Genomic DNA, 57671 nt, shown 5'->3' with positions numbered 1-57671 from the left:
CCGTGAGGCCGATGAGGAGGAGCTGGCCGCGGTGGACGGTATCGGTCCGACCATCGCCGCCTCGATCCGCGAGTGGTTCTCCGTGGACTGGCACAACGAGATCGTGCGCAAATGGGCCGAGGCCGGTGTGCGCATGGAGGACGAGGACGACGGCTCGCGGCCACGTCACCTGGAGGGGGTCACGGTGGTGGTGACCGGTTCCCTGGAGGGTCACACCCGCGACGGGGCCAAGGAGGCGATCGCCGAACGCGGTGGCAGGGCCACGTCGTCGGTGTCCAAGAAGACCAGTTTCGTGGTGGTGGGCGACAGCCCCGGCTCCAAGTACGACAAGGCGGTCAAGCTGGGGGTGCCGGTCCTGGACGAGGCCGGTTTCGGCGTGCTGCTGGAGGAGGGGCCCGAGGCGGCCTCCGCCAAGAGGATCAACCCCGTACCGGAGGACGCGGAGTAGGGAGAGGGCGTCGCCGGCGCCGTCGGAACGTGCGGAGGGCACACGTGTTCGTCGGCGCCGGACCCCTGAGGCTCCACATCCGCTCCGCACACCCCTGTACCTCCTGGTCGGCGGTGACATGGCCCGGTCGGTGGAAGCCTCTCGTTCGGTGGTGGGTGAGGGGCCGAAAACCCCTTCCTCCGCGTGGCACGTCATCCGAAACGGATCCGTGTCCATGGCGGGGCCGGGTACCTTTTTGGTGATCTCTTCCACCGCGCACCTCCCCTGCTGGTTAACTGTTAGTCCCTGACGTGCGACATTTGGTAACGAAAGCGCGTAAGATGGACAACGACAGCCTGTGATGTGGACGCGCCCGAAAACCGGGATTCGGTCATGAAGGGTGGCGGGGTCATGGAAACTTCCAGAAACAGCGATGGCGGCGTCGCCGGTTCCACGGTCTCCTCACGGGGTCCCGGCGCGAAGGACCCGATCGACACACGGGACATCGGTCCCCGCCGGGGAACTCCGTTGTGGCTGTACATGATGGGTGCGACGCTCGCGGGGGCGGGAGTGCTCGTCGGTTCCGCTCTCGGCCTGACCATGGACGAACTACGCGCGCTCGCCGTCGAACCGCTCACCTGGGTACTGCTGTGCATGATCGTCCTGGGGGAGCTGCGGACCATCCCCCTCCCGGGGCAACCACCGGGCAGTGGGGCGCCCACGTCCCTGCCCTTCTCCTTCGCGCTCGTCATCCTGCACGGGTTGCCCGTGGCGGCCCTGGTCCAGGCCGTGGCCATCGCCGTCGCCGGGTTCGCACGCGGTCACGCGACCCACCGCACCGCGTTCAACGTCGCCCAGTACACCCTCGCCCTCGGTGTGGCCGACGCACTCCTACGTCTGACGTCGCCCGGGCTGCTCCAACAGACATGGCTTCCCGCCGTGGGGGAGTTGCTCTCCATCGCCCTGGCGGGAGCCGGGTACTTCGTGACCAACCGCGTACTGGTCCTGTGCGCGGTGGCCATGCACGAGCGGGTGACCCTCAAACAGGCCATGTCCAAGGGGATGCTCCGCCAGGCCCGCCTCCACGCCGTCCTGCTCAGCCTCGCCCCGCTCGTGGTGGTGGCCGGCAACCACTCGGTGCTGTTCGTTCCGCTCTTCGCGTTGCCGCTCAGCGCGCTCCACACGAGTGCGCTGTTGTCGGTCAAGCGTGATCACCAGGCCAACCACGACGAGCTCACCTCCCTGGCCAACCGCAAACTCCTCACGGTCCGCGCCCGCCAGGAGATCGACCGTGCCCGGCAACGTGGCGGAGGGGTCGGCCTGCTCCTGCTGGACCTGGACCGGTTCAAGGAGGTCAACGACACCCTGGGGCACCACACGGGCGACCGCCTCCTTCAGACCGTCGCCCGCCGGCTCACGTACAGCGTCCGCCCCGGAGACCTCGTGGCCCGGCTCGGCGGCGACGAGTTCGCCGTCCTGCTGCCCCGGGTCAGTGACACCGAGTCCGCCCGCGAGGTCGCCTTCCGACTGCGCGGGGCCCTGTCCGAACCCGTCCGCCTGGACGGCATGGACTTCGATCTACAGGCCAGCATCGGCATCGCGCTCTTCCCCGGCGACGCGTCCGACTTCGCGCACCTGATGCAGAGGGCGGACGTGGCCATGTACGTGGCCAAGGCCGACCGTACCGGTGTGGAGGTCTACGACCCCGGCAAGGACCGCAACTCCACGGCCAGGCTGAGCCTGTACTCAGAGCTGCGCCGCGGCCTGACGGAAGGCGCCCTGGAGATGCACTACCAGCCCAAGGTCGGCCTGACGGACGAAAGGCCCCTGGGGTGGGAGGCCCTCGCCCGCTGGCGCCATCCCGACCGGGGGCTGCTCACCCCCGACGAGTTCATGCCGGTCGTGGAGCAGTCCAACCTGCTGAAGTCCTTCACCGCCGAGGTACTGGACATCACGCTGGCCCAGATCGCCCGATGGCGGAGGCAGGGCATGGAGTTGCCCGTCGCCGTGAACCTGGGCGTGCGCGAGCTCCTGGACCCCGAGCTGCCCGGTATCGTCGCCGCCGCACTGCGCGAGTACGGGGTCGCGCCCGGACAGCTCGTCCTGGAGATCGGTGAGGACGCCTTGATCGCCGACACCGCGTCCGCCACCGAGGCCATCCACGCACTCCACCGCCTGGGCGTGGGACTGACCCTGGACGACTTCGGCACCGGCCATTTCACCCTCGCCCAGCTCGCCGGGCTGCCGCTGGACGAGGTCAAGATCCACGAGAGTTTCACCGCACGCCTGGTCGACCGTTCCGACAACGGCCACACCGTGGTCCGGGCGGCCATCGCCCTGGTCAAGGCGCTGGGCATGCGCGCCACCGCGGAGGGGGTGCAGGACGCCGAACTCGCCCGCGCCGCGTGTGACACCGGTTGCCACGCCGCACAGGGGCGCTACTTCACACCGCCGTTGACCGCGGACGAGGCCGCGGACTGGTTCACCGCCTACGAGGGCGGAACGGTGGCGAACACACGGGTGTGACGCGGCCTCCGGGGTCCGGAGCCGGCCCCGGACCGGGGGCGCCCCGGCACCGGTAGCGGCGTCCTAAGATGAACGGGACAGTCCTTCCGCCGAAGAAACGGTTCTCATCCATGACCGCCATCACCCGCGATGAGGTCGCACACCTCGCCCGGTTGTCGCGGCTGGCGCTCGACGAGAGCGAGCTCGACACGCTCGCCGCCCAGCTCGGTGACATCCTCACCGCCGTGGCCAAGGTGCAGGAGGTCGCCAAGGGCGACATTCCGCCCAGCTCGCACGCCCTGCCGCTGACCAACGTCTACCGCCCCGACGAGGTCGGGCCCGGCCTCACCCACGAACAGGCCATGGCCGCTGCCCCGGCGGTGGAGGATCAGCGTTTCCGGGTCCCGCGGATCCTGGGAGAGGATGAGTAGTGGTGAGCGACATCGTCGGCATGACCGCCGCCCGGCTCGGCGAGGCCATCCGGGAGGGACAGGTCTCCGCGGAGGAGACCGCCACCGCCTACCTGGACCGGATCGAGGCCGTGGACGGCCGGATCGGCGCCTACCTGCACGTGGACCGCGAGACCGTCCTGGAGCAGGCCCGCGCGGTGGACGCCCGCCGCGCCGCCGGTGAGGAGCTGGGTCCGCTGGCCGGGGTGCCGGTCGCCCACAAGGACGTGTTCACCACCAAGGACATGCCCACCACCTCGGCCTCCAGGATCCTGGAGGGCTGGCGTCCGCCCTACGACGCCACCGTCACCGCGCGCCTGCGCGAGGCGGGCCTGGTCATCCTGGGCAAGACCAACATGGACGAGTTCGCCATGGGATCCTCCACGGAGAACTCCGCCTACAAGGTCACCCGCAACCCCTGGGACACCGACCGCGTGCCGGGTGGTTCCTCCGGAGGCTCCTCCGCGGCCGTGGCCGCGTTCGAGGCGCCCCTGGCCACCGGTACCGACACCGGCGGTTCGATCCGTCAGCCCGCAGCGGTGTGCGGTCTGGTCGGGGCCAAGCCCACCTACGGTGGTTCCTCCCGCTACGGGGTCATCGCCTTCGCCTCCTCCCTGGACACCCCGGGTCCGTTCGCGCGCAACGTCCTCGACGCGGCCCTGCTGCACGAGGCCTTCTCCGGGCACGACCCGCGTGACTCCACCTCCATCGACGCGCCGGTCCCGCAGGTCGTGGAGGCCGCCCGCCGTGGCGACGTCGAGGGTCTTCGCGTGGGCGTGGTCAAGGAACTGGACGGCGACGGTTTCCAGGCGGGTGTGCGTCAGCGCTTCCACGAGACCCTGGAGCTGCTGGAGTCCCTGGGCGCCAAGGTCGTCGAACTGTCCTGTCCGAGTTTCGACGCCGCCCTGTCGGCGTACTACCTCATCGCGCCCAGCGAGTGCTCGTCCAACCTGGCCCGCTTCGACGCCATGCGCTACGGCCTGCGGGTGGGCGACGACGGCACGCGCAGTGCCGAGGAGGTCATGTCGCTGACCAGGGCCCAGGGCTTCGGTCCCGAGGTCAAGCGCCGCATCATGTTGGGCACCTACGCCCTGTCCAGCGGTTACTACGACGCCTACTACGGCAGCGCCCAGCAGGTGCGCACGCTGATCAAGCGCGACTTCGACGCCGCCTTCGAGAACGTGGACGTGCTGGTCTCGCCGACCACACCGACCACGGCCTTCTCCATCGGCGAGCGCGCCGACGACCCCATGGCCATGTACCTGGCCGACCTGTGCACCATTCCGTCCAACATGGCCGGAAACGCCTCGCTGTCGGTGCCGTGCGGCCTGGCTCCCGAGGACGGCCTTCCCGTCGGCTTCCAGATCATGGCCCCGGCCCTGGCCGACGACCGCACCTACCGGGTCGCGGCGGCGGTCGAGAGCGCGTTGACCGAGCGTGACGGCGACCTGCTCTCCCGCAACCCCTACGCGGTGACCGGGTAAGAGGCCGGAACCGGTTCCGAGCGCCCGTCGTCCCTTTCCGGGACGGCGGGCGCTCGTTCTTCACGACCCCGAGAGGAAAAGGGGGAGGGCCCGTCCCCGCGGTCTCCCACGGGAACGGGCCCTCAGGCACCACCGCCATGAGGCGGTCGGAAGGGGATCAGCCCTCCACGTCCTCGGTGTTGGCGGCCTTGCGCTTGCGGCTGAAGTAGATCGCGCCGCCACCAGCGCCCAGAGCGGCCACACCGGCGGCCACCAGGCCGGCCAGAGCGCCACCGGTCACCGGCAGGGTCGGCTCCTTCTTGTCGTCCGCGGGCGGGGTCGGCTTGTCGCCGGGCTCCTGGGGCTCCTGCGGCTCCTCGGGCTCGCTCGGCTCCGGGGACTCCGGCTCCTCCGGCTCGGGGGTCTCCTCGGGCTCGCTCGGCTCCTCCGGGACCTCGGGCTCGCCCTCGGTCCAGGTGGCGGAGGCGGACGCGGAGACGCTGGTCTGTCCGCCCTCGGCGGTGACCAGGGTCTGGGTCGGCTTCTTGCTCTCACCCTTGAAGAGGCGGCCCACCTCGACGGTGGCCGTGGTCTCCAGGGAGAAGGCGGCCTCGCCCGGCTCGGCGTCGGCCGGAACCGAGAAGCCGACCTTGTCGCCGTTGCCGACCTCCGTGACCGGCTCGCCGGTCTCCAGGTCGACGAGCTCGACGCCCTCGGGGGCGGTCAGGTCGACCGGGATGGAGGCCGCGCTCGTCTCGATGACGAACTCGCCGATGGTCTCGCCGGCCTTGCCGGAGGCCTCACCCGGGGTGATCTTCAGGGAGGCCTCGGGCTCCGCGGTCTGGGGCAGGTCCTCGGCGTTGGAGGTGAGGTACTCGTACAGGGCCTTGACGTTGGGCTGGTTACGAGCGTCCAGGTCCACACCGTTGCTGAAGTGCCAGATCGCGGCCTGGGTGGCGCCCAGGGCCTCGTCCTTGGTGAGGCGGTTGATGCCCGCGGCGGCGGCCAGGTCCTCGGCGCTCACGGCCGGGTAACCGTTCTGGAGGATCCAGTGGACCTTGGCGGGCTCGGCGAAGTCGCCCTTGCCCGGGTAGTTGGCCCAGTCGTCCTCCAGGTACCACGCGTTCGAGCGAATGCTCGTCTCGAAGTCGATGCAGTACATCTTCAGGACCGCACCGTCTTCGAGTTCCATGTTGAAGAGGGTGGTCCCGATGGTGCTGCCGCCCATGGAGACCCGAACGCCGGTCTCGGCGTTGCCGACGTACTGACCGCGAGCGGAGCTGTCAGAGGTCTCCACGTCGGCGGCCGCGGGGGCGGCGAGGCCGAAGGCCAGGAACGCGGCGGCGGTGGCCGCGAGGCCCGCGCGCCCGGCGGTACGGGGGAGAGAGGATTTACTCAAATCGTGTCCCGGTGTGTTCTAGGAGTAACCGGATAGGGGTATCCGCCCAAGGGGCAGTGAGAAACCGGTAGGACGGATGCGGTGGCTACGGCTCGGCGGCCTGGCGAGAGGCCACCTCGTGCGTTCACCCGGGGGTTCACCATGTCGGACTCGGGAGATGTGCGCCGCGTGGGGTGGGCGCGATCTTTCCGGGTGGGCTTGCTGTGACGCGGGAGCTCGCCGCACTCGGCCGTAGGGGTGCCAACGCGTGCTCGATACTAGCGATCCTTCTGCCCGGTTCCAAGCCGGTTCGCAAAAATGTGACCGAATACGGGCAGGAAAAAAAGAGAAGCAAGAGAAACCATATTATGGCCGAAAGTCAGGCAACCAGATGCGGCTTCGCGCGTCCTTGGTTCCGCTCAGTCACGCCGTTTCCGCCCCAGGACCAGGATGATCAGGCCGGATACGACCAGGGCCCCCGCGATGACCAGAAGTCCCGACAGCCAGGTACCGGTGTTGGCCAGATCCTCTTCCTGGATTCGGTCATCCGCTTCTGGGGATACCTCCGCTTCCGAGGCGTCCGTGCGCACGACCTCCTCGGGCGAGGGCTCCTCGTCCTTCGCCGGCCCCGGAGAGGGAGGCTCCTCGGGGACGGCTTCGGGCCGCCAGGTGAACGTCGCGGTGTCCACACTCGTGGCCGAGCCCGCCTCCGCCGTCACCAACGGCTGGGTGCGCACACCGTCCCGTCCGGTGAACAGACGCCCCTGGGGCAACGGCACCGACTGACCGCGCACGTGCAGGGTCACCACCCCCGCGGGTACCGAGGGGTCCACCCTGAGGAAGACCTCCTCGCCGTCGCGTACCTGGGTCACCTGTTCCCCCTCCGCGTCGACCAGCCACGACGCCGGAGCGCCCCGGACCGAGGCCTTCACCGGTCCCGCTCCGGAGACGTGCACGGTCAGCGGCCCCAGCGGTTCCTCCGGTGCGGTCGCCTCCACCTGTGACGGGGTGATCTCCAGGGAACGGGAGACGGTGTTGTCGACGGCCGCCGCGCTGCCCTCCACCAGATGGTCGTACAGGGCGAGGACGGCGTCGTCGTTGGCGTCGCGGTCCGGCTCCGCCCCTTCCAGCACGTGCCACAGGGCGGCCTGGGTGCCCGCGATCGCCTGTTGTTCCCGCAGCGGGGGCAGCCCGGTCTCCTCCGCCAGAGGAGACAGGTCGAGCGTCGGATAGGAGTGGGAGACGATCCAGCTCGCCCGATCGGGGGGGTCCGTTTCCCCGAGGGTTTCGGTCCATTGCTCAACGTCCGACCACACTGACTCCACGTAGGCGGCGCGTGGGTGGACCTCCTTGTCGGAGGCCGCGGAGTAGGCCTGCACCGAATCGTGGTCCGCCACGCGCAGACTGAACAGGGCCGTGCCGATCTCCCTGCCGTCGGTGAGGGTGAGGGGCTCGCCCTCGACCGGGTCGCGATCCAACCGGGAGAACCCGTCGGCGCCGGCGGCGGGGACACCGGCCAGGGCACCGACCACGACGACGGCGCAGAGCAGCGTGGCGCACCGACGCAGGATGCCTGACATGCTTGCGCTCCCGGGCGAGGGCGGCGGCCACCGTGGGGACCGACCGGCGGGACATCATCTGGAACGACCAGGTTAACCGCCGGACCCCCCGGAACAGCGGGCATTCCCTGGACAGCGGCCCAATCGTGTACTGGCCGTGATGTGCGGTGACACTTCGGTGTCCCGGGTCCCGGGCGCTCCACCCTCGTACCCTCGGTACTCTGAGCTGGAAGGTATGTCCTCTAAGGAAACGGGTTTTCGGCGATGGCCCACGCGGTAACTCCTAGCCCTGTCACGAACAGCGGTCCCGCACCGGTGGAGTACGAGCAGGCGCTGGCCACATATGAGCCCGTGCTCGGCCTGGAGACCCATATCGAGCTGGGCACCGCTTCCAAGATGTTCTGTTCCTGCCCCACCGCGTTCGGGGCCGCGCCCAACACGCAGGTGTGCCCGGTCTGCCTGGCGCTGCCCGGCTCGCTGCCGGTGGTCAACGAAAAAGCGGTCGAGGGCGCCATCCGTCTGGGGTTGGCGCTGAACTGCTCCGTCGCTCCGTGGGGCCGCTTCGCCCGGAAGAACTACTTCTATCCGGACATGCCGAAGAACTACCAGATCTCCCAGTACGACGAGCCCATCTGTGTCGACGGCCACCTCGACGTCACGGTCGACACCCCCGAGGGGCCGCGCGAGTTCCGCGTGGAGATCGAGCGTGTCCACATGGAGGAGGACACCGGCAAGACCTCCCACGTGGGCGGGGCCACCGGTCGCATCCACGGTGCCGACTACTCCATCGTCGACTACAACCGGGCGGGCATCCCGCTGTTGGAGATCGTCACCAAGCCCATCACCGGTACCGGTGAGCTGGCGCCCCAGGTGGCCCGCGCCTACGCCGCCGAGCTGCGCGACCTGGTACGCGCGCTGGGCATCTCCGACGTGCGCATGGAGGAGGGTTCCATGCGCTGCGACGTCAACGTCTCGATCAACCGTCGTGGCGCCGACGAGTGGGGGACCCGGAGCGAGACCAAGAACGTCAACTCACTGCGTTCGATCGAGCGGGCCGTGCGCTCGGAGATCGAGCGTCAGGCCGGCGTGCTGGAGGCCGGACAGAGGGTCGTGCAGGAGACACGTCACTTCCAGGAGAACACCGGTCGCAGCGTCTCGGGCCGTTCGAAGGAGGAGGCGCAGGACTACCGGTACTTCCCGGACCCGGACCTGGTCCCCGTGGCTCCCTCGCAGGAGTGGGTGGAGCAACTGCGCGCCACCATTCCGGAACTGCCCGCGGCCCAGCGCGCCCGGGTGCGCGCGGAGTGGAACCTCACCGACACCGAACTGCGCGACCTCGTCAACGCCGACGCCATCGGCCTGGTGGAGGCGACCGTGGCCGAGGGCGCCCCCGCGTCCGAGGCCCGCAAACTCTGGATGAACGAACTCTCCCGCCGTGCCACCGAGCAGGAGGTGGAGCTGGGCGATCTGCCCATCACCCCCGCACAGGTCGCCCGGATCATCGCCCTGGTGGAGGAGGGCACGCTCACCAACAAGCTCGCCCGTCAGGTGGTGGAGGGAGTCCTGGCCGGCGAGGGCGAACCGGACGAGGTGGTCGAGGCTCGCGGACTGAAGGTCGTCAGTGACGACGGCGCACTCGGCGCGGCCGTGGACGAGGCGATCGCGGGCAACCCCGATATCGCGGACAAGGTGCGCGGAGGCAAGGTCGCCGCGGCCGGAGCCCTGGTGGGCGCGGTCATGAAGGCGACCAGGGGCCAGGCCGACGCCGGGCGAGCCCGCGAACTGATCCTGGAAAGGCTCGGGGTGGGTTGAGCGCGGGCCCCGTGGGGGGAAGGCGCACCCGACCGCGGGCCCCGTGGGACGCCATCGACCGGAGAACGTACGGTGGTCACCCTGTGTGATCTTTTCGTCGTCATCTCTCGTCCGGTCCTCAATCGCTGTGTGACCTTGACTGCGTAGTGTTGCGGCGCACGGGGCGTGTGCGGCTCCTCGGGTCGTCTTCGCCACCAGTTCCGTCCCGGTCCCGTGAGATTCCGGCGGCGGACGCGCTGTCGGACGCTGTGCCGCGTCCGGACTCGAACGACGCGAGGTGGGTGCTCCATGAAGGAGAGAGCGCGACGGCGGACGAACGCCGTGTCGGCGGTGGCGCGCCCACCGGGAGGCCTGTGATGGGAACCTGGGCACACCGTCTGGGGGTCGTCGCCCTGGGCGTGCTGTCGCTGTTCTACGTCGTGGGGACCTTCGTCCCCCTGGCGGAGACCACGGTGACCGCCGAACTCGGCGAGTGGCCGACCTCCCTCGCCGCCGGGGCGGCCGGGTTGTCCCTGCTCCACGCCTCGCGGCGCTGGACGACCACCGGTGCGGGCAGGAGTGTCCAGGCCGACGGGGTGGACGGGGCGTCCGCGCTGCGTCACCTCGGTTTCGCCGCCCTCGCCTGGTGCGCGGGCGGTCTCACCCATGGCCTGACACGACTCTTCAGCTCCGGATCGCCCCTGTCTCTCACCCTCGGGGACCTCTTCGCGCTGACCGCCCTGCCGCTCTTCGTGGTCGGCTTCACCAGGTTCGCTCCCTGGCCGGGCGGTGTCCGGACCGCGGTACGGCACGTCACCGACAGCTACGTGTGCGCAGCCGCGGTGTTCTCCGTGGTGTGGCTGCTGCTGTTCTCCCCGCTCTACCGAGAGCTGGGGGAGGGCGCCGGTTTCCTCGGCTTCGCACTGGTCTACCCGGTCGCCGACATCGTCGTGCTGTGCCTGCTCGTACCGCTGGTCTTCATGTCGCCGCACAGTACGCGGCGCGCGGTGCTGGTGGCGATCGGTTCGCTCATCGTCATCGCCGGCGCGGACCTGCTCGGCGCGCTCACCCGGCTGACCGGACCGCCCATCGCCGGAGGGATCGAACACCCGGTGCGGTTCCTGGGCTTCGTCCTGCTGGGATCCCTCCCCTGGTCGGTGGGGAACCGTCCGGGCCTCAGTCCCCGCCGTATCACCGGCAGGGGCCTGTACCGGTTCGCGCCCGAGCTCGCCGCCGTCGCCGCCATGTTCGTGGCGGCCGTGGTGCTCACCGTGGCCGGGCTTCGGCTGCCCGGGGTCGCCCCCGTGCTGCCACTGGCCGCGGGTACCGCGGTCGTGGTGCTGTTGGTGCGGATGATGGGCATGTTGGAGGAGAACTCCACCCTGGCCCGTATGGTGCGCAACCGTGAGGTCCACTTCCACGAACTGGCGCGCAACAGCGGTGACGTGATCCTCATCCTGGACCGGGACGGGGGCGTGCACTACGTCAGCCCCGGCACGGCCGAGGCCTTCGGTTACCGACTCCAGGACGTGCTCGCCGCGCCCGTCACCGCGCTCATCCATCCGGAGGACCTGGGGCGCACCAAGGGGATCACCGACCTGTTCACCGAGCGTGGTGCCCAGGGCGTGCACATGCGCCTACGGGTCCGGGCGGCGGACGGCACCTGGCGGCACACCGAGTCCACGATCTCGCTGTACGAACAGCCGGGGGAGCCCGACCGACTGTTGGTGACCACGCGCGACATCAGCGCCCAGGTGGCGTTGCAGAACGAGGTCCGGCACCTGACCTTCCACGACGGTGTGACCGGGCTCCCCAACCGCGCCTACCTGGAGGAGCGCGCCGGCGACGTGCTGGCGCACCGGGCGATGAGCGAGGAACCCGCCGGGGAGGTCGCGGTGATCTTCCTGGACCTGGACGGTTTCACCGCGGTCAACGACTCCGCGGGGCACGTGCGCGGCGACCACCTGCTCGGCCAGGCCGCACGCAGGCTGCGCGGGGAACTGGACTCCAACGCGACCGTGGCCCGCTGGGGCGGCGACGAGTTCGCGGTCCTGGTGGAGGACGTGCCCAAGGCCCAGCAGGTGGTGGACATGGCCGAACGTCTGGGACGGGTGATCGCCTCCGAGCCCTTCCAGGTCGCCGACCGGGACATCCTGCTGACCGCCAGCATCGGTGTGGCCTTCGCCGAGTCGACCACCGACAGCGGCGAGCTGCTGCGCAACGCCGACGTGGCGATGGCCCGCGCCAAGGAGCGGGGCACCGACCACGTGGAGGTCTACGCCGCCCACATGCACGACACCGTGGTCTCACGTCTGGAATTGCAGATGCGGCTGCGCCGGGCACTGGTCGAGGACGAGTTCTTCCTGGAGTACCAGCCCGTGGTCGACCTGGGCAGCTCGCGGGTGACCTCGGTGGAGGCCCTGGTGCGGTGGAGGCGCGACGGCGAGGTGGTGGGCCCCGAGGCCTTCATCGGGGCGGCCGAGGAGTCGGGGTTGATCGTGCCGTTGGGGGAGAGGATCCTGCGCGAGGCCTGTGAGAAGGTCTCGGTGTGGCGTCTCTCGGACTGGGACATCGGCCTGTCGGTGAACCTGTCGGTGAAGCAGGTGTTGTCCCCGCGCTTCGTGGAGAGGGTGGCCGGCATCCTCGCCGAGAGCGGACTTCCCGCCGAGGTGCTCACCCTGGAGGTCGACGAGGAGGTCCTGCTCGACGACGTCGGCGAGGCCGTGCAGCGCCTGAGCGAGCTGCGCGAGCTGGGTGTGCGGCTGGCCATCGACGACTACGGGATGGGTTACGCCTCCTTGGCGCACCTGCGCAGACTGAGCGTGGACGCGATCAAGATCGACCCCTCGTTCGTGGCCGACCTGGGGCGTGACGACACGGTCACGCTGCTCACGCACACGATCGTCCAACTGGGGCGCGACCTGGGCGTGCAGGTGGTGGCGGAGGGCATCGAACGTCCCGAACAGCTGGAGCAGCTGCGCACGATGGGCTGTGACCACGGGCAGGGCTTCCTTGTGGCCCGACCGATGTCGGAGAGCGGAGTGGAGTCGCTCGTGGGCGGGGAGGCCGGAGCCAGTCTCTGACCGACCCGGGGTCCGCGGGGGACCGCGTCCTTCGCCGCTCGGGGGCGCGGCGAGGTGACCTGTGGCCCCTGAGGGCTCCCCGTGCGGGTACGGCCCCCTCGCGTCGGGCGGGGGACCTTCCGTCCGGGGAGCCCGCGCACCGGTTCTCCTCCCGCCCCGGGATGCGGGATGTGTCACACGGCGGATGCGGACTTGAGGGGAATTCGCCCTGTTGGCAGGGGTTTCGTCATTCTGGGGCGGGTCGTATCCTGACACCGGCGTCTCACATGGTGAGACAAAACGTCGTTCGTGTTGACTCGGTGCCGCTCCGTCGGCCAATGTTGTGATCGTGCAGAGCAACTCCCTGATTCTCGTACTTGGTCGGCGCGCAGCCCACTGAGCTTCCTCTGCTGCGCGCCACCCCTCGACCGCCACCGGGCGGTGGGGGTTTTTTTATTGCCAGAGCCGGAATCAGACCCACCAAGGCCAGAGCCTCCGCACCGCTCTGGACCCTCGCTGAAGGATGCATGAGATGACCGAGCAGATGACCGGCGCCCAATCGCTGATCAGGTCGCTGGAACAGGTCGGCGTTGACACCGTCTTCGGGATCCCCGGCGGTGCCATCCTCCCTGCCTACGACCCGCTCTACGACTCGGCCAAGGTACGCCACATCCTCATGCGTCACGAGCAGGGAGCGGGCCACGCGGCGGAGGGTTACGCCTACGCCACCGGACGTCCGGGCGTGTGCATGGCCACCAGCGGCCCCGGCGCCACCAACCTGGTGACCCCGCTGGCCGACGCCCACATGGACTCGGTGCCCATGGTGGCCATCACCGGCCAGGTCGCCTCACCGATGATCGGCACCGACGCCTTCCAGGAAGCCGACATCTGCGGCATCACCATGCCGATCACCAAACACAACTTCCTGGTCAGAGACGCCGGGGAGATCTCGCGCACCATCGCCGAGGCCTTCCACATCGCCTCCAGCGGACGCCCCGGCCCCGTCCTGGTCGACATCTCCAAGGACGCCCTACAGTCCTTCACCGCCCACACCTGGCCCGAGCGCCTGGACCTGCCCGGCTACCGCCCGGTCACCAAGCCCCACGGCAAGCAGGTCCGTGAGGCCGCCCGGATGATCGTCGAGGCACGGCGCCCGGTGTTCTACGTCGGCGGCGGCGTCCTGCGCGCGGGAGCCTCTGCGGAGCTGCGCGTCCTGGCCGAACTCACCGGCGTCCCCGTGGTCACCACCCTGATGGCCCGCGGCGTCTTCCCGGACAGCCACCCGCAGTTCGTGGGCATGCCCGGTATGCACGGTGACGTCTCCGCCGTCGGCGCCCTCCAGAAGGCCGACCTCATCGTCGCCCTGGGCGCCCGCTTCGACGACCGCGTCACCGGCCGACTGGACAGCTTCGCCCCCGACGCCAAGATCGTCCACGCCGACATCGACCCCGCCGAGATCTCCAAGAACCGCTACGCGGACGTGCCCATCGTCGGCGACTGCCGCGAGGTCCTGGCCGATCTGGTCGTGGCCGTGCGCGCCGACCAGGAGAAGGGGCGCCAGGGCGACTACGAGGGCTGGTGGAAGCAGCTCGACCGCCTGCGCACCACCTACCCCAAGGGCTACGAGACGACCGACGACGGCAGCCTGTCCCCACAGGCGGTCGTCCAGCGCCTGGGGCAGATCGTCGGGCCGGAGGCCACCTACGTCGCCGGTGTGGGCCAGCACCAGATGTGGGCGGCCCAGTTCATCGACTACGAGCGCCCCGGTTCCTTCGTCAACTCCGGCGGCCTGGGCACCATGGGCTTCTCCGTGCCCGCCGCGCTCGGCGCCAAGGTCGCCGACCCGGACCGCACGGTGTGGTCGATCGACGGCGACGGCTGCTTCCAGATGACCAACCAGGAGCTGGCCACCTGCGCCGTCGAGGGCATTCCGATCAAGGTCGCCGTGGTCAACAACGGCAACCTGGGCATGGTCCGCCAGTGGCAGACCCTGTTCTACGAGGGACGCTACTCCAACACCGACCTACAGACCGCGCCGCGGGACGAGAAGGTCCGCATTCCCGACTTCGTTCGTCTGGCGGAGGCGTACGGTTGTGTCGGCCTGCGTTGTGAGCGTGCCGAGGACATCGACGCCACCATCGAGAAGGCCATGGCGATCGACGACGCCCCCGTGGTCGTGGACTTCACCGTCAACCACGACGCCATGGTCTGGCCGATGGTCGGCCCCGGCGTGAGCAACGACAACATCCAGTACGCGCGTGACATGGCGCCGAACTGGGAACACGAGGACTAAGAGGAGAAGGCGAAAACCACCATGAGCAGTCACACGCTTTCCGTTCTGGTGGAGGACACGCCGGGTATCCTCGCCCGCGCCTCCTCCCTCTTCTCCCGCCGTGGTTTCAACATCGACTCGCTCAGTGTCAGCAACACCGAGTATCCAGGGCTGTCCCGGATGACGATCGTGGTCAACTGCGACCTCCATCCCTTGGAGCAGGTGACCAAACAGCTCAACAAGCTGGTCAACGTCGTCAAGATCGTGGAGATGGACACCACCGCGTCGGTCCGACGCGAGCTGCTGCTCGTCAAGGTCAAGGCCGACGCGTCCAGCCGCACCCATGTGCTACAGACGGCCGAGCTGTTCCGCGCACACGTCGTGGACGTCAGCCCGGACGTCGTCGTCATCGAGGCCACCGGCGACCCCGAGAAGCTCGATGCCCTGGTCAAGAACCTGGAGCCGTTCGGCATCCGGGAACTGGTCAAATCAGGGCTGGTCGCCCTGGGACGCGGCCCCCGATCGATCACCGACCGCTCCCTCCGCGCGGTCGAGCGAAGCGCCTAGGACTCGGGGGTCCGGTCGCGGCCGGGCCCCCGAGCCCGCGTCCCGTCACAAAGTTCACTACATAGGAGTAACCCCAAGTGGCAGCACAGATGTACTACGACGACGCCGCGGACCTCTCGCTCATCCAGAGCAAGAAGGTCGCCGTGATCGGTTACGGCAGCCAGGGGCACGCGCACGCGCTGTCGCTGCGGGACTCGGGCGTGGACGTGCGGATCGGCCTCGCCGAGGGGTCCAAGAGCCGCGCCAAGGCCGAGGAGGAGGGGCTGCGTGTCCTCACCCCCGCGGAGGCCACCCGCGAGGCCCAGGTCATCATGATCCTGGTCCCCGACCACATCCACCGGGACCTGTACGCCTCCGAGATCGCACCGAACCTGGAGGCGGGCGACGCCCTCTTCTTCGGCCACGGCTTCAGCATCCGTTACGGCCTGGTCACCCCGCCCGAGGGCGTGGACGTGGCCATGGTCGCCCCCAAGGGACCGGGGCACCTGGTCCGCCGTCAGTTCGAGGCCGGGCGCGGCGTGCCCTGCCTGGTCGCGGTCGAGAAGGACGCCAGCGGACAGGCCTGGGACCTGGCCCTGTCCTGGGCCAAGGGCATCGGCGGCACCAAGGCCGGTGTCATCAAGACCACCTTCACCGAGGAGACCGAGACCGACCTGTTCGGTGAGCAGGCCGTGCTCTGCGGCGGTACCGAGGAGCTCGTCAAGGCGGGCTTCGCCACCCTGGTGGAGGCGGGTTACCAGCCCGAGGTCGCCTACTTCGAGTGCCTGCACGAGCTCAAGCTGATCGTGGACCTCATGTACGAGGGCGGCATCTCCAAGATGAACTGGTCGGTCTCGGACAACGCCGAGTACGGCGGCTACACCCGTGGTCCGCGGGTGATCACCGACCAGACCCGCCAGGAGATGCGCAAGATCCTCCGTGAGATCCAGGACGGCTCCTACGCCAAGGAGCTCATGGACGAGTTCGACGCCGGTCAGCCGACCTTCGGCAAGCGCCGCGAGGCCGAGCAGAACGAGCAGATCGAGAAGGTGGGCGCCGAGCTGCGTCCGCTGATGAGCTGGCTCAAGGCCTGAGCGGTGCCCTCGCGGGGCTCCGTCCCGTGTCCGGGCGTCTCGGAGGCGGAGGTCTTCGGTGGCGTGTGAGCACGGGACGACGGACCCCGGACAGATCCGGTGAACCGTGGGGGCAGGTGGATACGACCACCTGCCCCCGACACGCTTCCCTACTCGACTAGTAGACTTTCGACCGGCCGTCACCCCCGATCCGGGCAGTGCCACCACCTGCGCGATCGGGTCGCACCACCCGAAAAGGAACCGTTGTGTCCAAACCCGCCGTACTTGTAGCGGAGAAGCTCTCACCCGCCGGAATCGCGTTGCTCGAAGAGGACTTCGAGGTGCGCTACGTCGACGGCTCCGACCGGTCCCGCCTCCTGCCCGCCCTCGCCGACGTCGACGCCCTGATCGTGCGCAGCGCGACCCAGGTGGACGCGGAGGCCCTGGCCGCCGCCCCTCGTCTACAGGTGGTGGCCCGAGCCGGTGTCGGCCTGGACAACGTCGACGTGGAGGCCGCCACCAAGGCCGGCGTCCTGGTGGTCAACGCCCCCACCTCCAACATCATCAGCGCCGCGGAGCAGGCCATCAACCTGCTGCTGGCCAGTGCCCGCAACACCGCCCCGGCGCACAACGCGCTGGTCAACGGGGAGTGGAAGCGGTCCGAGTACACCGGCGTGGAGCTGTACGAGAAGACCGTCGGAGTGGTCGGTCTCGGCCGTATCGGCGCCCTGGTCGCTCAGCGCCTGTCGGCCTTCGGCACCAAGATCATCGCCTACGACCCCTTCGTGCAGCCCGCCCGCGCGGCCCAGATCGGCGTGGAGATGACCACGCTCGACGAGCTGCTGGAGCGCTCGGACTTCATCACCATCCACCTGCCCAAGAACAAGGACACCCTGGGCCTGATCGGTGACGAGGCACTCGGCAAGGTCAAGCCCAACGTGCGCATCATCAACGCGGCGCGCGGCGGCATCCTCGACGAGGACGCGCTCTACCGGGCGTTGAAGGACGGCCGTGTGGCCGGCGCCGGCATCGACGTGTTCGCCAAGGAGCCCTGCACCGACAGCCCGCTCTTCGAGTTCCAGAACGTCGTGGTCGCCCCCCACCTGGGAGCCAGCACCTCCGAGGCCCAGGAGAAGGCCGGTACCCAGGTCGCCCGTTCGGTCAAGCTGGCCCTGTCCGGCGAGTTCGTCCCCGACGCGGTGAACGTCCAGGGCACCGGTGTGGCCGAGGAGATCAAGCCGGGCCTGCCACTGACCGAGAAGCTGGGGCGCGTGTTCACCTCGCTCGCGGGTGCGATCGCCAGCCGTATCGACGTCGAGGTCCGGGGCGAGATCGCCGAGCACGACGTCAAGGTGCTGGAGTTGGCCGCCCTCAAGGGCGTCTTCACCGACGTGGTGGAGGACACCGTGACCTTCGTCAACGCCCCGCTCCTGGCCAAGGAACGCGGTGTGGAGGTCAACCTCACCACCAGTGCCGACAGCAGCGACTGGCGCAACCTCATCACGGTCCGCGGGCTGCTCGCCGACGGCACCCGCGTGTCGGTCTCGGGAACCCTGACCGGTCCCCGTCAGATCGAGAAGCTCGTGGAGATCAACAACTACTCCATGGAGATCGGCCTGGCCGAGCACATGGTGTTCCTCTCCTACGAGGACCGTCCCGGCATCGTCGGCAAGGTCGGTGCCCTGTTGGGCGACGCCGACGTCAACATCGCGGGGATGCAGGTCATCCGGGACAAGGAGGGCGGCAAGGCCCTCATCGCGTTGACGGTGGACTCCGCCGTGCCCGACGCGATCCTCGCCTCGATCTCCACCGAGATCGAGGCCGACATCAGCCGCCAGGTGGACCTGGAGGACTGACGTAGCGACCCGGGTCCGTGGCCTCCTCGGGGGCGACGTGACCTGAACCGGGGGCCGTACCGCGTGACCGCGGTGCGGCCCTTCGCCGTGCGGGGGCGGAGCCCGTACGGGCCGTACCCGCGTGACACGCGGCCGTCTCACATACTGAGAATTTCTGGCCACATAGTTGGACATCCGATATTCTGAAGTCCTAGGAGTCGTTGGCGCACGACCCTGTCGTCGAGGGTCGGCGCCCCGTGCCGCCTCGGTTCCGACCGGGACCTTGGCGGTGTCCCACGGCAGACGATCCCGCCGGGGCGGACTCCTTCCTCCGTGGACACCGTCGCCCACGTTCCGCACTCCGCCGCCGTTCGGCGCGATCCGCCCCGAACTCCGACAGTGCACCCGTGTAGAGCATTCGCACCCCGGCCGAGCCGTTCCCAGGCCCGGTCACGCAGAGCATCCGGAGGATCGCATGTACGACATGGCCGAGCACCCGTCCGAGCCCGAGTCCCAGGACGAGATCAACCGAGCCCTACAGGACGCCCTCAACCGTCGCTTCTGAAGGTCGGTCCCCGGCGGGCGGAGGCCGTGTGTCGGACGGAGGCGGACGGTCTCCGTGAAGAGGCGACGCGGGTCCGTCGGGGGAGGTAGGGTTGTCTCATTCAGTGTTCATTCTGGTCTCACTATCTGAGAAGAAGCCGGTGGGGCCGCATCCGAAGCAGAGGCAGTCCGTATGGCAGCGCGTACCGTGAAACTGGCGGTCATCCCCGGAGACGGGATCGGTCCCGAGGTCATCGCCGAAGGGCTCAAGGTGTTGGAGGTCGCGGCCTCCAGGCACGACCTCGCCATCGAGACCACCGAGTACGAGCTCGGCGCCAGGCTCTGGCACCGCACGGGCGAGACCCTGCCCGACTCCGTGGCCGCGGAGTTGGCCGGACACGACGCCCTCTACCTGGGTGCCGTCGGCGACCCCTCGGTCCCCAGCGGTGTCCTGGAGCGTGGTTTGCTGCTGCGCCTTCGCTTCGACTTCGACCACTACGTCAACCTCAGGCCCGTGCGCCTCTACCCGGGCGTGGACAGCCCTCTGGCGGGAGTGGGCCCCGAGGACATCGACATGCTGGTGGTCCGTGAGGGCACCGAGGGACCCTACGCCGGAGCCGGTGGCGTACTGCGCAGGGGCACCCCCCACGAGGTCGCCACCCAGGACAGCGTCAACACCCGCCTGGGAGTCGAACGGGTCGTGCGCTACGCCTTCGACAAGGCCGCGGCCCGCCCCCGCCGCAAGCTCACCCTGGTGCACAAGGACAACGTCCTGACCTTCGCCGGTGAACTGTGGCAGCGTGTGGTCCGCGAGGTCGGCGCCGAGTACCCGCAGGTCAGCGTGGACTACTGCCACGTCGACGCCGCGTCGATGTTCTTCGTCGACCAGCCCGCCCGTTTCGACGTGGTGGTCACCGACAACCTGTTCGGCGACATCATCACCGACATCGGCGCCGCCATCGCCGGAGGCATCGGGCTGGCCGCCAGTGGGAACATCAACCCCGACCGCGCCTTCCCGAGCATGTTCGAACCCGTGCACGGCTCCGCCCCCGACATCGCCGGACAGGGCAAGGCCGATCCCACCGCCACGGTGCTCTCGGCCGCCCTCCTGCTGGAGCACCTCGGCGTGCCCCAGGCGGCCCGCCAGATCGAGGCCGCGGTCTCCGCGGACCTGAAGACCCGTGCACGGAGCGGCGCGGTCCGCTCCACCTCCCAGATCGGCGACGATCTCGCCGCACGAGTAGGCGAGCAGGGCTGACGCACACCGTCGGCCCTGCCCCTCAGCGAGGCGCGGCCGACGGCTCCCGGGTCACCGAACCACACCGCCGACGGGCGCGCCTCGGATCCGAGCGCGCCCGTCTCCGTCTTGGGGTGACCGGCTCTGGCACCGGGTGCGCTCTTCCGACAGACTGGATACCAGGTCGGCGGCGCTGCCGACCTGATGCACCCGAGAGGACCATCGACAACATGAACAACGACACCACCACAAGCGGGTTGGCGTTCGACATCCAGCTCTCAGACTCGCGGAAGACCCCGCAGGAACGAGAAGCGCTGCTGGAGAATCCCGGGTTCGGCCAGGTGTTCACCGATCACATGGTGAGCATCCGCTACACCGAGGGAAAGGGGTGGCACGACGCGAAACTGGAGCCGTACGGTCCGCTGAGCCTGGACCCGGCCACGGCCTCGCTCCACTACGCCCAGGAGATCTTCGAGGGGCTCAAGGCCTACCGGCAGCCCGACGGCTCCCTCACCTCCTTCCGTCCGGAGGCCAACGCGGCCCGCTTCAACCGCAGTGCGACGCGCATGGCGATGCCCGAGCTTCCCGAGGAGCTCTTCCTGGAGTCCATCGGACTGCTGTTGGAGCACGACGGGGAGTGGGTCCCCCGTAAAGAAGGCTTCAGTCTGTACCTGCGTCCCTTCATGATCGCCACGGACATCGGCCTCGGAGTCAACAACCCCTCCCGCTCCTACCTGTACCTTCTGATCGCCTCACCGGTCGGTTCCTACTTCTCGGGTGGCGTCAAGCCGGTGACGGTGTGGTTGTCCAAGGACTACACGCGCGCCGCTCCGGGCGGTACGGGCGAGGCCAAGTTCGCGGGCAACTACGCGGCCAGCTTCCTGGCCCAGGCCCAGGCGGTGGAGAAGGGCTGCGACCAGGTGGTCTGGCTCGACGCGCGCGAGCACCGCTGGGTGGAGGAGATGGGCGGCATGAACCTGTGGTTCGTGTTCGGCTCGGGTGAGAACGCCAGGTTGCGCACTCCTCCGCTGACGGGGACCCTGCTGCCCGGTATCACGCGGGAATCGCTGCTGACCCTGGCACCCGACCTGGGCATCCCGGCCGAGGAGGCGCCGATCTCCATCGACGAGTGGCGTGAGGCGGCCGAGTCCGGTGAGCTCACCGAGGTCTTCGCGTGCGGTACCGCGGCCGTGATCACCCCGGTCGGCCGCGTCAAGAGCGACGACGGCGAGTTCACGATCGGTGACGGTACCCCGGGCCCGGTCAGCATGCGCCTGCGCGAGGAACTGGTGGGCCTACAGACGGGCCTGCGCCCCGACAAGTACGACTGGGTCACCAGGTTCTAGAGTGAAAGGGGCGGGCCGTTCGGACGGGGTTCGGACGGCCCGCCCCGCTGTTCCGACGCCCCGTGTCGTCTGCCGTCGCCTCCAGGAGTCCCCCATGTCCACAGCCGAGACCGGTTCCCGCCCCGCCACCGAGGAGAGCCCCGCCGCAACGGGGCCGCGTCGAGGATCCGGCTCCTGGCCCGTACGCTGTGCCCTGGTCGCCGCCGCGAGCCTGGTGGTGGGCGGCGTCGCCTACGGAGCCGTGGAGGTCGCCTCCGCGCTCTCAGCCACGACCTCCGCCGGACCGTCGGAGCCTTCCGGTCCCCAGGAGCGGGAGGCGGAGGGTTCCGAGCGCAGGACCGTGTCCCTGCTGCCCGAGGCGGGACCGGAGGAGACCGCCTCGCCGGAGTCGACGTGGCGCACGGAGGGCGCCGATACCGGGGAGGAGGGCACCGCCGGGGGAGGTGGGGCGTCCACCGGGGGCACCGGCGCCCCCGACGCCGAAGTCCCCGCCCGGGGAGACGGGGTCGATCCCAGAAGAGAGATCCTGGAGGGGATCCTCAACAGCCCCCAGCCGCGTCCGCCGCTGGAGCCCCTGGTGACCCAGGAGGACGTCGACGCCGAACGCGAGGCCCGCGAGGCCCGCGAGGCCCTCGGGTCCCAGGACGACCGCCACGACGGGTGAGCCCGCGCTCGGCCCAGGGTCCACGCGTTCCCCCCCACGGCCCACGAGCGAGACCGCCGGCGGGGCGGCATCGCCGTCCGAGGAGTGAGACGCGGGGGTGTGACGAAGCCGAAGGCTCCGCTTTCCTCGGTGATCTCCGTCACCGAGCGATGCTCGGGGCGCTCGGTCGAAACGGTCGTTCCGAGGGCGTTCTCGCAGGGCAGGAGGTATCGACGTCTTCGGCCCCGCCGCGATACCGGGACCTTTTCGTGAGGCGTGAGGGTGGGCGGGCGGTATGTCCGATGTGACCAATACCGATCTCATTGTTTGAGACGATTGCTCATCGGATGCCGAGAACGCCGTCATCGTGTGGCACACTGACCTCATGCCGTCTCAGGTTCTCATTATCGTGAGGCGCGCCGGCTGACCACAGGACGCCGCCGGCGCGCTGACCTCTCGTGTCCACGAGGGGTCTTTTTTGTTGGCGGTGGGCGGGTCGGCCACACCACAGCATCCACCTTCGGGAGTTCCACCCATGAGGGACGACAGTTTCCACGTCTTCGACACCACGCTCCGCGACGGAGCCCAGCGCGAGGGCATCAACCTGCGGGTCTCCGACAAGCTGGCCATCGCGAAGCTGCTGGACGACTTCGGGGTGACCTTCATCGAGGGAGGGTGGCCGGGGGCCAACCCCAAGGACACCGAGTTCTTTCAGCGCGCTTCACGAGAGCTGACGCTGAAGCACGCGCAACTCACCGCGTTCGGCGCGACCCGCCGTGCCGGTGTGAAGGTCACCGAAGACCCACAGGTGGCCGCACTGCGCGACAGCGGCGCACCGGTCGTCACCCTTGTGGCCAAGAGTGACGACCGGCACGTCGAACGCGCCCTGCGCACGACCCTTGACGAGAACCTCGCCATGGTCGCCGACACGGTGTCCCACCTGCGTGAACACGGGCAACGGGTGTTCGTCGACTGCGAGCACTTCTTCGACGGGTACCGCCACGACCCCGACTACGCGCTCGCCGTGGTCCGTGCCGCCGCCGAGGCGGGGGCCGACGTCGTCGTCCTGTGCGACACCAACGGTGGGATGCTCCCCACCGACGTCAGCCGGATCGTCACCGAGGTCCGCGAGGCCACCGGGGCCCGCCTGGGCATCCACGCCCAGGACGACACCGGGTGCGCCGTCGCCAACACCCTGGCCGCCGTCGACGCCGGTGCCACCCACGTACAGTGCACCGCCAACGGTTATGGCGAGCGGGTGGGCAACGCCAACCTGTTCTCCGTGGTGGGCGCGCTCACCCTCAAGCACGGCCGGGAGGTCCTGCCCGAGGGATGCCTGGCCGAGATGACCCGCGTGTCCACCGCCATCGCCGAGATCGTCAACCTCGCTCCCGACACCCACCAGCCCTACGTGGGGGTGTCGGCCTTCGCGCACAAGGCGGGGCTGCACGCCTCGGCGATCAAGGTCGACCCCGACCTGTACCAGCACATGGATCCCTCGTTGGTCGGCAACAGCATGCGCATGCTCGTCTCCGACATGGCCGGGCGCGCCTCCATCGAGCTCAAGGCCAAGGAACTGGGCCTGGAGTTGTCCGGTGACCGTGCCCTGTCGGGTCGGGTGGTGGAGCGGGTCAAGGGTCTGGAGCTGGCCGGTTACAGTTTCGAGGCCGCCGACGCCTCCTTGGAGCTGCTGCTGCGCGAGGAGTTGGGCGCACCGGTCCGCTACTTCGACACCGAGTCCTGGCGGGTCCTCACCGAACGGCGTCCCCAGGGCGGGAGCAGTCCCCTGTCCAGCGACTACGAGAGCCTGTCCGAGGCCACCGTCAAACTGCGCGTCAAGGGTGAGCGCGTGATCGCCACGGCGGAGGGCAACGGGCCGGTCAACGCCCTGGACCGGGCGCTGCGCAGTTCCATGGAGGGCGTGTACACCGCGCTGGCCGGGTTGGAGCTGACCGACTACAAGGTCCGCATCCTGGAGGGCAGCTCGGGGACCAACGCGATCACCCGTATCCTCATCACCTTCAGCGACGGTGCGGGGGAGTGGACCACGGTCGGTGTGGGGCCCAACGTCATCGACGCCTCGTGGGTGGCCCTCGAACAGGCCGTGACCTACGGGCTGCTGCGACAGGGCTACCCGCAGGGCTGACCGAGTGGCTCGCCCCCGCTCCGGGGGGGAGCGACGAGGGGCGCGGGATGGTGTGGACACCGCCCCGCGCCCCTCACCTGTTTCCGGTACGCCCCGTCATCAGGCAAAACGGGAAACGGGCGCCCCGCGTCGAACCTTACTTACAGGTAAGGGAGTACTGTCCTGAAGGTTATAGCCATCATGTCGCACACCACTCGATACTGCGGACCTTGAAAGACAAGTTCCACTAAGTGACGAATGGCGATGGATGTCGGATATAACCGTTGTGCGTCTTCGTGTTGCCGTGCTGTTCCCCTGGGGGAGAAGCGCAGGTCAACTGCCTCCTGAAGACTTCGGGGCGTGTCCTCACCCACCATCCTCCAGAGCGGGGGGAGGGACGTGACCTCCGGCACGGCAGTGGCCGACGTACATCCCCAGAACCCCGCGCCCCCGCGAAGACGCCGTCGTGAACGCGGGAGGGAAGCCACACTGGCCTGGGCCTTCCTGGCCCCCTCGGTGGCGGTCTTCGCCCTCTTCCTCGCCTATCCCCTCGGCCGTACCGTCTACCTGTCGATGCACGGCAACGACATCATCGGACGCCCCAACCGGTTCGTCGGACTCAGCCACTTCGCGGAAATGGCCACCCCCGAGTTCGGCGGGGTCCTGCTCACCACGCTCCTGTTCACCCTCGGGGTCGTCGTCCCCGGTGTGGTCGGCGCACTGGTGGTGGTGCTGCTCCTGGAAGGGGTCATACGCGGGCAGCGCCTGCTGCGCGGGGCCTTCGCCCTGCCGTTCGCGTTCTCCGTCGCCAGTGCCTCGGTGATCTTCTCGGTCTTCTACAGCCCGGGTAACAGCGTGCTCAACGGCATCCTGTACAGGTTCGGACTCGACCAGGTCCCCTGGTTGACCTCCCAGGAGATGGCCCTGTGGTCGGTGTGCATCACCACGGTCTGGATGAACCTGGGCTACGGGGTGCTCGTCCTGGCGGCCGGGATCGGCTCGATCCCCAAGGAGGTGAACGAGGCCGCCCGTATCGACGGCGCCACCGGGGTCCGGCTCGCCTGGGACGTCACCGTGCCCATGCTCGGCCCGCAGCTGTTCTTCCTGATCGTCATCTCCACGATCAACGCCCTACAGAGCTTCGGTCAGATCCACATCCTCACAGGAGGCGGACCGGTCGGCTCCACGACCACCCTGGTCTACTCCATCTACCAGTACGCCTTCGCCTACGGCACCAGCGACTTCGGTCGTGCCAGCGCACAGGCGCTCGTGCTGTTGGTCGTGGTCCTGGTGTGCACCGCGATCCAGTTCGGCGTCCTTGAGAGGAAGGTGCACTACGCGTGAGCGCCGCCTCCGTCCTCGGCTCCGCCCCCTCCGGCGCGCGGAACCCCGACCCACGACGGACGACCAGGACCGGGCGCAGGTACGACCTCGGACACGTCCTGGGCCGGGTCCTGCTCTACCTGATGCTGGCCGCCCTGCTGGTCCCCGTACTGTTCCCCGTCTACTACGTGTTCGCCGGCGCCCTCATGGAGCCGCGCGAGCTGTCCAGTTTCCCGCCGCAGCTGGCACCCACGGGCCTGCACCCGGACAACCTCCTGGGCGCACTGAACGCGGTCCCCCTGCTGCGCATGTACACCAACTCACTGGTGATGGCCGGGATCATCACGGTGTCCCAGCTGCTCACCTCCGCCCTGGCCGCCTACGCCTTCGTGTTCCTGCGCTTCAGGGGCAGCGCGGTGGTGTTCGCGCTGTTCCTGTCCACGCTGATGATCCCGGGCGAGGCGACCTTCATCCCCAACTACCTCACCCTGTCCGGGTGGGGTCTGTCGAACACCTACGCCGGGCTGGTCCTGCCCTTCCTGGCCTACGCGTTCGGCACGTTCCTGCTGCGCCAGAGCTTCAGGCAGTTCCCCCGAGAGCTGTACGACGCGGCACGCATGGACGGCATGGGCCACCTGCGGTTCCTGTGGACGATCCTGCTGCCGCTGAGCAAGCCCGCTCTCACCGCGGTCGGCATGTACGTGTTCATCACCAGTTGGAACATGTACTTCTGGCCGCTGATCATCACGCGCAGTACCGAGATGCAGACCCTCCAGATCGGTCTGAACAGCCTCAAGACCGGAGAGGCCGCCAACCCGGGACTGCTCCTGGCCGGCGCCGCGCTCTCCGTCATCCCCACCCTCGCCCTCGTGATCTTCGGACAACGCTTCATCGTCCGCGGACTCACGGCGGGCGCGGTCAAGTAGGCGTCCCACCCGACCTCCCCCGGTCCGGTGGGATGGTCCGACCCAGAGGAAGCGAGAAACATGACGATCTCCCCCCAGAGGCGGGGCATCACCGCAGCCGCCCTGCTCGTGAGCCTGGGCCTGGTGCTCAGCGGGTGCTCCGGTGACGGGAGCGGCGGGACCGGCGACCTCGTCGCCCCCGGCCCCGAGGTGCTGGAGGACCTGGACGAGGCGGTCCAGGTCGAGTTCTGGCACAGCATGGACGCCACCAACGGCCAGGTGCTCGACGGCCTGATCGAGGAGTTCAACGCCCAGAACGAAGGCCGGATCGAGGTGACGGGCGCCTTCCAGGGAGACTACGACGAAGCCCTGGCCGGTCACCGTGCGGCCATCCAACAGGGTGAGACCGCCGAGCTCATCATGATCTACGACCTGGGCACCCAGTTCATGATCGACTCCGGACAGACCGTGCCCGCGCAGTCGTTCCTGGACAAGGACGGCTACGACACCGGCGCGATCGAGGACGCGCTGCTCAACTACTTCACCGTGGAGGGGGACCTGCGCTCGTTCCCGTTCAACAACTCCACCCCCCTGATGTACATCAACCGAGACGCCTTCGAGGAGGCCGGGCTCGATCCGGACGCCCCGCCCACCGACCTGGCCGAGATCCGCGAGGCAGCGGAGAGGCTGACGGTGCGCGACGACGACGGAACGGTCGTGCAGTACGGGTTCGGCGCCGCGGTGTACGGATGGTTCATCGAGCAGTTCATGGCCCGGGCGGGCACACCGTACTGCGACAACTCCAACGGCCGGGACGGACGCGCCACCGAGGTGCTGTTCGACGACCCGAAGATCGTGGAGCTGGTCGAGTGGTGGGAGGAGATGATCGACGACGAACTCGCCGTCCAGATCGGCCGCAACACCGACGACGGCCAGGCCGCGTTCACCTCGGGCCGTGCCGCGATGACCCTGGAGTCCACCGGCTCCCTGGGAGGGTTCATCGAGCAGTCCGACTTCGAGGTGGGCGCGGGATACTTCCCGCTGATCAGCGCCGACGACCCGGGCGGCTCGATCATCGGTGGCGCCTCCCTGTGGATCAACGGTGAGGGCCACACCGAGGAGGAGATCCGCGCGTCCTGGGAGTTCGTGCAGTTCCTGCTGACCCCCGAGTCGCAGTCGGTCTGGCACGCCGGTACGGGATACCTGTCGGTGAACACCGAGGGCTACGAGGGCCCCGAGGCCAAGGAGCGCGCCGAGGAGTTCCCGCAGTTCTCCGTGGCCGCCGCCCAGCTGGCGGACTCCGAGATCAACGAGAACACGGCGGGCTGCATGATGGGTGTCATGTCCGAGGCCCGGGTGGCCGCCGAAGAGGGGTGGGAGACCGCTCTGACCAGTGACACCTCCGCCGAGGAGGCGATGTCGGCGGCGACCGAGAGAGTGCGGACGCCCATCGAGGAGTACAACGCCTCGGTCGAGGACTGACCGACCACAGGTGATCGCGGGGCCGGGGCTGCGCACCCGGCCCCGCCCACGTCAGGGGTCCGGCGAACGGAGCGGATCAGTTCCCGGGATCGTTGTCGGGGTGCACCCAGCCGTTGGGCTCGCACCCCTGAAGGTCCAGGGTCTGCTGCTGCATCACCGGCGCCGGTTCGCCCTCACCGGGGCAGTGCACGTGACCGTGTCCCAGGGTGTGCCCGACCTCGTGGTTGATGAGGTAGATCCGGTAGGTCTCCAGGTCGTCGTCGAAGTGCGGAACGCCCGACACCCAGCGGTTCTGGTTGATGATGGCGCGGTTGCCGTTCGCGCAGGAGACGTACCCGTCGGTGTTCAGCGGGGCGCACAGCCGGTCCACCGTGTCGGGAGCGGCCAGGAGGACGCGGATGTCGGCGTCGTCCCCGTCGACCCGTTGCATGGAGCGCTCGCCGTCGTCGCCCCAGCTGCGAGGATCGCCCAGGATCTCCTCCACCGCATCCGCGAAGTCCTCGGCCCGGCCGGGAAGCCCGTCCTCGACCTCCACGGCGAAGGTCGTCAGCGGACCCTCGCCCATGACCTCGCCCTCGCCCTCCAGGACGCTGAGTTCCCCGTCGGCGCTGTCGACCTCCTCCTCCACCGAACGGAGCAGGACGGGAACCTCCTCCTCGGACTCCTCGTCCTGGTCGGTCGGTGACACACGGTCGCGATCGGTCGTCCCGCTCGCCGAGTCCTGGTCCTCGACGAAGGTGTCGCGCCGTCCGGAGGCGCCGTCGGGGCCCCCGTCCCCCACGGGGCCGGAGGCCGAGGTCTCGGTGGGTGAGACGGGATCGTTCCCGGGTTCGGGCACGCTGACCATGAGCACGGCGGAGGAGCCCGAGACCAGGCACAGTCCCAGAGCCAGCCCCAGGGGGTACCGGCTGCGTCGGCGGTGCCTGGCACGGGGGCGTCCCGTGGGCGAAGCAGACGTGGGCACGAAGATCCACCTCTCGACAGCGGGTGACGGACCCAGCATGCCAGAGTCCGACCCAAGGAAGAGCCAAGGTTGTTTCCGATAAGAGCAGGTCCGCCGGGGTTGGTCGTCACCGTTCGGAGCGGGGGACGCACACGCGTCGGTGCGTCCATGGGTGTCGTGGGCGATGCGGAGACGGGCGGGGCGCGTCCCGCCCGGGAGATTCCGGCCGGACATCCGGCCCGTCGGGCTCCCGGGTCCCGTGGCGCCTATACCCTTCAACCGCAAGAGAGACGACAGGGCTGCTGGGAGGCATGACAGGTGCGCATCGCACGGTTCTCGGCCGACGACGAGGTCGGGTTCGGCCTGGTCGACACCGATTCCGACAGTGGGGAGGAGTTCGTCGCCCGACTGAGCGGGCATCCCCTCCTCGGTGACATCAAGCTTACCGGTGAGCGGGCGAGGCTCTCCGACGTCCGGCTGTTGTCCCCGGTGCTGCCCACCAAGGTGGTCTGCATCGGTAAGAACTACGCCGATCACATCGAGGAGATGAAGGGTGTCACGGGGGAGCCCGGTGAGGAGCCGGTGGTCTTCCTCAAGCCCTCCACCTCGGTGTCGGGACCCCACGACCCCATCTTCTACCCCGACCTCTCCGAGCGGGTCGACTACGAGGGCGAGCTGGCCATCGTCATCTCCCGCCCCTGTAGGGAGGTCCCACGGGAGCGGGCCAAGGACGTCATCTTCGGCTACACCGTGGCCAACGACGTCACCGCCCGCGACCTCCAGCAGAGGGACGACCAGTGGACGCGGGCCAAGGGCTTCGACTCCTTCTGCCCGATCGGACCCTGGATCACCACCGGTATGAGCATCGAGGAGGCACAGAACCTGGCCATCACCACCACCGTGGACGGTCGGACCAGGCAGGACGGACGGACGTCACAACTCATCCACGACATCCCGGACATCATCGCCTACGTGACGTCCTTCATGACTCTGCTGCCGGGTGATCTCGTTCTCACCGGTACGCCGGCCGGTGTGGGACCGGTGGAGATCGGCCAGGAGGTCTCCGTGACGGTGGAGCGGCTGGGGACCATCAGCAACAGGGTGGTCTCCCGAGACTGAACCCGCTCCGCGCGTGCCGTTCGGGCCCACGACCGAGGTTCGGCGGCGTCTGACGCCGCCGAACCGCCATCCGAGAACGGAAGGCCACATGTGAACACCCCCCGAAGACCCCGTAACGGCCTCCTCGTCCTCGCCGCCGTCCTCGCCGCCGTCCTCGCCCTCGCACTCGTGGCCGTGGGAATCGCCTACCGGACGGCCACGGAACGGGGAGAGGACACCGACGCACGAGCGGAGGGACCCGTGGAAGAAGAGCTCCGCATCATGTTGGCGGGGGACTCGATGACCCAGGGCGCCAACGGCGACCGCACCTGGCGCTACCACCTGTGGAACCACCTCGCCTCCCGGGTGGAGGGGCTGGAATTCGTCGGCCCCTACTCCGACCCCGCCAGCCGCAGCATGATCCTCCCCGTGCCCACCGCCGAGGACGAGGATCCGCAGGTTCTGGACGGCGGCCCCGGAGAGGGTGACGAGGAGGGAGGATCGGACTCAGTCCTCGACGGGACGGATACGGCGACGCCGGGGGAAGGGTCGGAGGAGCCCTCCGAGCCGGACGCTCCGGATGCTCCGGACGCCCCGGACGGCGCGGCCTGGCCCGGTCTCGATGGGGACCCCGACACCGCGGAGTACCGTGATCCCGACTTCGACCAGGACCACAACGCCCTGTGGGGCCGCACCCTCCGCGACGCCGCCTCCTCCATCCAGGAGGAGGTGCGCGTCCACAGGCCCGACGTGCTGTGCGTCATGCTCGGTGTCAACGACCTGCTGTGGCCGGTCGACAAGGAGGAGATGGAGTACCGCCTGCGCGGCTACGTGGAGGCGGCGCGCGGAGGCAACCCGCACCTGCGCATCCTGCTGGCCGAGGCCCCGCCCATCGCCCTGGCCGAGGCCGACGAGGGGTTCGCGCTGCGCGTCTACGTCTACAACATGCTGGTGCGGGAGGTCGCCGCCGACATGTCCACCGAGGAGTCGCCGGTGACCAGCCTGGACATCGCCGGAGCCGAGGACTGGACCGCCTCCGTCGACACCTATGACGGCACCCATCCCAACGCGGACGGCGAGGTCAAGATCGCGGCGGCCTTCGCCGACGCCCTGGCGGAGGAGTACGGGATCGGCGCCCCCTACCCCCGGTCGCCCTCCCCGTCTCCGGAGGACCCCGAAGAGCGGGACGGAGGGTAGGGGACCCGGTGCCTTCGGCCATGGGCCCCGTTCCGACGAGGCGGTGCCGTTCTCGTGATTCCCGAGGTGGGACCGGGGACGGGCCGGAGTGGACGCCGGAGCGTTTCCACCGCGTTTCCCCGGTGCACCGTGCGCCCCCGATACCCTGGGCGGGTGACTGAGACTTCGATCCGTACCCGCTTCGCCCCGTCCCCCACGGGCATGTTCCACGTCGGAGGCGCGCGCTCGGCGCTGTTCAACTGGGCGCTGGCACAGCAGCGGCCCGAGGGCCGCATGGTGCTGCGCATTGAGGACACCGACGCCGCCCGGAACCGTCCCGAGTGGACCGAGGGCATCATCCGTGCGCTGGCCTGGCTCGGCATCGGTGAGGACGACCCCCACTTCGAGGGGCCCTACTTCCAGTCGTCCTACGCCGACGAGCATCGCAAGACCGCGCGGGCACTGCACGAGAACGGCGACGCCTACTACTGTGACTGCACCCGTGAGCAGGTGCAGGAAAGGCGTGAGAACCCCCACCTGGGTTACGACGGGTTCTGCCGTGACCGCAACCTGGCCGCCGGACCCGGGCGGGCGCTGCGTTTCCGGGTGCCCGAGGGCGGCCCCACGGTGGTCGACGACAGGATCCGCGGTCGTGTGGAGTTCGAACACTCGGCCATCGAGGACTTCGTGATCGCCCGTGCGGACGGCTCCCCGCTGTTCGTGCTGGCCAACGTCGTCGACGACGTCGAGATGCGCATCACCCACGTGATCCGCGGCGAGGAGCACCTGTCCAACACCCCCAAGCAGCAGCTGCTGTGGGAGGCGCTGGGACACACCCCGCCGGTGTGGGCGCACCTGCCCGTCATCGTCAACGAGCAGCGCAAGAAGCTGTCCAAGCGCCGCGACAAGGTGGCCCTGGAGTCCTACCAGGAGGAGGGTTACCTCCCCGAGGCGATGGTCAACTACCTCATGCTGTTGGGCTGGGCCCCGGGTGAGGACCGCGAGATCATGCCGTGGTCGCAGATGCAGCCGCTGTTCCGCGTCGAGGACGTCAACAGCTCCAGCGCCTTCTTCGACGAGAAGAAGCTGCGCGCCTTCAACGGCGAGTACATCCGCGCGCTGTCGGGTGAGGAGTTCGTCGAGCGCTGCCGCCCCTGGCTGACCGGGGAGAACGTCCCCTGGGACGAGGCCGACTACGACCCGGAGGTCTTCGCCGCCGTCGCCCCGCTCGTGCAGAGCCGCGTGGCCGTGCTCAGCGAGATCGTGCCGAACGTGGACTTCCTGTTCCTGAAGCGGCCCGTGGAGGACGAGAAGAGCTGGAACAAGGCGATGAAGCCGGGCGTGGGCAGGGAGATGCTCCAGGCCGCCCTGTCCCGCTTCGCGGACCCGGGACTGTCGTGGACCGCGGAGGACCTCAAGGCCGCCACCGAGGAGGCGGGTGCCGCCCTCGGACTGAAGCTGGGCAAGGCGCAGGCGCCCGTGCGCGTGGCGGTCACCGGCCGCACGGTCGGACTTCCGCTGTTCGAGTCCTTGGAGCTGCTGGGGCGTGAACGTGTCCAGGCACGGATCGCCGCGGCCCTGGAGCGACTGGGCGCCCAGGAGGACGGCGCCGGGGCCTGAACGGGCCGGCGGACGACATAGGGGTGGCCCGGACCACAGCCGGGCCGCCCCCGTTCCGGTTCGCGACCACTCGGAATGTCCGCTAGAGTTGTCCACGTCGCCGAGGAGGGCGGGGAAACGCAAGCCCCGGTCCTTCCGAAGCACTGGGGTATGGTGTAATCGGCAGCACGACTGATTCTGGTTCAGTTAGTCTAGGTTCGAGTCCTGGTACCCCAGCGCGGTCTCACGCCCCGGTGTGAGCAGCTCGGGTCAGCGACCCGGAAGCGCGCCCCCGTCGTCTAGTGGCCTAGGACGCCGCCCTCTCAAGGCGGTAACGGCGGTTCGAATCCGCTCGGGGGTACGAACAGAGGAGGAGCTCTCATTCTCTTGAGAGCTTTTTTTCTGGCCGGTGAACGTCACCGACATCCGTTGCGAGTGGAGACATCTGCGGATGGTCCACCTCCAACGGCGAGGCCCCCGTCGTCTAGTGGCCTAGGACGCCGCCCTCTCAAGGCGGTAACGGCGGTTCGAATCCGCTCGGGGGTACCAGATCGAGGCCTCGCCCACCAGGGCGGGGCCTTTCGTGTTCCTCCGGGACCGTGGAGCCTCCCGTGTCGGCCCTCGCTCTTGGACCGACGGGCTGTTCGGGCTCATCGGGCGCCCTCGTAGGTGTGCAGGGACTCGCTGATCTTCTCGGCGGCGGACAACACGGCCTGGGAGTGGATCCGCCCGGGGGAGCGGGTCAGCCGCTCGATCGGGCCGGACACGGACACCGCCGCGATCACGCGCCCGCCCGGTCCGGAGACCGGTGCCGACACCGAGGCGACGCCCTGCTCGCGCTCGGCGACGCTCTGGGCCCACCGCCGGCGACGCACCTGGGCCAGACTGGCCGCGGTGAAACGGGCGCCCACCAGGGAGCGGCGGATGCGGTCGGAATCCTCCCACGCCAGCAGTACCTGCGCGGCCGAGCCGGCGTTCATGGGCAACTCGCTGCCGACGGGCACGGTGTCGCGTAGACCGCTGCTGCGTTCGGAGGCGGCCACGCACACCCGCAGGTCTCCCTGGCGGCGGTAGAGCTGGGCGCTCTCCCCGGTCAGGTCGCGCAACTGGACCAGGACGGGAGAGGCCACGGCCAACAGGCGGTCCTCGCCGGTGGCGATGGAGAGTTCGCCCAGGCGTGGCCCGAGGACGAACCGCCCCTGGCTGTCGCGGGTCACCATGCGGTGCCGCTCCAGTGCCACGGCCAGACGGTGGGCCGTCGGCCTTGCCAGACCGGTGATCTGCACCAACTGGGCCAAGGATGCAGGTCCCGACTCCAGCGCGTCGAGGACGGACATCGTCTTGTCCAGGACACCGACACCGCTGGATGAGCTAGAGTTGTCCATGGCTTGATATTGCCGTCTCGAAATATGGAATGCAAGTCGAGTCTCAGACCGCGCGGGGGCGACCCGCACCCGAGACGAACACGAAAGAGGCGATCGCCCATGGCACGCACGATGGCCGAGAAGGTGTGGGAGGAGCACGTCGTCCGACGTGCCGAAGGCGAGCCGGACCTGCTCTACATCGACCTCCACCTCGTCCACGAGGTGACCAGTCCCCAGGCCTTCGAGGGGCTGCGCCTGGCCGGCCGGTCCGTGCGACGTCCGGATCTGACCATCGCCACCGAGGACCACAACGTCCCGACCCAGAACCTGTTGGCGCCCATCGCCGACCCCGTCTCGCGCAAACAGGTCGAGACGCTGCGCAAGAACTGCTCCGACTTCGGTGTGCGTCTGCACCCGATGGGCGACATCGAGCAGGGGGTCGTGCACGTGGTCGGTCCCCAGCTCGGCCTGACCCAGCCCGGCATGACCATCGTCTGTGGTGACAGCCACACCAGCACGCACGGTGCGTTCGGGGCCCTGGCCTTCGGTATCGGCACCAGTCAGGTCGAGCACGTCCTGGCCACCCAGACCCTGCCGATGGCGCCCTTCAAGACCATGGCCGTCACCGTGAACGGCACGCTCAGGCCGGGTGTGTCGGCCAAGGACATCATCCTCGCGGTCATCGCCAAGATCGGTACCGGCGGTGGCCAGGGCTACGTCATCGAGTACCGGGGCGAGGCCATCGAGTCCCTGTCCATGGAAGCCCGCATGACGGTGTGCAACATGTCCATCGAAGCGGGTGCGCGGGCGGGGATGATCGCTCCCGACCAGACCACCTTCGACTACATCGAGGGGCGCCCGCACGCCCCCCGGGGCGCGGACTTCGACGCCGCCGTCGAGCACTGGAAGAGCCTGCGCACCGACGAGGGCGCGGTCTTCGACGCCGAAGTCGTCCTGGACGCCGGTGAACTCAGCCCGTTCGTCACCTGGGGCACCAACCCCGGCCAGGGCGTGCCGCTGGACGGCTCCGTGCCCGACCCCGCCTCCTTCGAGGATCCCTCCGAGCGCGCCGCCGCGGAGAAGGCCCTGAGTTACATGGACCTCGCGCCCGGAACGCCGATGCGTGAGGTGGGTGTGGACACCGTCTTCCTCGGTTCGTGCACCAACGGCCGCATCGAGGACCTGCGTGCGGCGGCGGAGATCCTCCGTGGGCGCAAGGTGGCCGAGGGCGTGCGCATGCTCGTCGTCCCCGGCTCCATGCGGGTCAAGGAACAGGCCAACAAGGAGGGCCTGGGCGCGGTCTTCGAGGAGGCCGGGGCCGAGTGGCGCGAGGCCGGCTGTTCCATGTGCCTGGGCATGAACCCCGACCAGCTCAAGCCCGGTGAACGCAGCGCCTCCACGTCCAACCGCAACTTCGAGGGGCGCCAGGGCCGAGGTGGACGCACCCATCTGGTGTCGCCGCAGGTCGCCGCCGCCACCGCCGTGCGCGGCACGCTGTCCTCGCCCGCCGACCTGGTCGCCCAGTAGCGCGTCCGTAAGGAGAGACCTCCCATGGAGAAATTCGACGTCCACACCGGTCGGGCCGTGCCGCTGCGCGCGGGCAACGTCGACACCGACCAGATCATCCCCGCCGTCTACCTCAAGCGGGTCACGCGGACCGGCTTCGAGGACGGTCTGTTCGCCGAGTGGCGCAAGTCCGACCCGGACTTCGTCCTCAACCGGCCCGAGTACCAGGGCGCGTCGGTCCTGGTGGCCGGACCGGACTTCGGCACGGGCTCCTCGCGGGAGCACGCCGTGTGGGCCCTACAGGACTACGGCTTCAAGGCCGTGCTCTCCTCGCGCTTCGCCGACATCTTCCGTGGCAACTCGCTCAAGGGCGGGCTGCTGACGGTCCTGCTGCCCCAGGAGGTCATCGACCTGATCTGGGCGGCCGTGGAGGCGGATCCCACGGTCGAGGTGACCGTGGACCTGGTCGAGCGCGAGGTGCGCGTTCCGGCCGCAGGGGTGAAGGAGCCCTTCGAGCTGGACGACTACACCCGCTGGCGGCTGTTGGAGGGGTTGGACGACATCGCGCTGACCCTGCGCCACACCGATGAGATCGGGGCGTTCGAGGCCACCCGCAAGCCCTGGCTGCCCGTCACCCTCTAGCCGGGAACGGACGCGGATCGGCTTCTGGGCCGGGGATTCGGGGCTTGTGTGACGCAGCCCACCCCCGGCCCGGAAATATTTTACCTTTACTTACCGTGAGTATCTGGATACGGGTCTTCAGTCCTTAAGTTCAGTAGTCCCAACGTCCGGAATCCGGTTATACGTAGGCATTTGAGGTTCGCGGAAGGGGTCAAAAGGGGCCAGTGCGCGAGCCGGTGGCGGTCCAGACCAGCGCCGTCCCAGGTCCGCCGGGCAGGCCCGGAGAGCCCCGACACGCCTTGCCCGTAGGCGTTTGTATTTGTGTAAAGGCCTCCGCGTCCCCTAATTTCGTGCGAGCAAGGGGGAACCGGAGGAACCTTATGAACAAGCGTGACCTGATCGACGCGATCTCCGATCGTCTCGGAGACAAGAAGACCGCGACCGAAGCGGTCAACGCTGTGCTTGAAACCATCCAGACCACTGTGGCGTCGGGTGACAAGGTCGCCATCACCGGCTTCGGCGTTTTCGAAAAGGCCGAACGCGCGGCCCGTACCGCCCGTAACCCCGCCACCGGCGCCACCATCAACGTTCCGGCGAGCTTCGTTCCGAAGTTCCGCGCCGGCGCTGACTTCAAGGCTCTGGTCAACGGCGAGAAGAAGTAGTCCCTCACCCCACGGTGATGGATCGAGTCCGCCCGGACCCCTCAGGGAGTCCGGGCGGAACGCTTTTTCCGGTCGGCCCGGACCCCGCCGCCGGACGGTGCGCGCACACCGTGTCCTTCAGGGTGACTTCTGGGGGCACGGACGTCCCTCCACCGAACGCCACAGCCGACGGGTCCTGGGACCCACGCCCAGAGTCACCGCGGCACGCAGATCCTCGGGGGTGTCCACGTCGCGGCGCACCGACTCCACGTCCGCCACGACCAGTTCCCTGACGCCCGCGGACAGGTGACGGGCGCGTGAGGACCCCTCGAAGGCGGGGGTGAACGGATGGCCGGGCGACGCGGAGAGCAGTGTCGTCCCCACACCGGGGGCGTCGGGCAGGAAGGAACGCCCGTACAGGGCGGCCATCGCCAGGACCCGCTCCAGTTCGTCGGCGCGCAGCGCGGGCAGGTCCGCCGACAGAGCGCACACCCCGAACTCCGGAAGGCGCCGCCGCGCGATCCTCGCCCCGTGCTCCAGAGCGGGGTTCAGGCCCGTGCCCGGTTCGCCCCCGACCACGACGGCGCCCAGATCGGCCAGCGCGGCGCCCGCGCGCACGTCGTCGGTCACGGCGAACACCGCCGCCACCGCCCGGCAGGCCAACGCCGCGGCGACCGTGTCGCACGCGATGGCCAGGGCCAGTTCCTCGCGCCGCCCGCCCGCGGCCAGGGCCAGTCGCGACTTGGCGCGGCCCAGCTGCTTGACTGGGATGATCAGGGACCAGCGCACCCTCGGGCACGGAGCCCCGCCCTGTTCTCCAAAGCCGGTCACGGTCCCCCCATCGATACGGCCACGACAGTGACGAGGGTAGGCGGTCGGGAGGGTGCGGCACGGGTGACGAAGGCGTCCACCCGGGGTTCCGTGGGCGCGGCCCCGTGTACGGGTCGCCCAGAACACACGGCAGGGCGAAGTTCGACGAACGCGCCCTAAACTGAACCGATCATGCTGCGCGGTGCTGAGGGACCTGGAGCGATGGAGTGAGAAAACCCGTGGCCGAGCAACGAGAATCACGGTGGGTGAAGGCGGTCGTCTCCCGGATCGTCCGCTTCGTGCTGTGGTTGGTCACCAAGCCGGACTGGAAGGGGACCGAGCACGTCCCGGCCGAGGGCGGGGTGATCATCGCCACCAACCACCTGTCGGTGGCCGATCCCCTGACGGTGGCCCACTTCCTCTACATCGGAGCGCGGCGCTGGCCGACCTTCACGATGAAGGACGCGGTCATGCGCATCCCCGTGGTGCGTTCGGTGGCCAAGAGCACCGGCCAGATCCCGGTCAAGCGTGGCAGCACCGACGCGGTCAAGGCGTTGCACGAGGCCGAGTTGGCCCTCACCCGAGACGGGGCGTCGGTGATCTTCTACCCCGAGGGCACCTGTACCCGGGACCCGAACCTGTGGCCCATGATCGGAAAGACCGGGGTGGCCCGTCTGGCGCTCACCACGGGGGTGCCGGTCGTGCCGGTGGCGCACTGGGGCGAACAGCGCATCCTGCCCTACGGCTCCAAGAAACCCAGTCTCTTCCCCCGCAAGCGCCTGGAGTTCCTGGCGGGGCCGCCGGTGGACCTGTCCCGTTTCCGGGACCAGCCCCTGACCGGGACCCTCCTGAAGGAGGCCACGGAGACGATCATGGCCGACATCACCGCTCTCCAGGCCCGCATCCGGGGGGAGGAGCCGCCCGCGGTCCCCTACGATCCCAGGAAGGCGCGTGCCGAGGCCGGTCGGGCGGAGGAAGGCCGGACGCGGGCCGACGGTGACGCCCAGGTCGTGGACGGCGCGGCCACGGCCGACGGCGAGGTCGGTGGCGACGACGCCAGGAACGGCGCGGGGACGTGAGCGGACGGATGGACAGCGGCAACGTGAGGATCGTCGTCCTCGGCGCGGGCTCCTGGGGGACGGTGTTCGCCAACATCGTCGCCGACGCCGCCGACCAGACCCGGCTCGGCGACCCGCGGGGCCCCGGCACGGAGGTGGTCCTGTGGGGACGGCGTTCCTCGGTGGTCGACGCGATCAACGAGACCTCGCAGAACCCCGACTACTTTCCCGGGATCGGGCTGAACCCCCGTCTGCGCGCCACCACCGACGCGGCCAAAGCGCTGGAACGGGCGCACGTGGTGGTGCTGGCGGTCCCCTCGCAGACGCTGCGGGCCAACCTCGTGGAGTGGCGCCCACACCTGCGCGAGGACGCGGTGGTCGTCAGTCTGATGAAGGGCGTGGAGCTGGGCACGTGCATGCGGGTCTCCCAGGTCATCGCGGAGGTCCTGGAGTACCCGAGCGAGCGCATCGCGGCCGTGTCGGGCCCCAACCTGGCCCGGGAGATCGCCGAGCGCCAGCCCGCCACCGCCGTGGTCGCCTGCCCCCACGAGGAGACGGCCGTCCGGTTGCAGGCGCTCTTCAAGGCGCCCTACTTCCGCCCCTACACCAGCACCGACCTGGTGGGGGTGGAGATCGGCGGCGCGATGAAGAACATCATCGGGCTGGCCGTGGGCGTGGCCGAGGGCATGGGGTTCGGAGACAACACCAAGGCCTCCCTGATCACCCGGGGCCTGGCCGAGACCACGCGCCTGGCGGTGGCCCTGGGCGCCGACGAGCACACGTTGTCCGGCCTGGCCGGGATGGGCGACCTCGTGGCGACATGCTCCTCGCCCTTGTCGCGGAACCGGACCTTCGGTGAGAAGCTGGGCGCGGGGAAAACCCTCGACCAGGTCATCGCGGAGACCAAGCAGACGGCGGAGGGGGTCAAGTCCTCCGAGTCCGTCCTGGAACTCGGATGGGCCCACGGTGTCGACCTTCCGATCACCGAGACCGTCGTCAAGATGATGCACCACGACCTGAGCCCGGCCGAGGCGCTGGCGGCCTTCATGGCGCGTAGCGCCAAGCCCGAACGCTACGGGGTCTGAGAGCGAGCACGATGTCACACACACCAGGCGGCGCCCCGGAAGCGGACGGCAGGGGCGAGCACACCCGGGCACTCTCCCTCCCCGAGCCCCCGACCCTCACCGGGCGTCCCATGCGCATGCCCGTCCACCGGGCGACCACCTACTCCTTCGACACCTCCCGGGAGTACGCGGACGTGCTCGCGGGTGCTCGGGAGGGTTACTCCTACGCCCGCATCGACAACCCCACCGCCGACGCCTTCGCCGAAGCGGTGGCGGCGTCGGAGGGGGCCGGACTGTCGGAGCCGGTGCGCGGACAGGCCTTCGCCTCGGGCATGGGGGCGCTCAGCACGGTGTTCATGGCGTTGACCGAGGCGGGTGCCCACGTGGTGGCGGCCCGCTCCATCTACGGCAACACCCACTCGCTGCTGGACGGACTGCTGCGCCGGTTCGGGGTGCGCACCGACTTCGTGGACATCACCGACCTGGACGCGGTGCGCGCCGCGGTGGGGCCCAAGACCCGGATGGTGTTCACCGAGACGCTCTCCAACCCCACCATGACCGTCTCCGACCTGCCCGGGCTGGCGCAGATCGCCCATGCGGCGGGGGCGGTCCTGGTCGTGGACTCCACGTTCGCCTCCCCGGCTGTGTGCCGTCCCCTGGAGCACGGGGCCGACGTGGTCGTGCACTCGGCCACCAAGTACATCGGCGGGCACAGTGACGCCACGGGCGGTGTGTCCGTGGCGCGCGAGACGTTGACCGAGCGCATCCGTTCGGCCCGGGTGGACCTGGGACCCTGCCTGGCCCCCGACGAGGCCTACATGCTGCACAGGGGACTGGAGACCCTGCCGCTGAGGATGGCGCGCCAGTGCGAGACCGCGGCGGCCTTCGCGGCGGCGCTGGAGGGCCACCCCGCGGTGGAACGGGTCGACCACCCCTCCCTGGAGTCGCACCCGCAGGCGGCGTTGGCGGACAAGCTCTTCGACCAGGGCCGTCACGGAGCGGTCGTGACCGTGCATCCACGCGGGGGGAGGGAGAGCGGGACGGCCTTCGCCGACCGGCTGCGGGTGGCGACCCTGGCCGCCTCGCTGGGCGGTACGCACACGCTGGCCGGGCACGTGGCCTCCACCTCGCACCGCAACATGAGTGAGGAGGCGTTGGCCGCGGCGGGCGTCTCACCGGGCGCGGTGCGGTTCTCCATCGGGTTGGAGGACCCCCAGGACCTCATCGAGGACGCCCTGGCAGCTCTCGACGGGCAGGACCGCCCCGTGGCGGGTCACTTTTTGCGTTCCGGTTCCATCCAAAGGTAGGGCAGCATGTCGTCCGAACAGCGAAAGATTCGGGTCGCCGTCGTCTTCGGCGGACGCAGTTCCGAACACGAGATCTCCTGCGTCACCGCGGGCAGCGTGCTGTCCGTCATCGACCGCGACCGCTATGAGGTCGTGCCGGTCGGTGTCACCCGCACGGGCAACTGGGTGCTCACCTCCGGTGACCCCGAACGGCTGCGCCTCGACTCCGCCGGCGGGTCCTTGCCGTCGGTGCCCGAGGATGGCGCGGACCTGGCGCTGCCCTTCGACAGGGCGGGCGAACTGATCGTGGTCGACCCCGGGAAGGGTCCCGAGCGTCTGGCCGGCGTCGACGTCGTGCTGCCGCTGTTGCACGGCCCCTTCGGTGAGGACGGCACCATCCAGGGCCTGTTCGAGATGATGGGCGTGCGGTACGCGGGCGCCGGGGTCTTCTCCAGCGCCGCCTCCATGGACAAGGTCTTCATGAAGGCCATGCTGCGCGGCAACGGCATCCCCACCAGCGACTACGTTCCCATCACCGACCGCCAGTGGCGCAACGAGCGCAAGAAGGTGTTGGACGACATCGCCGAACTGGGCGACACCGTGTTCGTCAAGCCCGCCCGTGCCGGCAGCAGTGTGGGCATCAGCAAGGTGAACGACTCCTCCGACACCGACGCCGTGGTCGCCGCCGTGGAGGCCGCCCGGGAACACGACCCGAAGGTGCTGGTGGAGGCGCGGGTCGTGGGCCGGGAGATCGAGTGCGGTGTGCTGGAGGCCGAGGACGGCGGGGTGCCCGAGGTGTCGCTCCCGGCGGAGATCCACGTGGCCGAGGGCTTCGAGTTCTACGACTTCGAGGCCAAGTACCTGTCCACGAGCAGCCTGACCATCCCGGCCCGGATCCCGGAGGAGGCCACGGCCCGTCTGCGCGCGATGGCGGCCGACGTCTTCGAGGCGATGGGCTGTGAGGGCCTGGCCCGGGTGGACTTCTTCTACACCGACAGCGGTGACATCCTCGTCAACGAGCTGAACACCATGCCCGGTTTCACCCCGGCTTCGGCGTTCCCCCAGATGTGGAACGCCAGCGGAGTGGACTACGCCGAGCTCGTGGAGCGGATGATCTCCACGGCGCTGCGCCGCTCGCCGGGCCTGAGGTAGCGGCCGACGCGGGGACGGCCGTACGGCCGTCCGTCGCCCGAGGCTCGACGGCCCCTCTCAGAGGGGACCGCGGCGCTCCCGCCCCTCCGTCGGCCCGTGGTGGGGGTCAGGGGCGGGGGTCGCCCGGGGCCGGTCCACCTGGGACCGTTCCGCCGGGGTCGGGTGCCGCGTCCTGAGGGCCCCTCGGCGAGGTGGGGAGCAGATCGCGCGTGAGGATCGCCCCGCCCGCGGTGGCGGCGGGGAACACCGCGACCGCCACGAACGGGATCGCCAACAGGAAGTACGTCGGCACCGCGAACCCCAGCACCCGCATCCGCCTCGTGCCCATGTGCCGGTGCCGCTCGCGCAGGGACAGCATGCCTCGGCGGTCGAAGGCCCCCGCCACCAGTTCGATCGCCAGCAGCCATCCGCCCATCAGGGCCGCCAGCACCGGGCCGATCACCTGACCGGCCAGGGGGACGAAGCCGATGGCGAACACCGCCACCGTCACCAGCAGGGACGCCGCCACGATCGCCAGCGATTGGCGGACCGACCGCAGGAACGAGGCCATCAGCGACTCGTCCGGACCCTCGGGCGCGTCGCCCAGTTCCTCTTCCACCAGGTCGGTGATCTTGTCGTAGATCGGTGAACCGAGTGTCAGAGTGACCGTCGTGAAGGCCACGACCATCAGCAGGACCGTTCCGGCCAGCAGGGCGACGGACACCGCGCCGCGTACCAGGCCCCGCCAGACGGGATCCCATCCCTCGGCGAAGGGAGTGGCCCAGCCCGCCAGGTCGGTGAGGTTCACCACCAGGATCACCAGAATCACCAGGAACATCAGTGACGTGATCAGCGCGGGCAGGGCACCGAGCAGGAAAAGGCGGGGTCTGCGCAGCAGCAGAGCGAAGCCGCGCAACAGGGTGCCGACGCCGCCGAGGAATTCGCGAACAGGATTGGCCACGAGGGAACACTAAGGCATCTGGGGCGGGTGCACACACCCTGCCCCAGGACGGCCGGTTCCCGGCACCGCGCCACCGGGGGATCGCACGCGGCGCCGGTGCGCGTGCCCTTGACGGTCGACCCTTCGGGCGACGGCCCTCAGCCCGTCAGGACGTCGCGGTACCACCCCTCCTGGTGGGACAGTTCCTCGTGCGTCCCCTCCTGGAGCACCCGTCCGTCACGCACCACGTAGATACGGTCCACCCGGTCCAGACCCGTCAGGTCGTGCGTGATCAACAGGGTGGAGAAACCCTCGGCCGCGGCCAACAGGTCCTCCACCACCGCATCGCGGGTGTCGGGGTCCAGGTGGGCGGTCGGCTCGTCCAGCACGAGCACCCGCGGGGCCGCCAGCACGGCCCGGGCCAGCGCCAGGCGCTGCACCATCCCACCGCTCAGCCCCAGGCCGTGCGTGCCCACCCGGGTGTCGATTCCGCGCGGCATCGCCGCCACCTCATCGGCCAGGCGCACCCGCCGCAGCGCCTCCCACAGTTCGGCGTCCCGCGCCCCGGGCCGGGCCAGACGCAGGTTCTCCCGCAGCGTCGACGCGAACACGTGCGGGTCCTGTGGTACACCCGAGACCACGCCACGCACCTCGTCCGACGGATACGCCGTGATGTCCTCCCCGCCGATCTCCACACGGCCCCCGTCGGGGTCACGGAACCGCAGCAGTACCGAGGCCAGCGTGCTCTTGCCCGCACCGCTGGGACCGATCACCGCCACGGTCCACCCGGCGGGGATCTCCAGGTCCACCCCGTCCAGCGCCCACGGCTCCTCGGGCCCGTACCGCACCCGCAGGTCCCGCACACGGACCGTCCCGCCCTCGGCGTCCAGGCCCGTGCGGGTCGGTGGAGCGATCGCGGCGGGGGTGTCCAGGACCCCGAACAGGCGGGCGCCACCGGCCCGGATCGAGCCCAGCCTGGCCGCCACCGCCGGTAGTGGCGCGACGATCTCGAAGGCCGCCAACGTGGTCAGGACCAGGACGGCCAGGGAGACCGCGTCCAGGGCGCCGCCCTCCACCGCGGCCACACCCAGGAACAGGGACCCCCACACGGTCAGGCCGGTGATCAGCGCGCTCGCCCCGGCCCCCAGGCCCAGCAGCGTGGAGTCCCTGCGCGCCACCCTGGTCAGTTCGGCGTCGGCCGCGTCGACCCGCTCCACCTGTCGCTCCATGGCGCCGTAGGCCACCAGGTCGGGCGCACCGTGCAGGGTGTCCACCAGGGCCGTCGACAGTTCCCCGCGTGCCTTGGCCTGGCGTTCGCCCGGCGCCCGACTCAGCGCGGCGGCGGCCAGGGGCACGGCGAGCCCGGCCAGGAGGAGTCCCGCGGCCAACAGAAGGCCGCCCGGGACGTAGAGCACGGTCAGGAACAGGACCGTGGCCCCTCCGGTGACCACCGAGATCAGGGGAGGCGTGAGTCCGCGCACCAGGAGGTCGAGGGTGGCCTCGGTGTCGTTGACCAGCCGGGAGACCAGGTCTCCGGAGCGGAAACGGCCGAAGGGCTCGGTGGCGGCCAGGCGTTCGTAGACCCGTACCCGCACCTCGGCCAGTGTGCGGAACGCCGCGTCGTGGGTGACCAGCCGTTCCAGATAACGGGCCACACCCCGGCCGACCCCCAAGGCGCGCGTGGCCACCACGGCCACACCCAGGGCGGTGATCGGAGGGTGGTCCGCCGCGGTGGCCAGCATCCACGCCGCCAGACCCAACAGGGCCACACCCGCGCCCGTCGCCGCCGCTCCCAGGAGCACCCCCAGCGCGAACCGGCCACCACGCGGCCATGCCAGGGAGATCATCCTCCGCAGCGGATCACGACGACGCTCGTGCTCGGGAACCTGGAGAGGGTCGGTGGAAACGGTGGTGTCGGAACTTGTCACGACGGGCTCCCCTCCCGGGTCGGCGGTGCGAGCGACACGGTCCTCAGGGTGCCCCCGAAGACCTCACGGGCCCAGCCGGTGTCATGGGCGACGATGATCCCGGTCCGCCCCACCAGGAGCCGGGCCACGGCGGTGCGGACCGCGGCGGCGTTCTCCGGGTCCAGGTGGGCGGTGGGTTCGTCCAGCAGGACGAGAGGGGCGTCGCGGCACATCGCCCGCGCCAGGGCGATCCGCTGCCGCTGCCCGGCCGAGAGCCGGGCACCGCGCTCGCCGAGTCGAGTGAGGTACCCTTCCGGAAGCGCGGAGACGAACGCGTCGGCCTCGGCCATCCGGGCCGCTTCGCGCACCCGCTCCATGGACGCCTCCGGGGCCCCCAACCGGATGTTGTCGGCCACGGACACGTCGAACAGATAGGGATGCTGGGGCACCCAGGCCAGGCCGAGTCGCCAGTCGTCGGCGGGGATCGTCTCCAGGGGCTCCCACCCTCCTCCCGGAGCGCGCACGCTGATCCCGCCCCGCGTGGGCTCGTTCAGGCGCAGCAGCAACGACACCAGGGTTGACTTGCCCGCGCCGCTGGGGCCGGTCAGCAACACGTGTTCCCCGGACCGGACCTCAAGGTCCAATCCGGCCAGGGCGGGGACGTCCCGCCCGGGATAGAGCATCTCCACACCCTCGAAACGAATGTCACCGCCGGTGGCGGGGGAGGGCCGTCCGGTGGGCGGGGGAGGGGGCTCCTCGTTCCGACGCCCACCGGTCACCATGGGACCCTCGTCCTCGGTCCCGGTGTCGCGACGCACGGGGGCCTCGTACCCGCGCTCCAGCTCGGCGAAGACCTGGTCGGCCGCCGCCACGCCCTCCATGCTCGCGTGGAAGCGGGAGCCCACCTCGCGCAACGGCAGATAGGCCTCCGGGGCCAGGATGAGTACCAGCAGCGCCGTCTGGTAGTCCATGTGGCCGCCCAGCAGGCGCAGTCCCACCTCGACCGCCACCAACGCCACGGCCAAGGTCGCCAACAGTTCCAGGGCGAACGCCGACAGGAAGGCGATCCGCAAGGTCCCCATCGTCGCCCTGCGGTGATCGTCACCCACCTTGCGCAGGATCGACGCCTGAACCTTGGCCCGACGGAACACGGCCAGGGTCGGCAGCCCCTCCATGACGTCGAGGAAGTGCCCGCCCAGGCGGCTCAGCAGCCGCCACTGCCGTTCGGTGCGCTGCTGCGTGTGCATGCCGATCAGCGCCATGAAGATCGGGATCAACGGCAGCGTCACCAGGATGACGATCCCCGAGATCCAGTCGGCCCAGAACACCACGATCAGCACGGCGAGCGGCACGATCGCGGCCAGGACCAGTTGGGGCAGATAGCGGGCGAAGTAGTCGTCGAGCGCGTCCAGACCCCGGGTGGCCAGGGTGACGAGCTCGCCGGCCCTGGGCGACTCCCCCTCGGGGCCGGAGCCCGGTTCGGCCGTCCACACCTTGCCCGATCCGGTCACGTGCGCCACCAGACGGCGGCGCAGTTGCGATTTGGTGCGCGCCGCGCTGTGCAGAGCGGAGGTCTCCTCCACGTAGGACAACAGCGCCCGGGCCACGGCGACGACCGCGACCGCGCCGATCACCCACCCCAGGGTGTCCATCCCCTCGCCCCGCCAGGCACCGCTGATGGCACGGGCGAGCAGCCAGGCCTGGAGCAGGATGAGCCCCGTGATGAGCACTCCGCCGGCCACGGAGATCGCCAGATGGGTGCGCACCGCACCGGCGGTGCGCACCAGGCGCGGGTCAAGCGGCTTCATGGGAGTGGGACCTCACGACGTCGTCTCGGCCGGGTGCCGGGGCACCCGGAACGGTCGGCGCCCGTACGGTGACGGGACCGGGGCGGTCGGGCGGCGGCTTCGGGGCGGACGCCCGACCAGGCGTCCGCGTCGCCTCACGCGGCGGGTTCGGGACGCCTGTGGTCCTCCTCCGGCAGGGTGGGAGTCCGCTCGGTCACGGTCTCCCCGGTCACGGTCTTCCCGCTCACCCTCTGCCGGAACACCCAGTAGCTCCATCCCTGGTAGAGCAGTACCAGGGGCAGGAACACCACCGCCACCCACGTCATCACGGTGAGCGTGTACTCGGCGGAGGAGGCGTTGGCGACGGTCAGTCCGAACGCCGGGTCGGTGGTCGACGGCAGCACGTCGGGGAACAGCGAGGCGAACACCGCCGCGAACATCGCCAGGACGGCCACGGCCGTGCAGGTGAACGACCAGCCCTCGCGGTGTCGCCAGGCCGCCGCGACCCCACCCACCAGGGCCGCGGCGGCGATGAGGACGAGCGGTAGGGTCCGCGCCCCGCCTCCGTGCGCGTACTGGGTCCATGCCAGGAACAGCGCGGTGGAGGGGACCGCGACGCACGCGGTCCACAGGGCGGCCCGGCGTGCGCGTACCCGCACCGGCCCGTCGGTCTTGAGGGTCAGGAAGACGGCCCCGTGCAGGGTGAACAGTGACAGCGTCGTCACCCCGCCGAACAGGGCGTAGGGGTTGAACAGGTCCATGACCGAGGCGGTGACGACGTGGTCGGCGTTCATGGCCACGCCTCGAAGGAGGTTGGCGAACACCACGCCCCACAGGAAGGCGGGCACGGTGCTGCCCACGAAGATCGCCAGGTCCCAGCGGGCACGCCAGGTGGAGTCGTCCCGCTTGCCCCGGTACTCGAAGGCCACTCCGCGCAGGATGAGTGCGACGAGGACGAGGAACAGGGGGGCGTAGAACCCGCTGAGCGTGGAGGCGTACCAGGCGGGGAAGGCGGCGAACATGGCGCCGATCGCGGTGATCAGCCACACCTCGTTGGCGTCCCAGACCGGCCCGATGGAGTTGATGGCGACCCGACGGTCCACGGAGTCGCGCCGGCCCATGAACGGCATGAGCGTGCCGACCCCGAAGTCGAACCCCTCCAGGACGAAGTACCCGGTCCACAGGACCGCGATGGCGATGAACCAGATGACGGCCAGATCCATGGTCCTTGGCTCCTAGTAGCTGAAGTGCGGGATCTTGGACTCGTCCTCGTCCTTTTGCAGGTCGGGGACGAGATGGGAGGGACCGGCCTTGATGTACTTGAACAACAGTCCGACCTCGATGACGAAGAGCACTCCGTACACGGCGGTGAACCCGGCCAGGCTCATCGCGACGGTGCCCAGGTCCACGCCCGGGGAGACGCTGGCCGCGGTGAGCAGCTCACCGTGCACGGTCCAGGGCTGACGGCCCATCTCGGTGAGGATCCAGCCGAAGATGTTGGCGGCCAGCGCCGCGGGCAGGGCGAGCATCGCCCCGTAGTAGAACCACCGACCGGTCGGCATGCGCTCCCTGCCCCGGGTGAGGTAGAGACCCAGCGCGGCGACCGCGATGCCGAAGCCGCCGAGGCCCATCATCAGGCGGAAGGACCAGTACACGACGAACACGTTGGGGATGTAGTCTCCGGGGCCGTAGTACTCCTCGTAGGCCTCCTGAAGGTTGTTCATTCCGTGCACCTGGCCGTCGAACTCGCCCGTGGCCAGGAAGCTGAGCACGTGGGGGACGGTGATGTCGATGGGGTTGTAGCGCTCCTCGGTGTCGCCGACGGCCAGGGCGGAGAAGGCCGCGCCCTCCTCGGTGTCCCACAGGGCCTCGGCCGCGGCGAGCTTCATGGGCTCGTACTCGGCGGCGAGCTTGGCCTGGTGGTCTCCGGAGAAGACCGTCAGCATGCCGGCGGCCAGGGTGAAGACCAGGCCGACCTTGAGGGCTCTGCGGAACAGGGCGAAGTCGCGCTCGGGAGGGGTGACTCCGACCACGCCGGTGTCGTTGTGGTGGCTGTTGCGCCAGAGCTTGTAGGCGCTGACCGCGACCACGAACAGGCCTGCGGTGACGAAGGCGGCCGAGACGGTGTGCAGGTAGGTGGACCAGGCCTGGTCGTTGCTCAGGACCGCCCAGATGTCGGTGAGCTCGGCGCGACCGGTCTCCTCGTTGACCGTGTAGCCGACCGGGTGCCGCATCCAGGCGTTGGCGGCGAGGATGAAGTACGCCGAGAGGTTGGTGCCGATGGCGACCAGCCAGATGCAGGCCAGGTGCACGGCGCGGGGAAGACGGTGCCAGCCGAAGATCCACAGGCCGATGAAGGTGGACTCCAGGAAGAAGGCGAGCAGGGCCTCCATCGCCAGCGGAGCGCCGAAGACGTCGCCGACGAAGCGGGAGTACTCGCTCCAGTTCATGCCGAACTGGAACTCCTGCACGATGCCCGTGACCACCCCCATGGCGAAGTTGATCAGGAACAGTTTGCCGAAGAACTGGGTGGCCTGGAGGTACTCGTGCCTGCCGGTGCGGTGCCAGAGAGTCTGAAGCACGGCCACGATGAAGGACAGCCCGATCGTCAGGGGCACGAAGAGGAAGTGGTAGATCGTGGTGACACCGAACTGCCACCGCGCGAGTTCAAGGGCTTCCATACCCGCCTCTCAGGGACCGACCGCCTGTAGTACTACACACTGTAGTGCTACGTCGTGTCGTATTAGTGGCCGCCCCCGCGAAAAAGGGTGTTCTCCGCGTCTCCCCAGGGGGTGGCGCAATCCTCACCCGGGCGTTCGCAGTGGGGCGCCGCGCCCACGCCGACGCCCGCCACCTGGAAGGATCCGGTGCGATCCGTCCACGGACGCGCCGCCGGACCCGGTCCTGTGCTCTCGCGCACACCCCCGACGACGGCGGAACGGCGCCGTCGGGACGCCGCGGTGGGACACCGCGCACACGACGAAGGCGCGCCCCGCAGGACGCGCCTTCGTCAGGGTGCGGCGGTCGGCCGGCTCCGGGCATGGCGACGGTGGCCATGCGAGCGGCTCAGGGGTCCGAAGCGTCCCTACGCTTGTCGATCAGCTTCTCCATCCAGTCCACCTCGGTCTGTTGGCCGTTGATCATCTTCTGCGCGAGGTCGACGACCTTCTCCTCCTTGCCGAACTCCACCTCGGCCACGGCCATGTCGATGCCGCCCTCGTGGTGGGCGATCATCAGTTCCAGGAAGAGAAGCTCGGCTTCCACCCCCTCGGCCTCCTCCAGGGCCTCCATCTCCTCGGGCGAGGCCAGTCCCGGCATGGCGTCGGGGACCCCTCCTCCACCGCCGCCGTGGTCATGGCCCTCCATCCACGCCATCGGAGGCTTCGTGCCGCGCGAGTTCAGGTCCCAGGCCGCCAGCCACGCCTGCATGATCCCGATCTGGCCCTGTTGGGTGAGAGCCATGTCGGTGGCCACCGTGTGCAGTTCGGGGTCCTCGGTCTTCTCCAGGATGATCATCGACATGTCCACCGCCTGGGCGTGGTGTGCGCTCATGTCGCGCAGGAACCCCGCGTCGGGGCCGGTGTCCAGGGGGTAGGAGGGGCGCCCCGACAGATAACCGACCCCCAAGGCCAACACGACCAGGACCACGGCGGTCCACATGGGCACCGACCGCCGTGGTGCGCGAGGTGAAGAGCCCCCCGCCTCCGGAATGCCGTCGTGCGGTGTCCCCTCGCCCGCCCGCTCCTGCCCGTCCTCGCCGCCGAGGGCGGCTTCGGAAGCGGGGCCGTCTTTGTGTTCCATGGAACCATCCTGGTCGAATCGCACAAGGGTGATGACAAAGTAGAGGATAGGTAAGTCCCTTTTGTCGCTACCCACCCCAGGAGACACAGTGGCCAAGAAGAAGACGGCGGAGGAGCGCCGCCGCCGCGCAGCCGAGCTGAGGGCGCAACGACTCAAAGAGGAACGGCGTCGAAAAGTCCTCACCGTCGCCGGCGTCACCACCGCCGTGGTCCTGGTCGTGGGACTGCTCGCCTTCCTGATCTTCATGGAGTTCCGCAGCCGCTCGATCGCGGGAGTGCAGGAATTCGAGGTCCCCTCCTACGTACACGTGGAGATGGGAGAGCGGGTGGACTATGAGCAGTCCCCGCCCGTGGGCGGCGACCACTGGAGTTCCTGGCAGAACTGTGGGGTCTATCCCGAGCCGGTGACACCCGAACTCGCGGTGCACTCCCTGGAGCACGGCGCGGTGTGGATCAACTACCGGCCCGACCTGCCGGAGGAGCAGGTACAGACCCTCAACGACATGTACAACCCCGGGGACTACCTGCTGGTCACCCCCTACGAGGGGGACATGGACGCTCCGATCGTCGCCTCCAGTTGGGGCCGGCAGGTCACCGCCGAGACGGCCGACGACGAGAACCTCCAGCGCTTCGTGCGGCTCTACGAGCGCGGTACCGACGTGCCCGAACCCGGCGCCTCCTGCTCCGGTCAGATCTCGGAGACGGCCGAGGAGGTGGACGCCATGCTCGTCGGCGGAGGTATGGGCGACATCGAGGGCATGGAGGGCCCCCAGGGCGACGCCGGAGCCGACGAGGGGACCGAAGAAGAAGAGTGACGGGGCCTTCCGCCCGTTCCCTCCCTCCGTGATCTCGCCGTGTCCCCCCGACACGGACGTGGGGCCGCCGGTCCGCCGGCGGCCCCACACGCTTTTCCCGGCACGGTGGTGCCCCGACGCGCCCGGGAAGAGGGAACGGCCGGCGATGGGGACTCGGGCCTCTTCGTCCGTCTCGACGCGCCCTCACACGACGGCGGCCGTCGGTCGGGAGACGGGCACGCCCGGACCCGGGGCGGGGGAGGGCGAGGTCAGAGTTCTCCGTCGGGCAGCGGGGGCACGTGCTCGGAGATCAGGTCGCTGACCGTCGTCAACGCGGCGGCGGGCGCTCCGTGGGAGGGGGGCACGGACAACTCCACGTAGGCCTCGTGGCCCACCGCCGTGTACAGAGTGGGAGCGTCCTCGGGCTGGGGCAACCAGGGCACGCCGTTGACCTCCTCCAGGTAGGAGGTCGGCGTCAACGCCACGGGCCGTTCCACTCCGCAGCGCAGACCGATGGCGGGGTCCCCCCACGCCGCGGTCAGTTCCGAGTCGGGCCGTACCCGCGCACGCTCGGCGCCGAGCAGCGTGTCCGGAAGGGCGGAGACGAGATCGGAGCAGACCGCGGCCGTCGCCGCGTCCGTCTCCGGAGGTTCCATCCGCACGGTCGAGGCACCGCAACCGGTCGCCACCAGGGCGAGGATCGCGACCGCGCCCGCGTGCCGTCTGAGCACAGAAGGACCTCGCTTTCGGGCGATGGCGCCTCAGATGTTGACGATGGGACAGGTGAGGGTCCGGGCTATGCCGCTCAGCCGCTGGATCCGGGCGACCACGAGCGCCCCCAGCGCGTCGATGTCGTCGGCGCCGGCCTGGACTATGACATCGTAGGGCCCGGTCACGTCGTGGGCCTTCTCGACCCCGTCGATGTCGCGGATGAGCCGGGCGACCTCGGCGGCCTTTCCGACCTCGGTCTGGATCAGGATGTAGGCCTGCACCATGGGTGCTCCTTCGAGTACGCGGGGTGTGGATGTGAGCGGGCGCGAGGCGGCCCCGACCGGAGCGACCACGTGACCGACGACGAAGGGGTGGCGAACGCGGGTCCGGGGACACGCCCCGTGCATGTCGGGCGAAGTCCGCCGAACGCACCCGGGATCACCGAGCCGGAGCGTCACCGTACCCTGATGCCTGTGCATAACACCATTGGGGGGCTTGGCGAGTTCGCTCTGATCACACGTGTGACGGGCCAATTCCCCGTGACGGACGATGTAATCCTCGGACCGGGGGACGACGCGGCCGTCGTCGCCGCCCCGGACGGCAGAACGGTGGCCAGCACCGACCTGTTGGTCGAGGGACGCCACTTCCGTCGGGAGTGGTCCACCGCCCGGGACGTGGGGCACCGAGCCGTCGCGCAGAACTTCGCCGACATCGCGGCGATGGGGGCCCGGCCCACCGTTCTGCTCATCGGCCTGGCCGCGCCGCCCGACCTTCCGGTGGCCTGGGCCGAGGACTTCACCGCCGGGGTACGGGACGAGTGCGCGGTCGCGGGCGGCACCGTCGTGGGCGGGGACATGGTCGCCTCGGACACCCTCACCATCGCCGTCACCGCGCTGGGCGACCTCCAGGGCCGGGAGCCCGTCCTACGAGGCGGTGCCAGACCGGGCGACGTGGTCGCCTACACCGGCCGTCTCGGATTGTCGGCCGCTGGGCTCGCCCTGCTGGAGAAGGGCGTGGAGGGTCCGGACGAGTGCCTGTCCGAGCACCGCCGCCCCAGCCCGCCCTACACGCGGGGGGCGGAGGCCGCCTTGCTCGGGGCCACGGCCATGCTCGACGTCAGTGACGGACTCGTCCAGGACCTCGGCCACGTGTGCCGGGCCGGCGGGGTGCGCATCGACCTGGAGGCGGAGGCGCTACGGCCCGCCCCCGCCCTCGTGGAGGCGGTCCGCCTCCTGGGAGCGGCTCCCGAGGAGGCCGAGGAAGCGGCACGCGGACTGATGGTCGCCGGTGGGGAGGACCACGCGCTGGTGGCGACCTTTCCACCGGACACGGTTCTGCCCGACCACTGGTATCGCGTGGGAATCGTCACCGAGGCCGGCGACGAAAGCACGGGTGGAAAGCGAAATCCGGTTACGATCGACGGAGGAGCATCCGTCGATACAGGCTGGGACCATTTTCGGCGGAACTGAGCTTGTTTGGATTTGTCCTGTTTAGCTCTCGCGCTAGGCTTTGCGGACGCGGCTACGCCGTTTTCGCGAACAGCGGCCGGCTCGCGGACCCCCGATCTCCCCTGAGGATTCTCCGCGAGCGACCGGCCGAGAAGGATCACCAGGAGCGGATACCTCGTCCGGTCGCCCTCCTCGCGACGTCAGGCGACGGTGGAGGGCGAAGGAGACCTCGAGAGGCGGTTTATGGGGCGGCATGGCTGGCGGCGTGGTTCCCGCCGGGGTGCGCACCGCAGCGAGCCGGAGAACGCCGGCGCGCTGCGGCGGTTCGGCGGCCTCATCGAGAGCACGGTCCCCAAGAGAGTCGAACCGCCGAGACTGCTCAACGTACTGGTCGTCTCCGGAGTCCTCCTGGGCCTGCTCCTGTTCGGCTACAGCACCACCCAGATCTACCTCCAGTTCGGTGGGGCGCCCGAGGACACGGAGATGCCCGGGACCCAGGACGGGGTCCGGCCCACGCACGACGCCTCTCCTCGGACGGAACCGGAGCGCGGAGGCTCAGCGGCGGGTGGGGACGGCCTCCCGGGGCCGCAGACACAGGCCGGTTCGGAGCCCACCACGGTGGTCTACCGGATCACGGAGTCCACGTCGGACGGCTTCACCGGCCACGTCACCATCACCAACACCTCCCGCACCGCCCTGGACGCGTGGGAACTGGCACTGGCCTTCGACTCCGCGCGCATCACCCACGTGGAGGGCGCGGTCTGGGAGGAGATCGAGGACGGCATCCTGGCCCGGCAGGGCGGCGGAGCCGACCGTCTGGAACCCGGTGCCTCGGCGGTGCTCACCTTCGACGCGATGGGCGTACCGCAGACTCCGGTCCGTTGCTCTCTCAACGGGCACGTCTGCCGACTCTGAGGAACCCGTACGAGCCGAGACGACGCCGAAGGCCGAGAAAGGACGAAGGCCTCCGACCGAGAGTCGGAGGCCTTCGTAGGATCCAGGAGAGCCGGTGTCGGCTCAGCGGTGGTCCACCTTGCCGGCCTTGATGCACGAGGTGCAGGCGTTCACGCGCTTGGGCGTGCCGCCCACACGGGTGCGGACGGTCTGGATGTTGGGGTTCCAGCGGCGGCGGGTGCGACGGTGCGAGTGGGAAACACTGTTACCGAACCCTGGTCCCTTGCCGCAGACGTCGCAGACGGAAGCCACGGTAACTCCATTCAAGCGCTCGGGATCGCGCACGTCGCCGCACGCGAAGGTTCAATCGACCGGAGAGGTCGGGCGGACTGGTTGGCGAGGACACCAACCGTGGAAGAATACACGAAGGACACGGGCGGACGCGGCGATCCGGACCACTGACCGATGTCCGTACAGTACGGACGCCGGACGACGGCGCAGCACCGCACTGGTGTCCATGGAACATCGCACCGACCACGCGGGCATGGCGAAGAGCGATGAACTCCAACGAGTATACCCCCGTCGGGAGTGGACGGACGCACCGTGGCCGACGCACGGCCGGCGTCCGTGAGAGACCCCGAGGCGTTCGCCCCGGGACCCCGTGTTCTCGCACCGGTGGCACACGAACGTCGCATCGGAGCACTACCGTGGCGTTGACCGGCGATCCGAGACGGGGAAGCATCACGTGAGCACCTGGGACGAACCACTGGGCAAGGGGCCGCTCAGGGGCAGGACGGCGAAGGCCCTCGCCGAGAAGCTCGACCTGCACACCCTGGGCGACCTGCTGCGCTACTACCCCCGCAGGTACGACCGGCGGGGAGAGCTGACCGACCTCGCCGAACTGCGGGAGGGCGAGGAGGTCACCGTGCAGGCCCGCGTCCTGGAGGCCAAGCGGCGCACCGTGCCGGCCCGCCAGGGACGCCGTCGCATGGACATGATGGAGGCCGTCGTCACCGACGGCACCGGCCGCCTGCACCTGACGTTCTTCAACCGGGGTTCCTACCACCAGAACGCGCTCGTCCCCGGACGGCTGGCCATGTTCTCCGGTCGGGTCTCCACCTTCAAGGGGCGTCGCCAGCTCGACCACCCCCAGTACCAGCTCCTCGACGAGGACGGACACGAGGGGGAGCGGGCCCAGGCCTACGCCGACGAGCTCATCCCCGTCTACCCCGCGGTCAAGGGCCTGGACTCCGCGACCATCGCGCGGACGCTCGACGTCGTCCTGGCCGACGTGGACAGCCTCTCCGATCCGTTGCCGACGGAGCTCCGGCGAAGGCACGGGCTCCTCGGCGTCGCCGACGCCCTGCGCCGGATCCACCGGCCCACCGAGTGGGCCGACGTGGGCGCCGCCCGTCGGCGTCTGAAGTGGGACGAGGCCTTCGTCCTCCAGCTCGCGCTGGCACGACGCCGCCGCAGGGCGGAGGAGCTGCCCGCCCAGCCCCGCCCGGGTGTGGTCGGCGGCATCCTCGACGCCTTCGACGCGCAGTCGCCCTTCACCCTCACCGAGGGACAGCGCGAGGTGGGCGAGCACCTCGCCGAACGGCTGGACGCCACCAGGCCCATGCACTGCCTGCTCCAGGGCGACGTCGGCGCGGGCAAGACCTTGGTGGCGCTGCGCGCGATGCTGCGGGTGGTGGACTCCGGGGGCCAGGCCGTCATGCTCGCTCCCACCGAGGTCCTCGCCCAGCAGCACCACCGCTCCATCGGCACCATGCTCGGCGCGTTGGGCCGGGCAGGACAGATCGACGGGGCCGAGAACGCCACGAGGGTGGCGTTGCTCACCGGCTCCATGAACACCGCGGCCCGTAGGGAGGCCCTGCTGGACGCCGCCTCCGGTGCGGCGGGGATCATCGTGGGCACCCACGCGTTGCTCCAGGAGCACGTGACCTTCGCCGACCTGGGGTTGGTGGTGGTCGACGAGCAGCACCGCTTCGGAGTGGAGCAGCGCGACGCCCTGCGGGAGAAGGCCGCGAACGGGCGCCCGCACGTGCTGGTGATGACCGCGACCCCCATCCCGCGCACCGTCGCGATGACCGTCTACGGCGACCTCGACGTGGTCGCGCTCACCCAGTTGCCCGAAGGTCGGTCCCCGATCTCCACGCACGTCGTGCCCGCGCTCGAGAAACCGCACTTCCTGGCACGGACCTGGGAACGGATCCGGGAGGAGGTGGCGGCCGGGCGTCAGGCGTTCGTGGTCTGTCCCCGCATCGGCGACGAGGCCGCGGGGACGTCGGAGGAGGAGGTCGACGGTCGGCCGGAGGAGGAGGTCCCCGGTGCCCGACCTCCGCTGGCGGTGCTGGACGTGGCCGGACATCTGTCCCGCGGACCGTTGGCCGACGTGCGGGTGGAGGTGTTGCACGGCCGAATGGCCCCCGAGGACAAGGACGCGGTGATGCGTCGTTTCTCGGAGGGAGGGACCGACGTCGTGGTCTCCACCACCGTCATCGAGGTGGGCGTGGACGTGCCCAACGCCACTGTGATGGTCATCATGGACGCGGACCGCTTCGGGGTGTCGCAACTGCACCAACTCCGCGGTCGTGTGGGCCGGGGACGGCTGCCGGGGCTGTGCCTGCTGGTCACCGACGCCGAGGAGGGGACCCCGGCCCGGGAACGGCTGGCGGCGGTGGCGGCGACCACCGACGGGTTCGAACTCTCACGTGTGGACCTGGAGATGCGACGGGAGGGGGACGTCCTGGGCGCCTCCCAGTCGGGAACCGGCTCCAGCCTGCGCATGCTCACCCTGCTCAAGGACGAGGAGCTCATCGGTCAGGCGCGTGAGGAGGCCGTCGCGTACGTGGCGCGGGATCCCGACCTGGCCGGTCATCCACCGCTGGCCGAGGCGCTGGAGATCCTCCTGCCCGAGGAGCGCGCCGAGTACCTGGAGAAGGCCTGAGGTCCCACCACCGCGACGTCGGTGGGTCCTTCCTTGGCTACCGTGGCCCCATGGTGCGTCCTGAAAGCTGTGTCAGGCCAGCGGGTGTAAGTCCCGTCCGGGTAAGCGCCGGAGCGCCCGGTAGCAGGCCCCAGCCGTGCGGGGAGACCCGCCCGGCCGAGCGGGGTGTCAAAGGC

At 69.6% G+C, this 57671-nt stretch carries 45 protein-coding genes and 3 tRNA genes (1 of these 48 running past the window's edge); 34 read left to right on the top strand and 14 right to left on the bottom strand.

Annotated elements, in window-relative coordinates; translation table 11 throughout:
• The 4 genes from ligA to gatA form a co-directional block, all read left to right on the top strand.
• A protein-coding gene (ligA, locus tag PFX91_RS15255; protein ID WP_285732397.1) for an NAD-dependent DNA ligase LigA crosses the window boundary here: on the top strand, nucleotides 1–448 show its 3' end. 1769 nt of this gene lie to the left of the window's left edge; 448 of the gene's 2217 nt are visible here — the last part of the coding sequence; its start codon lies beyond the left edge, outside the window; it ends in the stop codon at nucleotides 446–448.
• Nucleotides 449–838: 390 nt separating this feature from the next.
• Nucleotides 839–2953 carry a putative bifunctional diguanylate cyclase/phosphodiesterase gene (locus PFX91_RS15250; RefSeq protein WP_285732395.1) on the top strand — a complete coding sequence of 705 codons (2115 nt, stop codon included), beginning with the start codon at nucleotides 839–841 and terminating at the stop codon, nucleotides 2951–2953.
• Nucleotides 2954–3063: 110 nt separating this feature from the next.
• Entirely contained in the window at nucleotides 3064–3363 is a 300-nt protein-coding gene (gene gatC / locus PFX91_RS15245) for an Asp-tRNA(Asn)/Glu-tRNA(Gln) amidotransferase subunit GatC (RefSeq protein ID WP_285732393.1), read from the top strand.
• Between the two features lie 2 nt (nucleotides 3364–3365).
• Nucleotides 3366–4865 carry an Asp-tRNA(Asn)/Glu-tRNA(Gln) amidotransferase subunit GatA gene (gatA, locus tag PFX91_RS15240; RefSeq protein WP_285732391.1) on the top strand — a complete coding sequence of 500 codons (1500 nt, stop codon included), beginning with the start codon at nucleotides 3366–3368 and terminating at the stop codon, nucleotides 4863–4865.
• 157 nt (nucleotides 4866–5022) lie between these two features.
• Here the strand turns inward: gatA and PFX91_RS15235 are convergent, their stop codons facing one another.
• Together PFX91_RS15235 and PFX91_RS15230 are read right to left on the bottom strand one after the other, a co-directional pair.
• Nucleotides 5023–6243 carry a thioester domain-containing protein gene (locus tag PFX91_RS15235; protein ID WP_285732390.1) on the bottom strand — a complete coding sequence of 407 codons (1221 nt, stop codon included), beginning with the start codon at nucleotides 6241–6243 and terminating at the stop codon, nucleotides 5023–5025.
• A 398-nt stretch (nucleotides 6244–6641) separates the two neighbouring features.
• Nucleotides 6642–7802 carry a thioester domain-containing protein gene (locus tag PFX91_RS15230; RefSeq protein WP_285732388.1) on the bottom strand — a complete coding sequence of 387 codons (1161 nt, stop codon included), beginning with the start codon at nucleotides 7800–7802 and terminating at the stop codon, nucleotides 6642–6644.
• Between the two features lie 294 nt (nucleotides 7803–8096).
• Between PFX91_RS15230 and gatB the strand changes: the two genes are divergently transcribed.
• The 13 genes from gatB to PFX91_RS15165 all read left to right on the top strand — a co-directional run bounded on the left by gatB (nucleotide 8097) and on the right by PFX91_RS15165 (nucleotide 27964).
• Complete coding sequence (gene gatB / locus PFX91_RS15225; RefSeq protein WP_285732564.1) at nucleotides 8097–9593, top strand: Asp-tRNA(Asn)/Glu-tRNA(Gln) amidotransferase subunit GatB; 1497 nt, start codon at nucleotides 8097–8099, stop codon at nucleotides 9591–9593.
• A 356-nt stretch (nucleotides 9594–9949) separates the two neighbouring features.
• Nucleotides 9950–12655 (top strand): putative bifunctional diguanylate cyclase/phosphodiesterase, encoded by a 2706-nt coding sequence (locus PFX91_RS15220; RefSeq protein WP_285732386.1) that lies wholly within the window; start codon nucleotides 9950–9952, stop codon nucleotides 12653–12655.
• A 511-nt stretch (nucleotides 12656–13166) separates the two neighbouring features.
• Nucleotides 13167–14927, top strand: a complete 1761-nt coding sequence (locus PFX91_RS15215) for an acetolactate synthase large subunit (RefSeq protein ID WP_285732384.1) — start codon at nucleotides 13167–13169, stop codon at nucleotides 14925–14927.
• A 21-nt stretch (nucleotides 14928–14948) separates the two neighbouring features.
• Nucleotides 14949–15473 carry an acetolactate synthase small subunit gene (ilvN, locus tag PFX91_RS15210; protein WP_285732382.1) on the top strand — a complete coding sequence of 175 codons (525 nt, stop codon included), beginning with the start codon at nucleotides 14949–14951 and terminating at the stop codon, nucleotides 15471–15473.
• Nucleotides 15474–15550: 77 nt separating this feature from the next.
• A complete protein-coding gene (ilvC, locus tag PFX91_RS15205; RefSeq protein ID WP_285732380.1) occupies nucleotides 15551–16546 on the top strand; it encodes a ketol-acid reductoisomerase in 996 nt (331 codons plus the stop codon).
• 245 nt (nucleotides 16547–16791) lie between these two features.
• Nucleotides 16792–18381 (top strand): phosphoglycerate dehydrogenase, encoded by a 1590-nt coding sequence (gene serA / locus PFX91_RS15200; protein WP_285732379.1) that lies wholly within the window; start codon nucleotides 16792–16794, stop codon nucleotides 18379–18381.
• Between the two features lie 715 nt (nucleotides 18382–19096).
• Nucleotides 19097–20161, top strand: a complete 1065-nt coding sequence (locus tag PFX91_RS15195; RefSeq protein WP_285732377.1) for a 3-isopropylmalate dehydrogenase — start codon at nucleotides 19097–19099, stop codon at nucleotides 20159–20161.
• 209 nt (nucleotides 20162–20370) lie between these two features.
• Nucleotides 20371–21486 (top strand): branched-chain amino acid aminotransferase, encoded by a 1116-nt coding sequence (locus tag PFX91_RS15190; protein ID WP_285732375.1) that lies wholly within the window; start codon nucleotides 20371–20373, stop codon nucleotides 21484–21486.
• A gap of 94 nt (nucleotides 21487–21580) precedes the next feature.
• Entirely contained in the window at nucleotides 21581–22150 is a 570-nt protein-coding gene (locus tag PFX91_RS15185; protein ID WP_285732373.1) for a hypothetical protein, read from the top strand.
• Between the two features lie 514 nt (nucleotides 22151–22664).
• A complete protein-coding gene (cimA, locus tag PFX91_RS15180) occupies nucleotides 22665–24275 on the top strand; it encodes a citramalate synthase (RefSeq protein ID WP_285732371.1) in 1611 nt (536 codons plus the stop codon).
• A gap of 396 nt (nucleotides 24276–24671) precedes the next feature.
• Entirely contained in the window at nucleotides 24672–25598 is a 927-nt protein-coding gene (locus tag PFX91_RS15175) for a carbohydrate ABC transporter permease (RefSeq protein ID WP_285732562.1), read from the top strand.
• Nucleotides 25595–26503: a carbohydrate ABC transporter permease gene (locus PFX91_RS15170; RefSeq protein WP_285732369.1), complete on the top strand. Its 909-nt coding sequence runs from the start codon at nucleotides 25595–25597 to the stop codon at nucleotides 26501–26503. The genes PFX91_RS15175 and PFX91_RS15170 overlap by 4 nt, the downstream gene beginning before the upstream one ends.
• A gap of 60 nt (nucleotides 26504–26563) precedes the next feature.
• Complete coding sequence (locus PFX91_RS15165; protein ID WP_285732367.1) at nucleotides 26564–27964, top strand: ABC transporter substrate-binding protein; 1401 nt, start codon at nucleotides 26564–26566, stop codon at nucleotides 27962–27964.
• A 76-nt stretch (nucleotides 27965–28040) separates the two neighbouring features.
• Here the strand turns inward: PFX91_RS15165 and PFX91_RS15160 are convergent, their stop codons facing one another.
• Complete coding sequence (locus tag PFX91_RS15160) at nucleotides 28041–28862, bottom strand: DUF3152 domain-containing protein (RefSeq protein WP_285732560.1); 822 nt, start codon at nucleotides 28860–28862, stop codon at nucleotides 28041–28043.
• A 363-nt stretch (nucleotides 28863–29225) separates the two neighbouring features.
• Between PFX91_RS15160 and PFX91_RS15155 the strand changes: the two genes are divergently transcribed.
• The 6 genes from PFX91_RS15155 to PFX91_RS15130 all read left to right on the top strand — a co-directional run bounded on the left by PFX91_RS15155 (nucleotide 29226) and on the right by PFX91_RS15130 (nucleotide 33329).
• Nucleotides 29226–30026, top strand: coding sequence for a fumarylacetoacetate hydrolase family protein (locus PFX91_RS15155; protein ID WP_285732365.1), 801 nt, complete (start codon nucleotides 29226–29228; stop codon nucleotides 30024–30026).
• Between the two features lie 90 nt (nucleotides 30027–30116).
• On the top strand, nucleotides 30117–31202 hold the full coding sequence (locus tag PFX91_RS15150; RefSeq protein ID WP_285732364.1) for a GDSL-type esterase/lipase family protein: 1086 nt from the start codon (nucleotides 30117–30119) through the stop codon (nucleotides 31200–31202).
• 153 nt (nucleotides 31203–31355) lie between these two features.
• The gene (gene gltX / locus PFX91_RS15145) at nucleotides 31356–32801 is read left to right on the top strand and encodes a glutamate--tRNA ligase (RefSeq protein WP_285732362.1); all 1446 of its coding nucleotides are present in this window, start codon (nucleotides 31356–31358) and stop codon (nucleotides 32799–32801) included.
• Nucleotides 32802–32945: 144 nt separating this feature from the next.
• Nucleotides 32946–33017: transfer RNA gene (locus PFX91_RS15140), tRNA-Gln, on the top strand.
• A 51-nt stretch (nucleotides 33018–33068) separates the two neighbouring features.
• Nucleotides 33069–33141, top strand: a tRNA-Glu gene (locus tag PFX91_RS15135).
• Between the two features lie 112 nt (nucleotides 33142–33253).
• Nucleotides 33254–33329, top strand: a tRNA-Glu gene (locus tag PFX91_RS15130).
• Nucleotides 33330–33430: 101 nt separating this feature from the next.
• On the opposite strand, the gene PFX91_RS15125 is transcribed toward PFX91_RS15130, so the two are convergent.
• Nucleotides 33431–34117: an IclR family transcriptional regulator gene (locus PFX91_RS15125; protein WP_150237537.1), complete on the bottom strand. Its 687-nt coding sequence runs from the start codon at nucleotides 34115–34117 to the stop codon at nucleotides 33431–33433.
• A gap of 147 nt (nucleotides 34118–34264) precedes the next feature.
• On the opposite strand from PFX91_RS15125, the gene leuC reads away from it, so the two are divergent.
• The 3 genes from leuC to PFX91_RS15110 all read left to right on the top strand — a co-directional run bounded on the left by leuC (nucleotide 34265) and on the right by PFX91_RS15110 (nucleotide 36933).
• On the top strand, nucleotides 34265–35671 hold the full coding sequence (gene leuC, locus PFX91_RS15120; protein WP_285732360.1) for a 3-isopropylmalate dehydratase large subunit: 1407 nt from the start codon (nucleotides 34265–34267) through the stop codon (nucleotides 35669–35671).
• Between the two features lie 24 nt (nucleotides 35672–35695).
• The gene (gene leuD, locus PFX91_RS15115; RefSeq protein ID WP_285732358.1) at nucleotides 35696–36292 is read left to right on the top strand and encodes a 3-isopropylmalate dehydratase small subunit; all 597 of its coding nucleotides are present in this window, start codon (nucleotides 35696–35698) and stop codon (nucleotides 36290–36292) included.
• Between the two features lie 359 nt (nucleotides 36293–36651).
• The gene (locus tag PFX91_RS15110; protein WP_285732356.1) at nucleotides 36652–36933 is read left to right on the top strand and encodes an HU family DNA-binding protein; all 282 of its coding nucleotides are present in this window, start codon (nucleotides 36652–36654) and stop codon (nucleotides 36931–36933) included.
• Nucleotides 36934–37050: 117 nt separating this feature from the next.
• Here the strand turns inward: PFX91_RS15110 and cofC are convergent, their stop codons facing one another.
• Complete coding sequence (cofC, locus tag PFX91_RS15105; RefSeq protein WP_285732555.1) at nucleotides 37051–37701, bottom strand: 2-phospho-L-lactate guanylyltransferase; 651 nt, start codon at nucleotides 37699–37701, stop codon at nucleotides 37051–37053.
• 260 nt (nucleotides 37702–37961) lie between these two features.
• Between cofC and PFX91_RS15100 the strand changes: the two genes are divergently transcribed.
• From PFX91_RS15100 to PFX91_RS15085, 4 genes are read left to right on the top strand one after another with little or no spacing between them, the layout of a single operon-like run.
• Nucleotides 37962–38801: a lysophospholipid acyltransferase family protein gene (locus PFX91_RS15100; RefSeq protein ID WP_285732354.1), complete on the top strand. Its 840-nt coding sequence runs from the start codon at nucleotides 37962–37964 to the stop codon at nucleotides 38799–38801.
• Between the two features lie 8 nt (nucleotides 38802–38809).
• A complete protein-coding gene (locus PFX91_RS15095; protein WP_285732554.1) occupies nucleotides 38810–39865 on the top strand; it encodes an NAD(P)H-dependent glycerol-3-phosphate dehydrogenase in 1056 nt (351 codons plus the stop codon).
• A gap of 11 nt (nucleotides 39866–39876) precedes the next feature.
• Nucleotides 39877–41151, top strand: coding sequence for a trans-sulfuration enzyme family protein (locus PFX91_RS15090; RefSeq protein ID WP_285732352.1), 1275 nt, complete (start codon nucleotides 39877–39879; stop codon nucleotides 41149–41151).
• 6 nt (nucleotides 41152–41157) lie between these two features.
• Nucleotides 41158–42282, top strand: coding sequence for a D-alanine--D-alanine ligase family protein (locus PFX91_RS15085; protein WP_285732350.1), 1125 nt, complete (start codon nucleotides 41158–41160; stop codon nucleotides 42280–42282).
• Between the two features lie 106 nt (nucleotides 42283–42388).
• Here the strand turns inward: PFX91_RS15085 and PFX91_RS15080 are convergent, their stop codons facing one another.
• From PFX91_RS15080 to PFX91_RS15055, 6 genes are all read right to left on the bottom strand, one after another.
• Nucleotides 42389–43222, bottom strand: a complete 834-nt coding sequence (locus PFX91_RS15080; protein ID WP_285732348.1) for an EI24 domain-containing protein — start codon at nucleotides 43220–43222, stop codon at nucleotides 42389–42391.
• A gap of 137 nt (nucleotides 43223–43359) precedes the next feature.
• Nucleotides 43360–45048 carry a thiol reductant ABC exporter subunit CydC gene (gene cydC / locus PFX91_RS15075; protein WP_285732552.1) on the bottom strand — a complete coding sequence of 563 codons (1689 nt, stop codon included), beginning with the start codon at nucleotides 45046–45048 and terminating at the stop codon, nucleotides 43360–43362.
• Nucleotides 45049–45125: 77 nt separating this feature from the next.
• Nucleotides 45126–46916: a thiol reductant ABC exporter subunit CydD gene (gene cydD / locus PFX91_RS15070; RefSeq protein WP_285732345.1), complete on the bottom strand. Its 1791-nt coding sequence runs from the start codon at nucleotides 46914–46916 to the stop codon at nucleotides 45126–45128.
• A 134-nt stretch (nucleotides 46917–47050) separates the two neighbouring features.
• A complete protein-coding gene (gene cydB / locus PFX91_RS15065) occupies nucleotides 47051–48118 on the bottom strand; it encodes a cytochrome d ubiquinol oxidase subunit II (protein WP_285732343.1) in 1068 nt (355 codons plus the stop codon).
• Between the two features lie 12 nt (nucleotides 48119–48130).
• Nucleotides 48131–49576, bottom strand: a complete 1446-nt coding sequence (locus tag PFX91_RS15060; protein WP_285732341.1) for a cytochrome ubiquinol oxidase subunit I — start codon at nucleotides 49574–49576, stop codon at nucleotides 48131–48133.
• Nucleotides 49577–49961: 385 nt separating this feature from the next.
• A complete protein-coding gene (locus PFX91_RS15055) occupies nucleotides 49962–50696 on the bottom strand; it encodes a DUF305 domain-containing protein (RefSeq protein ID WP_285732339.1) in 735 nt (244 codons plus the stop codon).
• An 88-nt stretch (nucleotides 50697–50784) separates the two neighbouring features.
• Between PFX91_RS15055 and PFX91_RS15050 the strand changes: the two genes are divergently transcribed.
• Complete coding sequence (locus PFX91_RS15050) at nucleotides 50785–51510, top strand: thioredoxin-like domain-containing protein (RefSeq protein WP_285732338.1); 726 nt, start codon at nucleotides 50785–50787, stop codon at nucleotides 51508–51510.
• 248 nt (nucleotides 51511–51758) lie between these two features.
• Here PFX91_RS15050 and PFX91_RS15045 read toward each other — a convergent pair whose 3' ends face one another.
• A complete protein-coding gene (locus tag PFX91_RS15045; protein WP_285732335.1) occupies nucleotides 51759–52220 on the bottom strand; it encodes a DUF3515 domain-containing protein in 462 nt (153 codons plus the stop codon).
• A 30-nt stretch (nucleotides 52221–52250) separates the two neighbouring features.
• Nucleotides 52251–52484 (bottom strand): Lrp/AsnC family transcriptional regulator, encoded by a 234-nt coding sequence (locus tag PFX91_RS15040; RefSeq protein ID WP_285732334.1) that lies wholly within the window; start codon nucleotides 52482–52484, stop codon nucleotides 52251–52253.
• A 189-nt stretch (nucleotides 52485–52673) separates the two neighbouring features.
• Here PFX91_RS15040 and PFX91_RS15035 point away from each other — a divergent pair, with 189 nt between their 5' ends.
• Together PFX91_RS15035 and PFX91_RS15030 are read left to right on the top strand one after the other, a co-directional pair.
• Nucleotides 52674–53669, top strand: a complete 996-nt coding sequence (locus tag PFX91_RS15035) for a thiamine-phosphate kinase (protein ID WP_285732332.1) — start codon at nucleotides 52674–52676, stop codon at nucleotides 53667–53669.
• Nucleotides 53670–53891: 222 nt separating this feature from the next.
• Nucleotides 53892–54563: a cellulose binding domain-containing protein gene (locus PFX91_RS15030; protein WP_285732330.1), complete on the top strand. Its 672-nt coding sequence runs from the start codon at nucleotides 53892–53894 to the stop codon at nucleotides 54561–54563.
• Nucleotides 54564–54665: 102 nt separating this feature from the next.
• Here PFX91_RS15030 and rpmB read toward each other — a convergent pair whose 3' ends face one another.
• The gene (rpmB, locus tag PFX91_RS15025) at nucleotides 54666–54854 is read right to left on the bottom strand and encodes a 50S ribosomal protein L28 (RefSeq protein ID WP_285732328.1); all 189 of its coding nucleotides are present in this window, start codon (nucleotides 54852–54854) and stop codon (nucleotides 54666–54668) included.
• Between the two features lie 433 nt (nucleotides 54855–55287).
• Here rpmB and recG point away from each other — a divergent pair, with 433 nt between their 5' ends.
• Entirely contained in the window at nucleotides 55288–57495 is a 2208-nt protein-coding gene (recG, locus tag PFX91_RS15020; RefSeq protein WP_285732326.1) for an ATP-dependent DNA helicase RecG, read from the top strand.
• Nucleotides 57496–57671: the final 176 nt, after the last annotated feature.

Origin of the sequence: Nocardiopsis sp. ATB16-24, assembly GCF_030271535.1 — a bacterium.
GTDB lineage: Bacteria > Actinomycetota > Actinomycetes > Streptosporangiales > Streptosporangiaceae > Nocardiopsis.
Note: the sequence above shows the minus strand (reverse complement) of the source record. Positions and strands in the feature narration are given on the sequence as shown.

Coding starts and splice junctions, on each gene's coding strand:
- PFX91_RS15085 (WP_285732350.1), top strand. CDS start 41,158: ATGTCGTCCGAACAGCGAAAGATTCGGGTCGCCGTCGTCTTCGGCGGA.
- cydB (WP_285732343.1), bottom strand. CDS start 48,118: ATGGATCTGGCCGTCATCTGGTTCATCGCCATCGCGGTCCTGTGGACC.
- cydC (WP_285732552.1), bottom strand. CDS start 45,048: ATGATCTCCCTGGCATGGCCGCGTGGTGGCCGGTTCGCGCTGGGGGTG.
- PFX91_RS15250 (WP_285732395.1), top strand. CDS start 839: ATGGAAACTTCCAGAAACAGCGATGGCGGCGTCGCCGGTTCCACGGTC.
- PFX91_RS15060 (WP_285732341.1), bottom strand. CDS start 49,576: ATGGAAGCCCTTGAACTCGCGCGGTGGCAGTTCGGTGTCACCACGATC.
- PFX91_RS15090 (WP_285732352.1), top strand. CDS start 39,877: ATGTCACACACACCAGGCGGCGCCCCGGAAGCGGACGGCAGGGGCGAG.
- PFX91_RS15195 (WP_285732377.1), top strand. CDS start 19,097: ATGGCAGCGCGTACCGTGAAACTGGCGGTCATCCCCGGAGACGGGATC.
- PFX91_RS15095 (WP_285732554.1), top strand. CDS start 38,810: ATGGACAGCGGCAACGTGAGGATCGTCGTCCTCGGCGCGGGCTCCTGG.
- ilvN (WP_285732382.1), top strand. CDS start 14,949: ATGAGCAGTCACACGCTTTCCGTTCTGGTGGAGGACACGCCGGGTATC.
- PFX91_RS15215 (WP_285732384.1), top strand. CDS start 13,167: ATGACCGAGCAGATGACCGGCGCCCAATCGCTGATCAGGTCGCTGGAA.
- PFX91_RS15055 (WP_285732339.1), bottom strand. CDS start 50,696: ATGGAACACAAAGACGGCCCCGCTTCCGAAGCCGCCCTCGGCGGCGAG.
- cimA (WP_285732371.1), top strand. CDS start 22,665: ATGAGGGACGACAGTTTCCACGTCTTCGACACCACGCTCCGCGACGGA.
- PFX91_RS15220 (WP_285732386.1), top strand. CDS start 9,950: ATGGGAACCTGGGCACACCGTCTGGGGGTCGTCGCCCTGGGCGTGCTG.
- PFX91_RS15110 (WP_285732356.1), top strand. CDS start 36,652: ATGAACAAGCGTGACCTGATCGACGCGATCTCCGATCGTCTCGGAGAC.
- PFX91_RS15165 (WP_285732367.1), top strand. CDS start 26,564: ATGACGATCTCCCCCCAGAGGCGGGGCATCACCGCAGCCGCCCTGCTC.
- gatC (WP_285732393.1), top strand. CDS start 3,064: ATGACCGCCATCACCCGCGATGAGGTCGCACACCTCGCCCGGTTGTCG.
- cydD (WP_285732345.1), bottom strand. CDS start 46,916: ATGAAGCCGCTTGACCCGCGCCTGGTGCGCACCGCCGGTGCGGTGCGC.
- PFX91_RS15190 (WP_285732375.1), top strand. CDS start 20,371: ATGAACAACGACACCACCACAAGCGGGTTGGCGTTCGACATCCAGCTC.
- PFX91_RS15125 (WP_150237537.1), bottom strand. CDS start 34,117: ATGTCCGTCCTCGACGCGCTGGAGTCGGGACCTGCATCCTTGGCCCAG.
- PFX91_RS15030 (WP_285732330.1), top strand. CDS start 53,892: ATGGGGCGGCATGGCTGGCGGCGTGGTTCCCGCCGGGGTGCGCACCGC.
- leuC (WP_285732360.1), top strand. CDS start 34,265: ATGGCACGCACGATGGCCGAGAAGGTGTGGGAGGAGCACGTCGTCCGA.
- PFX91_RS15040 (WP_285732334.1), bottom strand. CDS start 52,484: ATGGTGCAGGCCTACATCCTGATCCAGACCGAGGTCGGAAAGGCCGCC.
- leuD (WP_285732358.1), top strand. CDS start 35,696: ATGGAGAAATTCGACGTCCACACCGGTCGGGCCGTGCCGCTGCGCGCG.
- PFX91_RS15185 (WP_285732373.1), top strand. CDS start 21,581: ATGTCCACAGCCGAGACCGGTTCCCGCCCCGCCACCGAGGAGAGCCCC.
- PFX91_RS15230 (WP_285732388.1), bottom strand. CDS start 7,802: ATGTCAGGCATCCTGCGTCGGTGCGCCACGCTGCTCTGCGCCGTCGTC.